We start from the raw sequence: 42,723 nt of genomic DNA on the forward strand, positions 1-42,723 counted from the left end.
AAACTCCGCAGGCAAAGCCGAGGACATTGGCGGAGCATTCCTTCTTCATCTCACTCTTTACATCCCCCTATTTTTCTCTGCAAAGCATGAGCACTTGCGCAGCCAAACTCCGCAGGCAAAGCCGAGGACATTGGCGGAGCATTCCTTCTTCATCTCACTTTTTTACAGCCCCCTATTTTTTTCTCTGCAGAGCATGAGTGATTGCGCAGCCAAACTCCGCAGGCAAAGCCGAGGACATTGGCGGAGCAAGTACTCATGCTCAACTATATCGTCCCCCTACCGTCAAAACCAAATCCGCAGTGAAAACCGCCCAAAAGGCGATAAAGAAAACCTGCCCTTTCCGAGTATCCATGTATTTAAATATCAGCTTCTTTGCTGCCGGTTCAATCAGATAGATCAGCAGAATTCCGGCAGCGGCAAAGAGAAGCGCACCCCGCAGGCACACTCTTCCCTGTATATTCAGGAATGCCTCACTGTAATCCCACCAGGTCCTGCCCCAGATACTTTCCATCGCCCATCCGGTTATGTACTCAAGCAGGCTGCAAAACAGTCCCGCCAGAACGAAGAGGGTCACCGGCCTGTCCCGGAATCTTCTGAATAGCATGCAGATCACCACAGCGCCGATTCCATATATGGGGAGATACGGCCCGTATAAAAACCCCCTGTTTTCCCAGTACCCGTCTATGGTCCGGCAGAAAAGCTCTTCGCATATCCATCCGATCACTGAGAAAGCTAAAAACATCGTACTATATACCTGAACCGAAAGCAGGATTCCCTGTTTCGCACTCGTCTGTCCTGTCCACACTCTCTGCATTTCTTCTCCCCCTTTCCTTCTTTCGACTATTATTTTACAGGGGAAAAGTAACTAAATCATTTCGGAAAAATAACGATTTTATTACAATGTAGATATGGAAATTCTTACAGTAAAGTGTTATGATTATTCTATTGAACAGTTGTTAAAAGAAAGGAAAAAGGATATGTACGAAACGATCAAATATGAAGTATCAGGGAACATCGGATACTTAACAATTAACAGACCGAAAGCAATGAACGCTCTTAACGGAGAGGTTCTGGACGAGATCTATGCCGCATGTACGGAAATTGCCAATGACGAAAATGTGAAGGCTGTCATCCTCACCGGGGAAGGTAAAGCCTTCGTAGCCGGTGCGGACATTGCTCAGATGAATCAGCTGGACGCCATTGAGGGCAGAGCTTTGATCGCCAAGGGCCATAAAGTAATGAACTATATTGAATCAATCGAAAAGCCTTTTATCGCAGCAGTGAACGGATTTGCTCTGGGCGGCGGCTGTGAGCTGGCTATGGCCTGCGATATCCGCATTGCTTCTGAAAAGGCTAAGTTCGGTCAGCCGGAAGTAAACCTGGGGATCATCCCTGGATTCGGCGGAACACAGAGACTGCCGCGGCTGGTTGGCAAGGGAATGGCCAAATACCTCATTATGACAGCCGAGATGATCGGTGCCGAAGAAGCCCACCGCATTGGTCTGGTTGAGAAAGTCGTAGCTCCGGAAGAGTTAATCCCGGCCTGCGAAAAACTGGCGCAGACGATCATGTCCAAGGCTCCTATCGCTATTGGGGTTGCGAAAACCACCATCAACAACGGCTATGACCTGGATATCCGCGCTGCCAGCGCTCTGGAAATCGAAGCCTTCGCTTCCACCTTCGCTTCTCAGGACAAAACAGCGGGCATGACTGCCTTCCTGGAAAAGAAAGAAGCGGAATTCAAAAACAAATAAATACGGCAATCCATCCGTGCAAAAGAGCTGATCCCCTGCGATCTGCTCTTTTTTGTTTGCCGGCTTTTTATCCAACGTCTCAAAGGATCCGACAGTGAGAATCGGTATATGCCCCTCTCCATATTTTTTAATTGTTATTTGTAAATTATTGACATATTTCCTGTTAATGTATATAATGGATAACAATGTAAATTTAGGAGGTATGAAAATGCCGGTCAATTATTTCTTGCACAATAACGAGTATGACAGTATAATAAAAGGAGAACTTTTAAGAGAAGAAAATATAACTTATAGTACAAATCGCAACATCAAGGATACGGTTTTCCGGCTCCTGATGGATGATGAAGAGCACTTGCTCTCGTTATTCAATGCCCTCGAGGGAACGCAATATAAGGAAAAAGATCTGATCCGCATCAATACACTGAAGGGTGCTCTTTTCAGCAAACTGCAAAACGATCTTTCCTTTTCCCTGGGCGAATGGTATCTCAGCATTGTGGAGCACCAATCCACCATAACGGAAAACGCTCCCATACGGCAGCTTTTGTACATCGCCAGGATCTGGGAGCAACTGCTGGAACTGAAAAAGTTATACCGCGGTAAATTGCTCAAAGTCCCGACGCCGCGAGCATATTTGCTGTATAACGGACGAGCTGATTTTCCCATGCAGAAGGTTTATCGGCTGTCAGATGCCTTTTGGGCGCAGGAAAGCGAGCCGCCAATGGAGCTGATCGTCACAGCGATCAATATCAATCTGGACAAGGAACACCCGCTCCTTGAAAAATGCCCGATCCTAAAAGAATACAGCATCTTCATCGCACGCATCCGCAATAAAATGGCGGGTGGAAAGAATCGGGATATTGCGGTAAAGGAAACAATTCGGGAATGCATTGAGGAAGGAATCCTGTGGGAGTTTTTAAATCGACACGGTAAGGAGGTATATAGTATGCTGTTTGAAGAAATTACTTATGAAGACATTATTCAAATAAGGGTTGAAGAAGCGGTGGAGGATGCAGTCGAAGAAAGCCTGCAGCAGGGCAGATTAGAAAAAACAAAATCATTTATTCAGAATTTGCTGCAAAGAAACCTATCGGACGAAGACATTTGCGCATTGGCCGAATGCGACCGGGCACTGATCGATGAGGTGCGAAATCAGAAAAAGGGATAATTCTCTTTCAAGAAAAGAACGATAGAATCCTGTCTGCGGATTCTCATGTGCACAGACAGGATTCTATTTGTCTTTGATCTTTTTCTTGCGGAAAATCTGTTCCAGGGCCATGGACATGACAGTCCCTACCACCAGTCCATTGGACAGAATAAAATGCAGTGTCTGCGGAAATGTCGCAAACACGTCTTGGGGCAAGAACATAACACCCATACCGCAGATCATAGAGAGCCCGATAATATAACATTCCCGATTGCCCAGCTCGACCTTTTTAAACTCTTTTAGCCCCTGCCCCAGAATCAATGCGAAAATCACCATACTGGTCGCATAGGCAACCGTACTGGGCATGGAGGCGAAGAAGGCTGCGATTGGAGAAAAAATTCCAAATACCACCATCAGCAGGCAAGCTATGTTAAAAGGCCTCCTCGCCGCCACACGGGTCATGAGAACCACTCCGGTAGAGGACACGAAGGGCATAAAAGGGATCACGGAAAAAAGCCCCGCCAAAAGAGTGGACAGGCCGTGGAAAAATACCGATCTGGATAAGGTTTTATTGCTCACTTCCTCCCCTACCGCTTCGGCCATACTGGAAATGCTGGCAAAACTCATAGAAAGCAGCACCAGCGCGCTGAGCACACAGGCAATGGTGATGCCCAAATCAAAAGCAGGCGTCCCCCAGGCCCACAGTCTGGGCAGACTCACAAGGTTATCTAAAGTCGGACGCTGGACTGACAGCCCTACCAGCACTGCCAAAACCCAGCCGACGATTACACCAATCAGCGTAGCAATGCTTTGGACAAATCCTCCCAGATAGACCGCGACAAATAGAATCGTTGCAACCGTTATCAGGAAAATGCCAATACTCTTCAGATCTGCGCCAGCATTCTCATCTGTAACGCCCAGAATCCCCTTTACAAACGTAGCGCTCATCTGCAAAACCATCAGCGTAATAATGACCCCGTTGACAATCGGAGTGAACAGCTTTGCGATTATCGTTACAAGACCGGTCACTGCCAGAATCATAACAATAGCCCCTGCGATCACAATACCCGTTTGCAGGCTTATGCGCAGCCCTGCAAGGCCGGACTGGGTTCCCGACGCAGAGACTGCCATAACAATAAACATACTGGCCCAGAGGCCCGCAGGCCCGTCTATAATCGGATAGGTATGCCCCAGCTTCACCTGAAGATAAGAGGTTATTCCGCAGAGAAAAAAAGTTCGCTGGAGCATTTCTGCGATCTCCTGCTGGGAAAGCTCCAGATAAATTCCTACGGCAATGGGCAAAACCACCGTTCCCGCGGCAAAATAGATCAAATGCTGAATACTGTAAATCCACAGCTGTTGAGCGGGAATTTTCTAATCGAGCCCATATTTTAGTTTCGTCTTTTCCATAGCTCATGCCTCTCAGATAATCGTGTTCAAAATTTCCTCAGAACTGATATTATAAAGTGTCTTATTCAGTTCTAATCTACCCAAAGCTTGTTCCAGCTCTTCCCTGGAATAGGAACAGTCGATCAAGGCTTGCCTTATTTCACTCTGCGAGAGCTGTCCGAAAAAGTCCCCATATATCGCCGCATCCAGAATCCGGTTATTCTTCACATCCAGACGGATCTCCATATTCCCACCGGGGAAATGGCCTTCACGGATGATATTACATTTGGGGTTTTTCCCATAAATACTGTCCCAGTTATTAAATTTTTCGGCCGCGATAACACGAATCCGTTCAATATCGTTTTTGTTCAGGCTGTATCGCTGGCCCGTCTCCCCGATTAGGCTGCTGACCATCAGCTCTTTAAATTCCTGAATACCGATGGGTTGCTGTAAGTGATCCGATATATTGGTCACCCGATCGCGCACAGATTTGATACCCTTGGAAATAATCTTATATTGGGATACCGTAGTGCTTTTGACCATTTCTTCCAGATCCGTACCAAAGAGCAGTGAACCATGGTGTACCACAAATCCGTTGTGCATGTACTGAGCTGTGCCGGAAAACTTTTTACCATCTATAACCAGATCGTTGCGTCCGTTGAACCGGGCATCAATGCCTAGACCGGAAAGGGCTTGGATCACAGGTTCAATATACTCCTGAAAACGGATCTGGTCGCCCTCGGCCTTTGTAATAAAGCTGTATTGCCAGCCGCCCAGATCCGTATAGATCGTACCGCCCCCGGACATACGCCGCACCAGTCGGATATTTTTTTCTTCCACATATTTCTGGTTGATCTCTTCCAGCGTATTCTGAAATTTTCCAACCATCAAAGTCGGGCTCGTTCTCCAGAAAAGAAGCACGGTACTGTCTTCAAAGGTCTTTTCAGTAGTCAGGTAATACTCCAGGGCAAAATTAAAATATACATCAATGGAATCATTTTCTATGTAGAGCAGATTCTTTTTCATTCACTAAAGCCTCCTGTGCTCTGTACGAGCTCCTCACCAGCGGACCGCTGGCAACGTAACGGAACCCCTTCTCATAACCGGCCTTTTCGTATGCATCAAAGGTTTCCTGAGAGATATATTCTTTCAGGCTGACATGCGCCTCTGAAGGCTGCAAATACTGTCCTACCGTAAAAATATCGCATCCGCAGTCCCTTGCATCATCCATAACCTGTAAAACCTGCTGGTATGTCTCTCCCAGCCCTACCATAATTCCTGTTTTGGTCAGGATATCCGGCGCTGTCCTTTTCACATAGGCCAGGACATCCAGAGATCTGCGGTAATCGGCTTCGGGACGGACCTGTTCATAGAGATCAGCTACAGTCTCAATATTATGGTTGATTACCTCGGGTTTGGCAGCTATCACCATGTCCAGGCTCGCAGGGTCACCCTTCATATCAGGAATCAGCACTTCCACAGTCACATCAGGGTTCCTTCTCTTTATAGCCTCTATGACCTTTGCAAAGTGAGCAGCACCCCCATCCGGCAGATCGTCCCTGGTGACGCTTGTAACCACCACATGGCTGAGATTGAGCTTCTCTACGGCCTGGGCCAGATTTTCCGGCTCATTGGGATCCAGATTTTGCGGTCTGCCATTTATCACATTGCAGAATCTACAGTTTCGGGTACACTGGCTGCCCATAATCATAAAGGTAGCTGTCTTTTTTTTATAACATTCTCCCATATTGGGACAATTGGCTTCTCTGCATACAGTGTTGAGGTTGAGCTGGGCCATTATGGCTGCCATTTGATCCACCGACTTTTGATTGTATGCTACTTTTATCTTTTCCATTTCTGATTTTACCGCTCCTGGATTACGGCAACCGTCTCTCCCACCTTAACCCGATCGCCTTCACTGTAACACATTTCCGCCAAAACACCGTCGCAGGGCGCTTCTATTTCACAGACAACTTTGTCTGTTTCCACTTCAAAGAGAACCTCGCCTTCCCGCACCGGCTCTTCAAGCTCCTTGTTCCAGGCCACCAGCACTCCGGCTTCCATGGATGGAGACATTTTCGGCATTTGTATCTTATTTTCCATTTGTACCTCCTAAAAAAAACAATCCGTCAAGGCCGCAGCCAAATCCCGCCGCATTGTCTGAGAAAAAAATTCGTAAACTGCCGTGTAGCTGTATGGGATTCCCACCAGCAAGCGCTGAGCGCATTGACTGTCGATTTTCTGTTCCAGGTCTTCATCACAGCAAATTCCGCACGCAGCGATCAAACCTTTTTTCACATGAAGTTCTACGGCAACCTTGCTGCCGCCGGCCCAGCCTGTCTTTTGGAAAGAAAATTCCGGCGACCGCCCGTAATTCCATTCCCAGGTGATGTATTTGGCCTCCCTCAGCAAAGATACTTCCTCAAGTTCCGCATCGGACAGGGCTAAAGGCTGTGGTTTTTCATCGCCGAAATAAGCTTTCAGCAAGCAGGTCTCCAGCTGATCTATCGTCGCTTCCCGCAGATAATCCTTGATATTTGTCACCTGGCTGCGGATGGACTCCACTGCTTTGGAAGAAAAAACTCCGCTCCCCGGCCGCAGCGCATCGCCAAGGCTTTCCAGATCCGCATCAAAGAGCAGTGTTCCATGGTGAAGAATCCTTCCGCCCTTGATAGTCTGCGCATTTCCGGAAATCTTTTTTCCCTGGATGGCAATATCGCTCTTATTGCGCTTTTCTGCCGAAACGCCCAGACTTCCCAGTGCTCGTATGACCGGCTCGACAAAAGGCTCATAATCGCTGAAGGTCTTCGGGTCGTGATCTGTAATAAAAGAGTAATTGAGATTGCCTTTATCGTGGAACACAGTCCCGCCCCCGGTATTTCTCCTGGCTACGGGAATACCCGACTCTTCGACCTGCTTGATATTGACTTCCTGATAAACGTTCTGGTATTTACCGACAACAATGGAATCATGATTTTTCCAAAGAAGAAGCAGGTCTTCATCCTTATAATGATCAAACAAATACTCCTCCAGCGCCAGATTGTAATAAACGTCGCTTTCCGGCATTTTCAGATATTTCATCCTTTTGCTCCTTAACGCTTTTTCTCAGCGGCCCCCTGCCAGAACGCGCTGACAGGGGGCCCTATATTGATGAAAAGGCTTTTTAAAAATGAATGGCTCTTCCGGAAACTGCGTGCATAGCCTCATGAATGGCTTCCGAAACAGTCGGATGAGGATGGATGGACATGGCGACTTCCTCTGCCGTGCTTTCCAGCCGCATCGCTACTACAGCTTCCGAAATCATATCGGTGGCATGGATGCAGTACATATGCACGCCCACGATCTCGCCGTATTTTGGCTCTGCGATCACCTTGATCAGGCCTCGCTCTTCACCCGCCACCTTCGCTTTACCGTTGGCGAGCATAGGGAATTTGCCCACATTGACCTTGCCGTATTTCTCGATCGCCTGCTTTTCCGTCAGACCTACGCTGGCGATTTCCGGCTGCAGGTAGATAGCGCTCGGGATTTTGTTATAGTCCATCGCTGCTTTTTCTCCGCAGATATTCTCCACAGCAACGATTCCTTCCATAGACGCAGTGTGCGCCAGCATGGCTTTGCCGTTCACATCACCGATGGCATAGATGTTGTCCACGGAGGTCTTTAACGTGTTGTCCGTAACAATGGCTCCCCGTTCTGTTTTGATCCCCAGAGCTTCCGTATCGATGCCGTCAAGCCGCGGCGCTCTGCCAACTGCCATCAGCACCTGCTGTGCCCCAACCTCCTGCTGCTTTCCGTCTTTTTCAAATTTAACAGCTTTATCTGTAATCTCCGTCACCTTGGCGCTGGTATAAATGTCTACGCCCATTTCTGTCAAATGTCCGGTCACCTGAATGGTGATTTCTTCATCTACCATAGGCAGGATGCGATCTAAAAATTCTACAACGCTCACCTTAACACCGATGGTGGAGAGGAAATAAGCGAACTCAATACCGATTACACCGCCGCCGATAACCACCATGGACTCCGGCGCTTCCTCAATATCCAGCATCTCTTTGCTGGTGAGAACCTTTGCCGCAGGATCGATCTCAATGGGCAGGTTTTTCACATCAGAGCCTGTAGCGATAATCACATTTTCCACCGTTATGGTCTTACCGCCCACTTCAATGGTGTGGCTGTCTTTCAGCACGCCTTCACCGTTTTCTATGGTTACGCCGTTGCCTTTCAGCAGTCCCTGCACGCCGCCGACCAGCTGGCTGACAACGTTTTTCTTTCTTTCCTGTACCTTTTTCAGATCCAGAGCAGCTTTGGACGTGTCCACATCAATAACACCAAAGGAAGCGCTTTCTTTCAATTCCTTGAGGGCTTCCACACTTCTCAGCAGAGCCTTGGTCGGAATGCAGCCAATGTTGAGACAGGTGCCGCCCATATGCTCTTTTTCTATGATTACTGTCTTCTTGCCCATCTGTGCCGCTTTGATAGCCGCTACATAGCCTCCCGGGCCGCCGCCGATCACTGCGATTTCATAGTCATAAGCAGAACCGGAAGGTTCCTTTGCTTTCGGAGCTGCCGCCTTGGGAGCCTCGGCTTCCGCCGCCGCATCCACAGCCGCCGGAGCATCCGCCCCCAGCTGAGCCAGTGCGTCAGCCTCCATAGAAGCGATATCTTCGTCCGCGCTGCCTACAATGGCGATGGGCAGAGTTACGGGAATTGTATCTCCCTCATTTATGAAGAGCTTTCTTACGACTCCGTCATCGGTCGCTTCGATGTCCATGTTTGTCTTATCTGTTTCCACAGAGAAGAGCGGCTCTCCTTTTTTGATCGAGTCGCCTTCTCCTTTATACCACTGAACCAGCTTGCCCTCGTTCATGTTGAATCCCAGCTTGGGCATGATGATTAATTCTGCCATAATTGTCCTCCCTGTTTATGCGCTTAAACCAATAATGAAATTGGATTTTCCAGTAATGTTTTGATCTCTGTTACAAATTGTGCTGCCAGAAGTCCGTCGATGATTCTGTGGTCAACGGAAACCTGAATATTCATCATCGGCTTAATGGCAATCTCTTTGGTCCCATCTTCCTTAGTTACTACTACCGGCTCGTCCTTGGTGGAGCTGATGGACAGGATTCCCACTTCCGGCGGATTAATGATGGCGGTAAAGTTTTCAATGCCGAACATTCCCAGGTTGGAAATGGTAAAGGTTCCGCCTGTATATTCATCGATAGCCAGCTTGCCTTCTCTGGCTTTTTCAAAGAGCGGAGATGAAGCCTTGGAGATTTCAACTACACTCAGATTCTGCGAATCTTTGATGTTGGGAACAATCAGCCCGGTCGGAGAAGCGACCGCGATTCCCAGGTTGACGCTCTTGTATTTTACGATGGTTTCGCCTACTAAAGATGCGTTCATATCCGGATATTTCTGTAAAGCGATGATCGTTGCTTTTGCAATATAGTCGGTGACAGAAGTCTTTTTCTCCTGAGCCCCGTTGACCTGCTTTCGGATCTCCAGCAGCTTTTCCAGATTGACCTTCTGCGTAAAGTACAGATGCGGCGCAGTAAATTTGCTTTCGGACAAGCGGTCTCCGATGACCTTGCGCACTCCTGCGTAAGGCACTTCTTCCAGAATCTCCTTGCCGTCCGGTGAGAATTTCTTCTCTCCTTCCTGACAAGTGCAGGCCGCCTCTGCTGCCGGCGCTTTCGCCTTAGCTGCCAGAGCCTTTTCCACATCTTCTTTCATGATTTTACCATTAATTCCTGTGCCTGTCACAGTTTCGAGTTCAATGCCTTCGGCTTTGGCCATAGCCTGTGCTACAGGCGTTGCTTTAATAGCGGTGGATTCCAGATAATCGAGAATATCCTGTTCACAGATACCCCCGTCCCATCCGGTTCCTTCGATCTGAATGCCTTCAAGGGACAGACCGTTTTCCGCCGCAACTCGTCTTGCCCGCGGCGTAATCTTCATGCGGCCGCCTTCTGTCTTGGGCGCTGCCGCAGGTTTTGCTTCCGCTTTCTTAGCCTCTGCCGGGGCTGCCGCAGGTTCTTCCTCTGCTGCCGGGGCGGCTCCGCCGCCGGAAAGCTGCCCGATTGCATCTTCAATGAGCGCGCTTACGTCTTCATCGGCGCCGCCAACGACCGCAATAGGAAGTGTAACCGGGATCTTGTCGCCTTCTCGTATGAGTAGCTTTTTCACTACTCCATTTTCGGTAGCTTCAATATCCATGTTGGTTTTATCGGTTTCTACTGAGAAAAGGGGTTCTCCTTTTGACACAGTATTGCCTTCGTTTTTATACCACTGAACCAGCTTGCCTTCATTCATATTGAATCCAAGCTTTGGCATAATGATGATTTCTGCCATAATACCCTCTCCTCTCTTACTTGAAATATGTCTTAACTTTTTCGTATACCTTGTCTGCCGATGGGATCAGAGGGAATTCCAGCGCCGGGCTGAATGGCAGCGGCACATTGGGATTGTTCACTCTTCCGCAAGGCGCGTCCAGATAGTAGAAGATATCGTCCGCAACGGCAGCTGCTATTTCCGCACCAATACCGCAGCGTTCATGAGCCTCATCGGCTACGATCAGTTTGCCAGTCTTCTTAACGGACTCGATGATTGTTTCCTTATCAAGCGGTACGATGGTTCTCAGGTCAATGACTTCACAGTCGATTCCTTCTTTTGCCAGCTTTTCCGCCGCTTCTTCGGATTTCATCACCATGGATGAAGTCGCTACGATCGTAATATCTTTGCCTTCTCTGGCAATTCTCGCTTTGCCCAGCGGAATCGGCTCTACGATATCGTCAAGCTGGTACTTCTTGTTGTATTCCATCTTGTGTTCAAAGAAAATAACCGGATCGTCGTCCCGGATCGCTGTCTTGAGCAGGCCCTTTGCTTCCTGAGCTGTGGAAGGCACAACAATTTTACATCCCGGGAACTGCGCTACCATAGCCTGCATGGACTGAGAGTGCTGCGCGGCTGAAGATCTTCCCGCACCGATCGGGCAGCGGATCGTCATAGGTACGTTGGCCTGGCCGCCGGACATATAACGGATCTTCGCCATCTGGTTGATTACCTGATCGGCCGCAACCAGAAGGAAGTCGGAGAACATCAGCTCAACGACCGGACGCAGCCCGGTCAGCGCCATGCCGACACCCATGCCCACGAATCCCTGCTCGGAGATTGGCGTATCCTTTACTCTCAGGTCTCCGTACTTTTCCATCAGTCCTACAGTGGTTTTAAAGTTGCCGCCGATAAAGCCGATATCTTCACCCAGCATTACAATATTTTCGTCCCGCTCCATCTCTTCATCTAAGGCTTCACAAATTGCCTGTGCATATGTAATTTCTTTCATTGATTTTCCCTTTCTATATCCATCCAAATAGTTATGATTTTTTATTTGATTGAGTAAGTTTTACAGAGTTCCCTGCTGGAATACATCCGTGAAAGCTTCTTCTGCTTCAGGATATGGGCTGTCAGCAGCAAATTTTACAGCTGCCTGGATTTCTTCTTCGACTCTGGCTTCCAGTGCAGTGATTTCTTCTTCTGTCACGATCTCCGCTTCCAGAAGCTCTTTTCTCAGATTAGTAACCGGACATCTTGCCATCCAGTCTTCCTTCTCCGTCTCGCTTCTTCTCTTTCTGTATGTGGCAGGGTCGCCTACGTGGTGTCCCTGCCATCTGTAAGTCTTACATTCGATGATGGTAGGCCCCTTACCCTCTCTGGCCCGCTTCACTGCTTTCTTTGCCGCCTCGAACACTTCCAGCACATTCATTCCGTCCACTACAACACCCGGGATGTCGTATGCCTTAGCTCTCACTGCCAGGTCCGGCGTATTGGTTACATCGCGGATATCTACCGAAATGCCGTAGAGATTGTTTTCAATCACATAGACACAAGGCAGATCCCAGGCTGCCGCCATATTGATGCTTTCGTGGAATGTACCTTCATTGGTAGCCGAATCACCCATGAAGGATACGGCAACCTGATCGGTACCTTTGTATTTAATGGTATACGCTGCTCCTGTAGCGATAGGAATCTCTCCTCCTACAATACCGTTGGCTCCCAGGATTCCCTTATCCATGGCCATAATATGCATGGAACCGCCTTTGCCGTTGGAATATCCGGTTTCTTTTCCCAGGATTTCCGCCATCATGCGGTCGATCTCAGCGCCTCTGGCAACCAGATGTCCGTGCCCTCTGTGGGTGCTTCCGATATAATCGTCTTCCTTAAGTGCCGCGCACACTCCGGTAGCTACGGCTTCCTCACCCAGATAAAGGTGAGCCAGTCCGGCCATCATTCCCTTTTTATAAAATTCAAAAGTTTCTTCTTCAAACCTTCTCATTTTAAACATTGTTTCGTAAAAACCGGTAAGCTGCTCTTTGCTGTAATTCTTTACTTTCATAGTAACCTCCCTAACTAATTTACCTTTCATTTGTCATTGTCACAGTACAGTTTCTGCGTTACTTGCTCTTGTGATGCCTTTATAAAGAGCAAACATCATGCCATTTTGCGGTATTATGCGACATATTCGTTTAAATCGTTGAAATTTAAACGGTTTAACGTTAATAGCTTTTTAGCTGTAACAAAAAACAGATTATGACATAATGACATAATCGTGACATTGTGTCATACTTAACCTGAATTTTTTATGAAAACATGACATAGCGACTTGTTTTTTGTCACAATGACATATATAGTATTTATTATAAATAAACTGATCGCACAGGAGGTTTCCCTTATGAAAGACCATTCCTTTAATGCGCCCGCCTACCAGAAGAGGCTTCATATTGCTTGGCAGCATTTCATAAAAAATGAAGATTACGATTACTCCTTTATGAACGCAGATATTCTCCATTCCTGGGAACGATCCAGAGCTGCTAAGGTTGATCCCTTTGGAATTGTCAATAAGATTCTGACGCCGGACGAATTGAACTTGAAAATTAATAACAATATGAAACTAATCGAAGTCGCCCATCCCTATATGGAACGGCTTTATTCCTTTATCAAAGAAACCAACTCCTATATCCTGCTTTCTGATAAAGCAGGATATATTCTAGATTACTTGGGGGACAATGAAATTGTCATAGGCGGCCAACTTATGACACGTCTGGTTCCCGGAGCCTGCCGTCAGGAAACAGTTGCGGGCACCAATGCAATCGGAACTGCCCTTTATCTGCGGAAACCTATACAACTGTGGGGAAATGAACATTACTGTGAAAAGCACCAATTATACACCTGTTCCTGCGCGCCGATTTTCGACAGCAGCAGCAACATCATCGGTGCTATCAACATTACGGTTTTAAAGGAGCATGCCCATCCGCACACACTGGGGATGGTGCTGTCCGCCTCGGATAGTATCGCAAAAGAAATTGAACTGACCAGCGCTATGCAAAGTATTGAGCGAATCAGCGCACAGAGGAATACGATCATTGAAAACATGCCCTCCGGCCTGTTCCTGCTGACAAAATCCTGCCGCATCTCGCAGGTCAACAAATATGCCTTGAAGCTGCTGGGACTTTCTTATGAGCAGGTTATTGGAAAAAATCTTTTTGACTATATCGGTATCGATGATAATATCAGCTATGACAGCAATTGCGCATTTCTTGAAAAAGAACGGTATAACGAGGAGGCTTCTGTCAGTCTGCTCCACGTAGCCATGCCCCCAAAGAAATTCCGACTGTCCGTTCATTTTATAAAGGCCAATACAGGCGATATAACCGGCACCCTCCTTCGCTTTAACGAAACTGAGCTGATTCATAAGCTGGTTAAAAACGTGGGAGGATACAGTGCTCACTATAGTTTTGACAGTATCATCGGAAATTCGGAACCAGTAAAACAAATGATTCAAGCCAGCAAAAAGGCTGCCGAGAACGATTCTAACGTATTGATTCTCGGCGAAAGCGGTACGGGAAAGGAGTTGATTGCCCAGTCAATACATAATGCCAGCGCATCTGTAAACGGTCCTTTCATTGCGATCAATTGCGCATCTATCCCCAACAGTCTGGTGGAAAGCGAACTTTTCGGTTATGAAAAGGGAGCCTTTACCGGTGCCGATAAAAACGGCCGGCCCGGTAAGTTTGAAATGGCGCACGGAGGTACAATCTTTTTGGACGAAATTGGTGATATGCCTTTGGATATACAGGCAGCACTGCTCCGCGTAATCCAAACGAAAGAAGTCGTTCGTATCGGTGGTAAATACCCCAAATCAGTAGATATCCGCATTATCGCAGCTACAAATCAGGATTTACTTCAATCAATAGAAAACAAAACATTCCGCAGCGACCTGTACTACCGTCTTAACGTCTTTACGATTAATACACCCTCTCTGGCAGACCGCGGCGCAGGCGACATCCGTATCCTTGCCGACCATTTCGTCAGGGTTCATAATCGCGATAAAGGTCCGAATATCCGAATTTCACCGGATGTTTACCCGCTCCTCCAATCCTACGCCTGGCCGGGGAATGTCCGCCAGCTGGAAAATGTTATAGAAAGAGCTATAAATCTGGTCGAAAAAGATGGCCTTATTACTGTGAATCAGCTCCCGGAGGATATCCGTAGAGCTTCTGCGAAAATCCCCCTTCACAAAGGGCAGCGTCACAGTTCCTTGTTGGAACCCATACCCGCATCCGTTCCTGATGTACTGAATGTAAAAGAAAATGAAAAAAAGCTGATCGTATCCGCCTTGGAGAAAACAGGCGGTAATATGACAAAAACAGCGAAAATAATCGATATGAATCTGCGGACACTGTATCGCAAATTGGACAAATATCAGATCCGACCTTCCGATTATCGAAAATAATCGCTGTTTTTTAACCATCTACTAAATTTGCAGCGCTGTCAGATAGCCGTCTTCAATGGCATCCAAGGCGTTGCCCGGTTTTTTTGCATCTCCCACGTAAAAGACGGCAATATCCTGCCCTTCCAGAGACTCTTTCAGCTTCCTGACCGGGCGCATTCCCACAGCGGTGACAACGAAATCAAAAGCGCCCAAGAGGATCTCCAAGCCATCTTTCTCGATTTTAATTGTACCGTCTTCTTCAATGGATTTCACTTCTGTCTTCGTATGAATCTCGACGTTGTTCTCCTTAAAGGACTGCAATAAAAACCGCTTCATATTTCCCGGTTCTTCCTGCAGAATCTCATCCAGCATTTCGATAATCGTCACCTGATTTCCATGAGAAGCCAGATAATTGGCAGTCTCGCCTCCGACCAAACCACCTCCAATCACCGCAATTTTCCCATCTGCTTTTATCTTTCCTTCCAGAAGATCCACCGCACTGATAACAAATTCGTTTTCTGTTCCCAAAATAGGCGGGACCCATGGCCGACTCCCCGTGGCAATTACTACACCATCCGGTTTGTCTCGCTCAATTTGCTCAGAAGTCAGCTCCGTATCATAAATAATTTCTACTCCTAATTTTTCAAGCTGTGTTCGCTGCCAGACAATAAAAGCTGAAATCTCGCCTTTCCACGGAGGGATAGCCGCACAGCCGTACATACCACCCAGACGATCCCGTTTTTCAAAAATCTTTACACGATGGCCTCTCTGCGCCAAAACGATAGCTGCTTCTGCGCCGGCAGGACCGCCTCCTGCGATATAAATGGTCTTCTTGATATCAGCAGGAATAATTTTTGTTTCCCTTTCCCTGACCGTTCTCGGATTCAACGTGCACTGTCCGGAAAATCCCGAATCGATTTTTGAAGTGCATCCCTGAAGACAGCCCATACAGGTTATGATATCTTCAACGTGACCGGAAAGAGCCTTCTCTGGCATATGAGGGTCCGCCAAAGACGCTCTCCCCATATAACAGGCGTCCGCTTTACCGCTCCTGAGAATCCCCTCTGCGACATACGGATCATTAATACGACCTACCGTTGTAACTGGTATATTTATAACACTTTTGATCTCCTGCGCATAATCAGCCAGCCAGCCGTGTCCCATCACTGACGGAGGAACCTGCATATACCATGTTTCATATACAGCAATGGATACATTCAGCGAATCGATGCCGGCTTCCTCCAGCATAATAGCCATTGCTTTAGTATCCTCAATATTGGTACCGCCCTGAGTCCTCTCTTCCGCCGAGATCTTATAATCAATGCTAAAATCCGGACCGCATTTCTTCCGTATATTTTTTACGATTTCTACAGGAAAGCGCATCCGATTCATCAGGTTTCCGCCGTATTTATCCACCCTCTTGTTGGAATAAGGGGACGCAAATTCTCCTACCAAGTAGCCGTGGGCTCCATGGATCTGCACCCCGTCGAAACCGGCTTTCTTTGCCCTGAGGGCCGCATCACCAAATTTTTCAATCATCGCGTCCACTTCTTCTGTAGTCATTTCGTGGGGGAGCGCTTTCTTGACCGGACAAGGAATCGGCGATGGGGCCCATACCTGCTGTCCAATAATCCACTCTTCGGTTTGGCGACCTCCATGAAAGATCTGTGCAAAGATCTTTGCACCGGCCGCATGAACTCTGTCAGTCAGAGTCCTGTGGGATGGAATCTGTTCATCACACCAAAGTCCCGGAAGATACTGATAGGTCCTTCCCGAAGGGTCTACGGCATAGTCTTCCGTAACGATCAGTCCCCACCCTCCTTTTGCTTTTTCTTCGTGGTAAGCGATGAATCGTTCGGTAGCTGTCCCGTCCTCATTACAGCAGTTCATCACCATTGGCGATACGATAAAGCGATTTTTTATTTTTACTGAACCGAAATGGATCGGCTGAGATAACATTTTAAATCCTGTCATATAGTAATCCTCTTTCTTAAAGATACAGCAGCAAGGAAAAAATCTCTTTCCTTACTGCTGTAAATCCCATGCGTTATTTTAAATACTTTATCACTTTCTTATAGCATCATCATATTAAAGGTACTGTTTGACCGATGCGTAGGCTCTGGCTGCAGCGCGTTTCAGCGGCAGTTCCCGGTGATCGATCGCAATGATCTCGCACCCTATGGTACCTTTATAGCCCAAATCAAGAACCCGTCCAATAAAATCCTTACAATTGAAATCGCCCTCACCCGCCGGAAGTCGGTAATCACAAGTGTCTCTCCATAAGCTTCCGCTTACCAGCTCTGCATAGCCGTCTACAAGCTCAACTGTAACAATTTCTTCTGGCTTAATCAATGCGATATCGTCATAGGTACTCGGCCCCATAAAGGTATGCCAGGTATCGAGACAAAACCCGGCGTTTTTCATGCCGGCAGCTCTGAATACCTCCAGACCTTTTTTTATGCAATCCATGTCCGCTTTAAAGGGCATGAACTCCATTGCGATTTTAGTTCCAATGGCTTCCGCGTCTTTACAGAGTTTAACAAATTCTTCTATGAATTTATCCTTTTCAACATCTCCCTCCGATCCAAAGACTTTAATATGCCGCGCGCCCAATTGTTCCGCCGCTTCAAAGACATTTTTACGGCTTTCCTGCGCTTCCTTGTTGTCATAGTCCCACCATTTGTCCAAAACCTCTACTTCGATCTCTGTGATACCATTTGCCTCAGCTATTTTTCTGGCCTCTTTATAACCATATTTTTCTTTTGTATTTAAAAGATCCGCCTCTACAAATCCTGCGCCTTTAAAGCCAATTCTGCCGATGACCTCCATACGTTCTTTAAAATCCGTATCCGCGATCTCAACATGATCCCCGCAGTAGTGATTTCCCGCTATGGCCCAATGGCTGGCGATTATTTTATTTTCGTACATAATTTCTCCTTCCGTGTTTCACATCATTATGCTCTTGCCAGACCTCCGTCTACATACATGGTCTGTGCTGTCATAAATCCTGCTTCTTCAGATACCAGGAATTTAATAGCCCCTACAAAATCCGCTGGATACGGGTACTTCGGAATAGCCTGCAGATTGTACATCAGATCCCACTTGTCAGCCCCTTCGTCTCCTGGCTCTCCTCCGATTTCCTTGATCGTTGATTCGCATACGAACAGTCCTGGAGCTACCGCATTTACGGTAATGCCGTATTGACCGTATTCGCTGGCCAGCGCTCTTGTCAAACCGATAACGGCTCCCTTTGTTGAGATATAGCCTGAGAGCTTAGGATCTGCGCCGTTTAAGAAGGAGTTGGATGCGATGCTGACCACTCTTCCCCAGCCCTGCTCCTTCATATGCGGCAGGAACGCTTTGCAACAGTTGAACGGACCGTCTACATTTGTCGCAAAATACTTTTTCCATGCATCGTAGGATACATCTTCAAACATCATGAACGGATAAATACCCGCATTGTTAATCAGGATATCCACATTTCCCAGATCTTTGGCAACTTGTGCGGCCATCTTTTCAACCTGGTTTGGATCGCTGATGTCACACTGATAGGATATAGCTTTTACTCCCGGCGCCTCTTTTTTGATTCTCTCTTCCGTTTCCACACAGGCATTTCTGGCTACCAGAGCTACATCGTGCCCCAATTTCGCCAATTCTACAGCAGTCTCCTGACCTAATCCTTTTCTTGCTCCTGTTACTAATGCAATTCTCTTTGTCATGATTTTCCTCCTAAGTTTTCTTTATTTCGCTTTATTTTGAGTCGGACCGCATTTCGGCCCGAGCACTACCTATTGATACCTACATTCTCTTCCAGACGTTTAACCAGCACCGCATAGTCTTCATCTCCTCTTCCGCTGGCGACCGTTTCTTCATAAAACTGACGGGTCAGCGCTGTTACAGGCAATGAGGTTTCATATTGTTTTGCAGCGTCCAGCGCCAGATCAAAATCCTTAAGCATCATTTTTACACTGAAAGCAGGTTCATACTTACCTTCGTTGATTGCATCGATTTTGGACTGAACGATCAGATTTCCTACCGCACTGCCGGAAATGACCTCCATACACGTTTCCACGTTAATTCCTGCTTTCTCCGCCAGCGTCACGGCTTCTGCCAGCAGTTGCGTTGTGTTCCCCACCATTGTATTGAGAGCGATTTTCATAACCCGCGCTTCTTCTTTCGCCCCGATCCAGTATTTATTCTTTCCCAGTACATCCAGAACCGGCTCCACTTCCTCAAAAGCAGTTCTGTCCCCGGACAGCAGCAGGCCTAACAGTCCTTTTTCTGCCGGCACCACGCTGCCCGTCACTGGAGAACGTAGAAACCTGCACTTTTTCATTTTAACAGCTTCATTTACAGGAAGGGATTCCTCGGGAGACACTGTGCTCATGTCGATTACAATTTTACCTTCCGTAAGGCCGTCACAGATGCCGTTTTCTCCCAGCACAACTTTTTTCAGGATCGCTCCGTTGGATACCATGATAAAAATGTAGTCTGCTTTCTGCGCAACGGCCTTTGGAGATGTCTCCCATGCTGCTCCCATTGCCAAAACGTCTTTTGCTTTCGATTTTGTTCTATTCCATACGGTCACCTCATGCCCCGCCTTAACAAGATTTTTGCACATGGGATTCCCCATATTGCCTAAACCGATCCACCCGATGTTGCTCATTTTTTCCTCCAATTCGCTTGTTTACAGGAACTGGCAACCCGGAAGGCCGCAGCTGGTTATCTCATCCACGGGGAATTTGGTAATTATCTCATGGCCTTCTTTCGTTACAACGATTTCCTGCTCAATTCTCGCACTGCCTGTTCCATCTTCTGCCGGACACCATGTCTCTATGGCAAACACCATACCTTCCCTCAGCTCAAATGGATTGTCAAGCGAGAAAAGCCTTGAAATAATCGGTTTTTCCCAAAGACCGATTCCAATTCCATGCGCAAACTGCAAGAGGAATGCTTCTTCTTCATTTTTAAAGCCCAACTCCGTTGCGGACGGCCAGCAGGCCGCTACATCTGCGGAAGTAGCCCCCGGTTTTATCACAGAGATTGAATCGTTGATCCATTTCAATGCTTTGTCGTACGCTCTCACCTGGGCCGGCGTTGGTTTTCCACAGGTGAAGGTACGATAATAGCAAGTTTTATATCCGTTATAAGTGTTTCCAATATCAAAATACACGATTTCTCCTGGGCGAATCATTCTGTTGGAGGTCGTATGGGAGTGAGGATTACCTCTTTGCCCGGAAATTACATTAACAAACTCCACCACTTCCGACCCCCATCCGATCAGCTTTTTATGGGCAATCGCAGACAGTTCATTTTCCATAATCCCCGGGCGCAGAGCTTTCGCCAGATCATAATAGACACCGTCCACCATTGATGCGGATTTTTTCAGCAATTCGATTTCGTCCTCTGTCTTTATAATCCGCACATCGACCATTACAGCTTGTCCGTCAACCACTTCGACATTATGAGATTCAAGCGCCCTGACCATCGGTACATCTGTAATATCCAGCCCCAGAGGTTTATTTTCCACGCCGTATTTTTTCAAAAGCGCTACGACTTCTTCAGCCTCTTTTTCAATCATACCCACTTCTTTGGGAATAGCGCCTCTCATAGAACCTACTGCCGGTAGAATATTCTCCGGCTTTATCCAGTCAATTCTCTGCCTTTTGGACGGGCATGCCGGATCAAATAGAATTGGCTCCTCCACCCCATCAATGAGAAGGCAGTGCCTGTTCATTTTATTTCTATTCCATTCTCCTATGTAGGTCCCTGTTATATATCTGATGTTATCGAAGTCATAACACAGCAGTGCTCCCAGATCTGATTTTTTCAATCCCTCTTTGGCTTTTGCCAGCCTTTCTTTTCTCAATCTGTCATAGTTTACGTTCGATTCAAAATCAACGCCATTAAATCCTGATTTTGGCATATTGTTGCCCTCCTTTTTCATTCAATTATTCTACGAATATTTAATACCGCAATTCTTATGCCAATCAGTTTGATTTTATCAATTTACTTTATCTGTCCTGAATTTGGCTTAAAATCGACACAGTTCCACCTTATTTGTCTAAATATTGACTTGGCTGGCTGACACATCTGTTGTCACAGCCCGTCATCTGTGCCATTTTATTGCCATCCGTCACATCAATGTCTTATTTTTGACACTAAATCGGCACGCTATTATGCTGTCTTTTTTAGATTTCACCTCTCGCTTCCCGTTCTGCTAATTCTTTGTTTATCATCGGCAGCATTTTATCCAGTTTATAGAACAGGCAGAATACAATCTGCACTACGGCCAGTACGATAGGAAGAAATACATATACCCAATAAATAGCGCTAAGCGATTGTTCGGTTTGTACGGATGCCATGCCGTCATATCCGCAGACTGAAAGCACTACGCCCACCATACCTGCGGCAATGCCTCCTCCCAGCTTCGACCCGATAGAACCTGCACTGAAAAGGAATGCGTCGTTGCGCACATGGAATTTCCATTGACCATATTCACAGGCATCTGCAAGCATTGCGAATACGCTTCCCCACAGCGGCCCATATCCAAAGCCTTTTACGACCGCCAGAACTGTCACCAAGGTTACGTTGGTGGGATTTAGCAGCAATACCAGTTGTGCCGCAATTACCAGGAACATCCCATACATCGTAATGTTTCGTTTTCCCGTGAACTTTACCAGTGCTGGAGTGACAAATAGGATGCAAACGATCATCGCGACCTGCTCCGCCGTATAGATCTGTGACACATAGATCTTATCTCCCAAGATGTATTTTGCGTAATAGCCAAGGATCGTGCTGTTCGCCGTTGAGGTCAGAACCATCACGCCCCATAAGCCCAAGCATAAGGCCCAATATTTATTTTTTATCATCACAAGGAAGCTCTCTTTATTGGTCTTTTTCTTTTCCTGTTTTTCTTCCAAATCGCGGAAGTCCACACGTTCTTTTGTCCCAAAGAAGCAGAAAAGCAATAGGACTATTGCGACTGTGGCGAAAATAAATGAAGTCTTGATCCATGCGCCCTGACCGTCGCCAAAAGCTTCTACAATAGGCAGTGAAACCGCTGTCACCAGAATTCTACCGATCGGAGACAGCCCCATGCGAAATGCCTGTAAAAATTCTCTCTGCCTCGTATCTCTGGTAATCAGTGAACTCAGTGCTCCGTAAGGAAGATTGAGTGCCGTATAGACCACCGTTGTACAGAGATTGTAGGTTACAAATACATAGATGCCCTTCATCGCCTGCGTACAATCGGACGGCACCGTGAACAGCAGGATATAGGTTATACCAAAAGGAACAGCCATCCAGAGGACCCACGGTCTCGCTTTACCATGCTTGGATTTAACTTTGTCTACAATACATGCGAATAGCAGATCGGACCCTCCGTCCAAAAATCTCGATACCAGCATTACCAGACCGACAGTTGCAGCGGAAACTCCCGCATAATCCGTATAAAATAAGGTCAGAAGACTGCCGGTAAAGCCAAATACAAAATTACAGGCGACATCTCCCGAGGCAAAAGCGAACTTCTCATAAAGAGGTACGCGCTGGCTGTCGTGGGATTTATCAGGCAGCCTGTTTTCCGATTTTTTTGTTAAATTTTCCATCAGTCCCTCCTATTTTTTAATCAATCTTTTTTCCATGTATGATTTATGAAGCACAATGGCCATCTCCAGACTTTTTGTTCCGTCGTAAACCGTTACTTCCGGCTTTCGCCCGGTTAGCACACAGTCGATAAAATTAGCCATCTCCAGATAGAAGGCATCTTCCCAACGCTCCAGAAAATCTACGATTCCCTCCTCGGCTATATAGCCGTCCTTATAAATCTGCATTCTGTTCCTTCTTGGAATCGCATTGATTCGCAAGGTTCCTTTTGTACCGATGATTTCCGCCTCCACGTGACTGCAGGCCGCCGCTTTTCCCACATGGATCGTCGCACAGGTACCATTTTCCATTGTGGCCAACGCAATACCATTGTCGTAATCATCATAATCGGCGAATTCTTCTCTCACGTAAGCTCCGCCCGTTGCATAAGCGCAGGATATCTCGCTTCCCAGGAACCACCTGGACAAGTCACAATCATGAATTCCCATTTCAAAAAACCACGGGTGAAAAGCGCCCTTTTTACATTTATCCAACAACTCATCAATTACTGAAACGCCATCCAGGCTGGTACTTTTGAACAGCACAGGTTTACCGATTTCTCCGCGACGAATTCGCTCCATAGCCTCGGCATGAGACGGGTCAAATCTCCGCATAAATCCTAGCGTAAAGATTTTTGTGTTGTTTTCTTCCACCTTTTTTTCAATTGCTTTGCACTCTTCCGGATCCAGAGAAAGCGGTTTTTCGCAAAAAATATTTAGCTTGGCGTCACACGCTTTAATTATCAAATCCTTATGAGTCTGAACATTCGTTACAATCGCTACCGCATCCAAGTCCTCTTTTTTTAACATCTCATCATAATCGGTATACCCTGTGGGAACCTCATATTTTTCTTGAATCGCTTTTACTCGCTCATCAAATACATCACATATGGCGACTACTTCCGATGCGGCGATTTTATCCTGCAGATGCCGCACGTGCAGCTCACCCAGATTTCCCAACCCCACAACACCAACTCTTACTTTCTTCATTTTCTTCTCCTTTCACGATTTCCTCAGCAATTGCTTTGCAAATGGTTTAACGCGTACTATTGTCGTGCTCGTTTTTATTTTAACGCAATCATCATGCCAAAATTTTTATAACATTCTTATAAATGTTGATTTTCTCGAATAAATGTCCGAAATTCAATCAATTATTTTATTTTTTTGTCTTTTTCCTTTTAATCTTGTGCTATAGTGATGCTATAAGCATGTCATTTTTATGTCATTTTTTTGACATTGTGGCACTTTTAAGTCGCAGTTGCTACATAATAGCAGGATCCTTTAAAATGGCACCGATCTTGCATTTATATTATAGTATAGAGTTTTTTCTACCGCACCGGAGGAGCTACAAATGGAAAAAATTACACAGGATTATTTTGACGTTATTGGAACATACTGGAACAAATATGTAAAAGAAAAGGAACCTCTCCCTAGAAGCCTCGATACGATCAGGCCGGAAATCCTTGACTCATGGAGGCGGTCTTTAGAATATCAAGTATCGCCCTTTGAAATGAAGCATTTTATTCTCAGCAGACAAGAATTGGACTATGTGCTGAAAGAAAACAAACACCTCATATCCATTGCTCATGACCACATGCAAAAACTTTACTTTTATGTTAAAGGTACAAATTTCGCACTAGCACTGGTGAATAAAGATGGATGTGTCATCGACTTACTGGCCGATGATGAATTGATTCAAAAAAAAGCCCATAACACTGGTTTGGAGTTGGGCTGTCTTCGTTCCGAGAAAATAGTCGGCACCTCCGGGATTGCGATCTGCCTTGCTCTGGGTGCGCCATATGCCGTCTATGGCAAAGAACATTTCATCCAAACCCATCACGATTACATTTGCTGCGCCGCGCCAATCTATGGGCAAAACAAAGAATTGATAGGCTGTCTGGCCCTAATTGGACCATACAAACTTGTTCCCGCCCATTCTCTGGGAATGATTACTGCCGCCGCCGATGGCGTAGAGAAAGAACTCAGATTGAAAATGGCTTATGAAGAGATGTCGGAAATCAACAGTAAACTTCAATTTACATTGAATTCTCTTTCCAGCGGTATCCTTTTGATCAATCGAATTGGGCGTATTACCCAGTATAATGAGAAGGCCTCTGAAATTCTGAACATTTCTTATGATCTATTAAACGTTCATATCAATGAAATTTTTTCAGATATGAATACTGTTGAAGAAATTCTTTACACAAAAAACAGTATATATAATAAAGAAGCCACCGTTAATAATTCTTCCGGAAATACAATTACAGTAATGCTCAATGTGGTATGCAATTCCCATGACGCCACGAATATCATTTTAAAATTCGACCGAATTGAAACGGTGCATAAGTTAGTTAATAAAATCGGTGGATTTACAGCCAAGTACACCTTTGATTCTATTATCGGCCAATCCTCCTGTATTGAAGGTGTTAAAAATATGGGCCGCCTTGCAGCTAAAAATGATTCCAATTTGCTCATTCTTGGCGAAAGCGGAACCGGGAAAGATGTGTTGGCGCAGGCCGTACACAACGCAAGCCGCCGGTACGAAGGCCCTTTTATCGCAATTAATTGTGCTTCTCTCCCTAAAGGCTTAATTGAAAGCGAACTTTTCGGTTATGAAACTGGTGCTTTTACGGGGGCTAATAAGAGTGGGAATCCAGGAAAATTTGAATTAGCCGACGGCGGCACCCTTTTCCTGGATGAAATTGGTGATATGCCGCTTGAGCTGCAGGCCACGTTACTGAGAGTACTCCAAAATAAAGAAATCATACGTATTGGCGGTAAAAAGCCAAAGGCTGTTGATGTAAGGATTATCGCAGCAACTAATACGGATTTAGCTGCTGCGGTGAAAGAAAAACTATTTCGCAGCGATCTTTACTATCGCCTCAATGTACTGTCTATTGAAATGCCTCCGCTTCGAGAACGAAAAGAAGACATTCCGCTCCTCATCGATTATTTTGTGGGACTCCACGGTTCCGGGGAAATTCATATAAATCCCTTAACATCTGAAATAAGGCAGAAATGCAATGATTATTCGTGGCCGGGGAATGTGCGGGAATTGGAGAATGTAGTGGAAAGACTGCTCATCACAGCAGGCAATGACACCATACCGGTCGAGCAGCTTTTCAATTCCCTTCTGAGGACGGATTTTACGAAAAATATTTCTCCTCTGGTGGGATCTTTTGACGGGAAGCCGGAAGAAAATTTATCCTGCCCCCAATCTGACACAAGTTTTGATTCCCCGGCAAAAGAATATTCCCGAATCGTTGCAGTCCTCAGGGAGGAGCATGGCCATGTCGCCAGTGCCGCACAACGTCTGGGCATACCGAAACGAACATTATACCGCAAGATCAAAAAGTATAATCTGGACTTGGAATCCTATAGGAAATGGTAATCGTGAGGTGACAACTTTGTTAAACGGAATTATCAGTGTACTAGTCGTATTCATTATCCTGGGAGTCGGCTTTTACTTTACAAAAAGAAAAAAGTGGCCTGAAAATACCAATAAAGTATTTTCGACCACTGTGGTACAAATCGCAGCTCCGTCTCTGGCCATCGTCAGCATAGAAAACCGGTTCACGCCGGACATGCTCCGGGCGGCCTTTTGGAACCTGCTCATCATCGCAGCCAGCCTCTTTTTCATGTATTTTTTAGGAAAGCTACTGTCAAGGCTTTTAAAATTACCGCCGAAAAAGAGGGCTGTCTTTGAAACAACCTTTACCTTCAATAACACGATGTTTATCGGGCTTCCGATCAATCAGATCGTCTTTGGCCACGAAGGGCTGCCCTATCTGTTCACCTTTTACCTGGTGACAATTGTGATGTTCTGGAGCCTGGGAGCATATACCCTTTGCAAGGCATCCGAATCAGGAGGCAAATCTTTTTCCGTTAAAAAGATCTTCAGCCCGGGCCTGGTCGGTGTGCTCATCGGCTGCGCTCTGGTGGAGCTGGAATGGCATCTTCCCGTTATACTGGAAACCTCGCTCACGTATCTGGGCGATATTTGTGTGCCGCTTTCTCTGCTGGTTATCGGTTCCAATCTGGCAAAATCCGTATCCCGCGGCGTCTCGAAGATCACTGTGGACCAGGTTATCATCATGCTGGGCAAGTTCGTGCTCCATCCGCTCATCATCTGGGGAGCATTTTCTCTGTTTGGCATCGGCGGGCTACCCTTGAAAGTCTTTACTCTTACGGCCTCGCTGCCTTGTCACGCTCAGACAGCAATCATGTCCGAATACTATGATCTGGAAGGGGAGTACGCTTCCAATCTGGTCAGTCTTTCCACACTCATCAGCCTGGTCACCATCCCCATATATGCCAGCATCCTCCTGTAGCCGTTTCTAAAGCCCACAGGGCATTTCGGCTGCGCAGTACCGAAAATCTTTTTCTCTGTCATATTCCGCTTTCGCCAATGCTCCCGGTGGGCACCGACCGGCACACAGATCGCATTTTTTGTATTTTTATGCACGCGCCATTCTCTGCCTATCGGCAAACCAGCCTCCATATCCAGGCCGGAGGTAATACTTCTGATCCCCCCGCCGCCGCAGCTTTTTATCCAAATTTCGCCTTACTAAAACGACAGCTCCGTGCGGTTGATCAGATCCATCTGCAGCGGTTTTCCCAGCTCCACGAAATACGCGCTGTATCCCGCCACACGCACCAGCATATCCTTATAATCTTCCGGCTTTTTCATGGCCGCTTTCATCATTTCCGTACTCATAATATTGAACTGGCAGTGCATGGCCTTCTTTGCAAAATAAGCGTCGATAAAGCCGATCAGGTTTTCCCGGCCCGCTTTTCCCGCCACACATTCAGGCGGGAATTTCCAGTTGAGCAGCGTCCCGTTGGTAGCCCTGCTGTGGTCCACCTTTGTCACGGAATTGGAAATAGCCGTAGGCCCGCAGATATCGTGGGAAGCCGCACTGGTATGAACCGGTCCCATATTGTCGGAAAGAGGCTCACTGCTCTTCCTGCCGTCTAAAGACGCTCCCAAATCCAGGCCCAGTCCCACGTTAGCGTTTACCGTATATACGCCGGGACAGAAAGTGCCTCCCCGCGGATTTTCTCTTCCTTCGATATTTCTGCAATAGCAGTTGAACACTTCCTTAAAGAATTCATCCGCATAATCGTCGTCATTGCCATAATGATGGACCTTGCTGCTGTTGACCAGCGCGTACAGAGCTTCATGACCTTCCCAGTTGTCCCGGATGGCCTGCAGCAGCTCTTCTCCGGTATATCTGCCCTCATCGAATACCAGCTGGCTGATTACCGACAGAGTATCGGCGCAGGTGGCGATTCCGCTGGCCTGCGGCCCGGTAAAGTTGTATCTGGCTCCGCCCTCGCCCAGATCCCTGCCGGTTTCAATACAATCGTTGAAAAAAGCGGAAGCGAAAGGCAGCGGTTTCAGCTCTCTGTGCGCCCGGTCAATCACGTTGATTCCCTGACACATCTGATCGGTCCAGAATTTCATCTGTCGATCAAAACTCTGTAAAACTTCATCCATATTCTTAAAGTCGGCAAGGCTTCCGGTATCCGGCCCCAGATGGCTTCCGATTCCGGCGCACTGGGCAAATCTCGGGCAGTCCTTACTGCAATCGATGCATTTGCCGCCGTTAAGCGCCAGCTCCATGACTTTGGCGATGTTCATATAGGCAGAATCATGAAATCCGTATTCGTAGCCCGGCAGATCCGGTTCCACGCAGCCCACAACCTCATAGTTTCTGGCTTCTTCCAGTGTCATTCCCTTTCTTTGCATTACCTCGATCGTCGGTGCGTCGTTGAAGAGCTTGGGGTGACCGTACCCTGCGCGGATGCACTCCACTGCCTTGACTTTCAGCTCGTAAGGCGTTTTTTCATGCATACGGACACATACCCACGGATTCATCATTCTGGTGTGCGCGGAGGCTTCCAGCAGCATAAAGGTCAGATCATTGGCAGCGTCGTTTCCATCTTCGTCCACGCCCCCGATTGTCAGACTCTCGCCGCCCCAACCCCGGCCGCTTCTGACTTCGACTGTCATTTTATCCTTCAGCTTGGAGGGATTTCCGGTTTTAACATAGGCGACTTCCAAAAGCTCCTGGGCGAATTCCTTCGTGATCACGCCCTCTTCAATATCCTTTTTATAATATGGGTACAACCACTGGTCCATTCTTCCGTAGGATATGGAGTGCCCATTGGATTCGATCTGTGTAATAGTAGTGGCAAAGTGCCAAAGCTGAAGGGCCTGCCACATGGTCAGGGCCGGTCCGCCTGCGATTTGCCGGCAGTTTTCTGCAATCTGCAGCAGCTCTTTTTTCCTCTGCTCATTGGTTTCACCCTTTGCGCGGGACTCCGCCAGCTCCGCATATCGTTTGATATATCCGCAGGCCGCTTTCAGTTCAATCCTCATGGCCTCGTAAAAATCGCGCTTTTCCCGGTACTCCCCATCGGAAGGGTTCAGAGCCTCTAATTTCTGTTCCACCTCTGCCAGGTAACCGTTATATCCTTTTCTCAAAAGCTCCGGATAGTCCATGACAAAATGACCAACGCCCGCAAAGTGATAGAGATTGGTCATATAAACCTTTTTGCCCAGCTCGCAGCCCTTCTTCTCATCCTCCGTCAGACGGGAGTCCACAAGGTCAGCTACAGTCTTCCCCTCCCAGAACTCCAGGATTTCCAAAAGCTCATCCCTGTCTTCATCGGTAATGAAAAACTTATCGTGCGCCCGCTGGTCAAAGGGGTGATGCTTTAACTCGTCTATGATCCAGCTGACGGAAAACTCCGGATAGACCGGCGCGGCTTTGGCGGGCGCGGCCACTTCCCCCACGACCAGTTCCTCATCGTAAAGATCAATGTCAACATTCTCAAGGATGTTTTGCAGAGAATAGGCCGTTTTCAGCTTGGCTGACAGATCAGGATTGTTTTTGTACACCTCCGTAATCAGTCTGGCTCTCTGTATATCAATATTGAATTCTCTGTCGAGAAAGGTTTTTCTCAATCGGTTTACCCGCTCGTAGGGCGAAAAATCATCGTGTCCTACCCGATATCCTACTCCGTAGCTTTGATCATAGCTTTCCGTTCCGCACGGCTTTGTTCCGCTCATTCTTTCATTCCCCCATCTTCTCCGGCAGTCGTTCCCGCTGTACAGCTGACGCCTCTGCCGTTAAAATAATTTGCTAACGTTTGTATGTGTTTATTAAATTGCTTCCGGTCCAAATTCACATCACCCATGGGATACGGCCTGCCCAGGGAGGCGTATTTTTCCTCTCCCAGCCGCATAAAGCTCAGCAGCTGCAGCTGTGAAACGCGATTTCCCAGATCCCGGATTATAAAATCACAGGTGGCCCGCATGTTTTCCATATCATCGTTCACTCCCGGGATCACCGGAATACGCACGATCATTTCTTTGCCCAGCTTTGACAGCCTTTTCAGGTTCTCAAGGATTCTTTCATTGGAAACGCCGGTATGTTTCCGATGCGCTTCCGGGTCCATGTGTTTGATATCCGTAATCAGCAGGTCCGCATATGGGACGACCCGTTCAATCAGGCTCCAGTCCGTGCAAAAGGTGGATTCCAGACATGTATGTATACCTTCCTTTTGACAGCGCTCAAAAAGATCCGCCGTAAATTCGCTCTGCGTCAGAGGCTCTCCGCCTGAGACCGTTACACCTCCCTGCGAGCTCTGGTAATAGGCCTTATCCCGCCGGATCACTTCCATGGCTTCTTCTGCCGTCATTTTGCGGCCCCATTGCTTGATCGCGTCCGCCGGGCACTGGTCGGCGCATTTCATACAATTTATACACCGTTTTCGGTCAATGGAAACCAGCTTATTTTCCTCGAATACGAGACTACCGGCTTCGGCACACGCGGTTTCACAGAATCCGCATTTATCTTTTCCTATGCATTTGGCGGTATAGACGCCCGGCACGATTCCCTGGGACTGGCTCTCCGGATTGCCGCACCACCTGCATGTGAGCGGACAGCCTTTTAGAAATAACTCCGTGCGGATTCCCGGTCCGTCGTGGATCGTATAACGCTGAATATTGAATATGATGCCTTCCCTGGCCATGTTTCGCAAACCTTTCTCCTCAACAAACAGACTCCTGCCTGTATCAATATAGCAAAAATCACCTCAGGAAACAAGTGCTTCCATTACAGGAAGGCGCAGGGCATGCCTGCTACGCACTTGCCGCAGACTTCGCTCCCGGTATCTTCCGCGGGCTGTCCCGGTTCCGAAGCATAGGAATTTCCAAAGCTATTGTAAATCGCGGCATTTTCCCGGCAAACCTGAAAACATTTTTCCCTGTCGTATCCATTTCGCGTCAGCGCCCCGGAAGGGCATCGGTCGGCACAGAGGCCGCATTTTCCTGACCGCTTATAAATACACAGTTCTTCTTTCATGGGACTGTCCGGGGTCACGGGAAGATCCGTGACAACTGTACTGATTCGTCCGCAGCAGCCCCTTTTCGTAATCAGCATATTATTGAGCCCAAAGGTGCCAAGGCCTGCCGCATAGGCGATGTGGCGCTGCGACCAGTTGCTGATGAGAAGTTCCCTGTCAAAAGCTCCCGCTTCCGGTGAAACAGCCGCCCGATATCCTTCCCCCTTCAAAAGGTTGATAATATGCTGATTCAGCTCACCGAACATAGCGTTGGTCTCCTCATAGCCCAGGGCCCACTGAGGGGATGCCGTACCCGCTTCAATATTGGTCTGCGCCATATCCTTTAAGAAAGGCACGAAATAGGCCAGGATCACCGTCGGACGCTCAATGACATCCTGTCCGGTGGCATGTGCTGGTGAAATTACAGATTTCAGACTGGTCAGGTCCGCGTCGGCAAACCCAACCAGCGGCTTTCCCCATTTTGTCTGCGACTTGGATTCGTACTTTCGAATAAAGTTTTCTATCTGCTTTTCGAGATATTTCTTCATTTGTTCTGCCTCCAGAGTGGATTTTTTCCTGCCGACAATCGAAAAAACAAGACCTTTATCACAAGGCCTTGTTTAAACGTCGTCTCTTTTCTTACAGATCGTAGTACATGTCAAATTCCATCGGTGTCGGCATCAGACTGTGCTTCTTCGTTTCCGCACGCTTATTAATCAGCCAGATCTCGATCAGCTTTTCCGGGAACACGCCGCCCTCTGTCAGGAAGGCATGATCCTCTTCCAGCGCGTCCAGAGCTTCGTCCAGCGTTCTCGGCAGGCTCTTGATCTTTTTCTTTTCCTCTTCGGATAAGTTGTAAAGATTAAAGTCATACGGCCCATAGCCTTCCGCTACCGGATCGATTTTGTTCTTGATTCCATCGCAGCCCGCCATCAGGATAGCGGAAAACGCATAGTACGGATTGCAGGTGCCGTCCGGATTACGGATTTCGAAACGTTTTTTATCCGGATCTTTGGCATATGCCGGCACACGGATAACGGAGCTCCTGTTGGCTGTCGCAAAACCGATTGTAACTGGAGCTTCGTAGCCAGGCACCAGACGTTTGAAGGAGTTGGTGCTCGGATTTGTAAAGGCGCACAGCGCACGGATATGTCTTAAAATACCGCCCATGAAATACAGCGCGTCCTGTGAAAGCTGTGAATACCCATCCTTGTCATAGAAGAGAGGTTCTCCGCCTTTGAACAGCTGCATATGAACGTGCATGCCGTTTCCTGCCTCGTCGAAGATCGGCTTTGGCATAAAGGTAGCAGTCTTTCCTTCGGCAATGGCTTCGTTCTTAATCAGATATTTTGTCATCATCGTCTTATCGGCCATCTCTGTTACGGAACCGAATTCCACTTCGATCTCCAGCTGTCCCGGTCCGCCTACTTCGTGATGGTGATATTTAACACGGATGCCCTGCTTTTCCATCAGCATGCAGACTCTGCTTCTGAAATCATACAGTACGTCCTGCGGCGGCGCCATGTGATATCCGCCTTTATGGGGCATCTTGTATCCCAAGTTAAAGTCCCGGTCCTCTTTATTCCATTCAGCCTGCTCAGTATCAATATAATAGCTGGATTCATTGGGCGCTGTGGAATAGCTTACGTGATCGAATACATGGAATTCGTATTCCGGTCCGATCTTCATCTCATCAGCGATGCCCGCTTTTACGAGATATTCTTCCGCGTGTTTTGCCACGTTTCTCGGGTCCTGGTCAAAAGGCCGGTTGTTCGGCACATCGATTACATATACGTCGCCGATCATAGCCAGGGTCGGGATTTCCATGAAAGGGTCCACATAAGAGGTAGAGAGGTCCGGAATGAATACCATATCGCTCTTCTCTACCGGCGCGAACCCATAGTTGCTGCCATCAAAGCCGATGCCGTTTTTAAAAGTGTCTTCCGTAAAACGATCTACAGGAATGGTCAGATGTCTCCATCTGCCGTTGAGGTCAATCATCATAAAGTCGACCATCTGTATCCGCTTTTCTTCTATAAATCGTTTTGCTTCTACCAGTGAATTAAACATGCACAGTTCTCCTTTTTATTTAATATAGCATAAATTTTCCCACTCTTTAGTATATATTCCCCGGACCCGGGTTGTCAATTCTTTTGCTGCGGTTACTTTTAAAAGGAACGTTCATTTTTTATGATTAACCCACTTTTGGCGATTCCTGCTGTACCGGATCTTTGGATAGATCCATTTCCGTTGCCGATATGATTTTGGTCTTTTTGACAATTTTGCGAATGATATACAGGGCCACGAAAATCGGCAGGCCGATATAGGTAACCAGAACTCCGTACCAGTCTACGCCGGAAGAAGTGAAGGCATAATAGCCCTGGCCCAAGATTACGATTGTGCAGACAATCAAAGAATACCACGTACCAAAGGGATATAACTTTGTCTTGTATTTCAGCTCGGCCAGATCCTTTCCCTGAACCTTGAAACCCCTTCTGAATCTCAGATGGCAGATACAAATACCGAACCATGTCAGAAATCCGGTCAGGCCGGTAGCGCTGTACAGCCAGGTATAAACGGCGCTGTCGCTGTTCAGGGAAGTGAGGAAGCAGAGGCTGGCTGTTAAAGCTGTAAAAAGCACGGCAACGACTGGTACGCCTTTTTTGCTGACCTTGCCGAATAATTTAGGCGATTTTCCAGAGTTGGCCATGGAAAACAGCAGGCGGCTGGCGGAATAAAGCGTGGAATTACCGCAGGACAGTATTGAGGTCAGAATGACCGCGTTCATTACCGAGGCTGCCATAGCAATGCCGCTCTTTTCAAAAATAATGGTAAAAGGACTAACCGCCACGTTATCGATATCCGCATTAAGCAAGTCAGGATTCGTATAAGGAATCAAAGTAGCCACTACAAAAATCGCTCCTATGTAAAACAGCAGGATACGCCAGAACACACTGTTAATGGCTTTAGGTACTGTTTTTTCAGGGTTGACACATTCTCCTGCGGCAATGGCGGTGGCTTCAACGCCTACAAAGGAAAAACCGGCCACCATAAAAATACTGAATATGGCGAAACCGCCTCCGACAAACGGCGCGTCGTCCAGAGTCCAGTTGCTGAATCCTGGACTTTCGGACTTGAATACGCCAATGATCATCAGGACGCCCACTACCAGGAAAATAATGATGGTCACTACCTTGATTCCCGCGAACCAGAATTCCGCTTCGCCGAAAATACCGGCTGAAAACATGTTCAGGACCAGCAGCAAAACGATAAAAATAGCGCTCCACATGATCGACGAACTATCCGGAAACCAGAATTTCATGACAATGGCCGATGCCACCAGCTCCGTAGCAACGGTCATGGCGCTGCAATACCAGTAGTTCCAGCCCATGGCAAAGCCGAAGGCCGGATCGATGTAATCGGTGGAATAGGTCTCAAAGGCGCCAGGTACAGGCCGGTAGGTCGCCATTTCACCCAGGGCGGTCATAACAAAGTATACGGCGATTCCAATAATTCCGTAGGCAACCATACTGCCTCCCGGCCCTGCTGTACTGATGGAGGAACCGGTGGCTACAAAGAGCCCGGTCCCAATAGCCCCGCCGATGGCGATCATATTCATCTGCCTCGGTTTCAGCTTTCTTTGAAGTTTATTGTTTTCTTTGGCTTCACTCATGTGATTTCTCCTTTCTGTGAAAACCGGCCGGCTTACGCCAGCGACGGATCATCCAAAAGCAGCGATACGGCTTTATTGATGATCCTTGGAGTCCGTTCAAACAGGTCCTCCCTGCATACCCGCTCTGTCAGTTTGTGAAAATCCTTGCCCCAGGGGCCGATGTTCATGCACGGCATGGTTATGGTTTCGATAGCCGCCACCGGAATGCTGTAAAAGTCTCCGAACAGTGGCATCGATCTCTCCAATGCTTCCAGAGTGCGGTTTCCCTCCCTTATGCTTGTGTAGCTCAGATCGGATATTCCAGTGTAAAAATATTCTTTCGTATAATGCTGCCGGTACGTTTCCCAGGTATAGGCGTCCAGATCCTGCGCCAGCGTCTTCACCTGAGGATCCAGTTTTTCGAAATACAGGTTGGAAACATTGGGATAATATGGCGGGATCAAACCGCAGACTACCCTCGGCGATAAGTCTTCAATATAATCGAACACGAATTCCACCAGAGCGAAGTTGCTTTCTATAATATTGATGGTACCTTCCCGCATGCTCTGGGAAAGGTGGGCCACCTTTTTCTCATAGTTCTCCCGGAAGGCCGCTCCGTGCGCTCCGGCAGCTTCTTCACAGAGACTGGCAAAATCCGTCACCTTCACCTTCCAGGGCAGTTCCTTTGCCACCGGCTCGGCCACCTGGCAAAACCGGGCATAGCTCTCGTTCATTTCCTCAAGGATCTTGCCGAAGGCTTTTGTACAGACAGTCTCCACCTTTTCCATTACTTCCGCGGGAGTCTGATCCAGCGTAAGGATGCTGAAACATCCGGACGCGGAAAGAGGCATGGAAACATCATACTGTTTTTTGCTGTCTTTCAGATACAGCCACGTAGGAGGAGGCGCGCTCTCCGCCCCCATCGCATCGCAGAAGTCCATATTCAATTCCGTGCTCCTGACAATCTCACTCATCAGATTCAGCGGGTTGAATCCCTCGAACACCTTTCCGATGTGGGAAAGATATCCTCTGACATAGACAAAGGGCATAAGCTTGCCTACGGACCCTTCGGAAAAGATCCCCTGCGTAAAGTCCTTTCTCTGATGAGGCTCGGAATTAATCATGATTTTGTAGTTCAGACCATACGTATTCTTTAATTCCTCCAGGAGTTTCACAGCGGCCCGCATTCCTGCCGAAAGGTTTTCTTCATCCGGCACTGCGATAACGATCACATTTCCTTTGAAATCCTTCAGCTCACTGTAACGCCGCAGAAGCGCCAGCTGAATGGCTCCGCCGCCTTTCATGTCGGCTGTTCCCCTTCCAAAGAGAAAGGTATCGTCCTCCAGATCCTTTCTGGCGTCCGACGGCAGAGAGTCCTTTATTTTATACAGCTCCTGGGCCAGTTCGTCCGGGGAAAACGCATAGGATTTCAAAAGCTTGAAATCCTCGATCTCCACCACGTCGTTATGGTGTACGAAAACAACGGTATCGTCGCCCCTGCCCTTGACCATCGCGTAGCATACCGCCCGGCCGAAGGAGTCCCCTGGGATGGGATAAGTTCCGTAATACTGAGGATTTTCCTTAAAGTAGGGAATTTCCGACAGATGGCCCATGAGAAACTGCTCCGCTTCCTTTTCCCTCTCCGTATAGGTAAAGCTCTGGGTCTTGATATAGCGATACAGAATATCGCGGATTTCTTTATCGATTTCTCTTAAAATGTCCTTTTTTTCTCCCATTACGCAGATAAGCCTTTCTTCTTTTTATTTACAGTCTTGTGATCGGGCAGGTCAGACAGGTAGGGCCTCCGGTGCCTCTGTAGGAAAGCTCTTTGCCTTCGTAAGTCATGACGGTCAGTCCCAGATCCTTCAGTTTTTTCTCCACCTTCGGGCAGCCCTTGATCAGAATCACCTTTCCCGGCTCCAAAGCCAGCAGATTAGTACCCAGATAATCATATTCGTCATCATCGGCTTCGATGAGCGTAAATCCTTTTTCCAGCAGGTATTCCCGGAAGAATACAGGCATGAATTTGGAATAGACAACCGCTTTATCCGTATCCACAAAGCTGATGATGCTCATCAGGTGCAGGCAGGCATCTTCTCCTTCTCCGTGGGGCATAGGTACGATGATGTATTCATCAATGATGTCCTTTGTCAGTTCCTTGAACTGACGGATGCCTTCATCATTGGTGCGATAGCCTCTGCCGATGGCAACGGTCTTTTCATCAATCCAGAGAACGTCTCCGCCTTCCATCTTCCCCGGAGCTTTGATCTCACCCAGAGTCGGTACTCCGATGCTCTCCAGATATGCTTTTGTCGCCAGATATTCCTTGCTGCGAAGGGCTTTGCCCATTGGAAAGTAGATCGCTCCTTTTTGGGTGATCTTCAGTGGATCGTGGGTATAGATCGAATCCAGACCGGTGCGGTCATCCTGAGGAAGATAATAAACATTTTCTACATTTTCCTTGATATATTTCTCAAATACTGCATATTCTTCCAGCACCTTCTCATAATCCGGGCAGCCGAAATATTTGAATTCCTCCCAGGTGTTATTGAGATTTTCCTGACTGATAAAGGCCTGTTCCGGCTTTTTAATTAAAATAGATTCTATTTTTCCGACCATAGATTGACAACCGTATTTCATTTTTATACCTCCAAATGTTTTTTTATATAATTAAAGCAAATATCATGCCAACATCTGAAAACTGCAGGAAAGCCTGTCGTTTTGCTGTATTCGGCTGTTTGGACAAATCAGCAGCCAGGGAAATACAGCAAAAACGAAAAAAATCTTGCGCATCTTCGCAAAATTTCTTTCGTTTTCTCTGACTTTGTTCTATTTCTCCAGTCGGTATTTTTCCATCTTATACCGCAGCGCCTGCCTGCTGATATGGAGCTGCCGCGCCGCCTCGGTAATATTGTCCGTCTCACTGAGAACCTGGCGGAGGATATTCTTCTCAAAATCCCCCACGATCTCATTAATCGTTTTGTTCTCGTTCAGTTCCTTTTTCCATTTGCAGCTTTCCGGCCCTGCAGCTTCCGGCTTTTTGTCGTATAGCAGGTGCGCCGGAATATCCCTCACCGTAATCTCATCGGCTTCCGCCATGTTGAATCCATACTCGATCACATTCCGCAGCTCCCTGACGTTGCCGGGCCAGCTATAACTCATGAGCATCTGCATGGCCAGTTTGCTGCAGCCCTTTAACTTTTTACCGCTCCGGCGGTTGTAGTATTCTATGTAATGATCTATCAGCAACGGAATATCCCTTTTTCGGTCCCGCAAAAGGGGCAGCCGGATCTGAACCACGCTCAGCCGATAGTAGAGATCGCGCCGCATTTCCTGCTCCTCTATGATATCCCTGGGTTCCCGGTTGACTGCCGATACGATGCGCACATCGATCCTGCGCTCCTCCTCTTCGCCCACCCGCCGGATTTTCTGCTCTTCCACTGCTTTTAAGATCTTGCCCTGAAGGCTGATATCCATGGAGTTGAGTTCATCCAGGAACAAGGTTCCGTTATGGGCCATTTCGAACAAGCCCTTTCTGTTTTCCGCTCCCGTGTAGCTGCCTTTGACCGTTCCGAACAGCGTGCTTTCCAGAAGGCCCGCGGGAATTGCCGAGCAGTTCTGGGAAACAAAAGGCCCTTTTGCGCGCCTGCTGTGGCTGTGGATAGCCTGGGCGGCGACTTCCTTGCCGGTCCCCGTATCTCCAATGACCATGACCGTAGATTCTCCGGCAGCGCTGCGCAGAATCTGCTCCTTTACTTCTTCCATGTGCGGGTCCTGGGTCACCATGTCGTCCAGGCAATAATAGCGATCTTCCCTGCCCTGTGTTTTTTCTCTCCTGCCGATTCGTTTACTGCATGGCTCCCCGTTTTCGGACAGCATAATCGTTCCTTCTACCGCCCCAATGATCTCTCCGTTGAGCTCAATGGGATAAGTGCTGCAGGAAAAGGTCAGGGTTTTTCCATTGCAGTCCGTAAGGGTCTGCACCTCATCAATGATCGGTTCGCCAGTTTTCATGACACGGAAAATCGTACTCTCCTCTTCCGTAAGATCCGGATAGACCTCCAAGAGATATTTTCCCGTATAACCTTCGTTTTTTACGGTATGGTCTTCCAAATCAATGAGAGCACAGTATTCTATAATCCCGTCCCGGTCTGTAATCAGGATCGAGTCCATATTATCATAGATGCCGCTCATCTGTTCCAAACAACTGGCAAACATGGCCGCCTCCTTCTGCCTGTATTCTTTCTGCTGTATGAACTCTATTCTATCCTGATTTTTCGCACTTGTAAAGGCTGCGTGTTCAGGCAGTTTTCATCTTTGAGCGGAATACGGCCATAGAAAGCGTCACCAGCCCGATTCCATAGGCTGCCACCCACCATATATGGGGAAACATGTCGCCGTAGGCTCCGGTGACCGCGGCCTGGCCCATGTCTACCGCATGGACAAAGGGAAGGCAGTAAGCGGCTGTTTTAAAGGCTCCTCCCACCAAGTCCAGGCTGAACCATGTGCCGGAAAGCCATGCGGTCAAATTGGTCAGCAGCGCTCCGCAGACGCCGGTAGCGGTCTTTTCGTTGAACAGGCTGCCGCATAGGAGTCCCATGCCAATAAACGTCAGCGATACCGGAAGCATCAGCAGTAGTGAAACAAAAGCGGAAACGGTAATCTCCATCCCCAGAGCAAAGGCGACCAGGTAGCAGATGAGGCTCTGAGCCAATGCCATGGGAATCAGCGGAAGCGTATAGCCGAGAATGAAGTCCGCTGCCGACATGGGGGTTGTCATCAGTCTTGCCAGCATGGATGTTTCACGGTCGTGCGCTACCAGCTGGGCGGAAAAGAGCGCCATAAAAGAAAGGCCGAACACTGCGATTCCCGGGGTCAATCGGTCCAGTTGAAAAATTGGTTCTGGCACATTGCGGTTGATCGCTGTCAGCAGCAGGATCAGAATCACCGGGAAGCCAATGCCAAAGATCATGGATATCGGGTCACGTAAAATTTCTTTTGTGGTACGACCCGCAAAAACTTGCATTTTCACTGCAAATCGCCTCCTCCCGCCAGATACACGAAGGCATCTTCAAAGCTGGCTGCTCCGGTTTGTTCCCGCAGCTCTTTTTCCGTACCAATGGCGCAAAGCTTCCCGTCTTTCATGATACAGATCCTGTCGGAAAGGGATTCGGCCTCTTCCAGGTAATGGGTGGTGAGAATCACGGTAATACGGCCTTTCAATTGCCGTATTACGGACCACAGCTCCCTCCTCGCTAAAACATCCAGTCCCAGGGTTGGTTCATCTAAAAATAAAATCCGCGGGTCGCTGATTAAGGCCATAGCAATGCTGAGCCTCCGCTGCCAGCCGCCCGAAAGCGTCTTTGCTTTCTGCTTTTCGATCTCCTCCAGAGCAAAAAGCCGAATCAGCTCATCCGCCTTTCTCTTTGCTTCCGCCTTCTTGATTCCGTGGACGCCTGCCATCAGTTCCAGATTTTCCCTAACCGACAGATTCCTGGCAATGGCCGTCTCCTGAGGTGATACGCCAATACACTTTTTTACTTCTTTCTCATCGGATCTGATGCTGCTGCCCAAAAGAAAGGCATCCCCATCGTCCGGCCTGGTCAGGCACGACAGCATTCTGATTGTCGTCGTCTTTCCGGCTCCGTTTACTCCCAGCAGAGCAAAGAGCTCCCCTCTTCTTACCGATAGGGACAAGTTGTCCACTGCGGCCCTGCCTGCGTATTTTTTCGTCAATCCGCAGGTTTTAATTGCAAAATCCATGTTTTCCTCCTTTATTTTTTCGGAAAATCATGGACAAGCGCAAGGGCGTCGAAGAATTTTTCCAGATCGGACTGTGCCACAATAGCCAGCCCGCGCTCTTCATCACCCAAAACCAGCAGCTTATCGCCGGCCTTTATATGAAAAATTTCACGCGCTTTTTTCGGTATTACAATCTGCCCTCTTTCTCCTACCGTAACGCTCCCGAAGAGATGCTTTCCTTTGGGAGGAATCATCACACCCGACTCGTCTTCCCGGTAATTCACCAGATCATCGAGACTGACACCAAACAGACGGGCGATTTCGCTGCAGGTAGCCAGATCCGGCATGGATTCGCCGCTCTCCCACTTTGCCACCGCCTGACGGGACACGTTTAACTTTTCCGCCAGCTCTTCCTGCGTATATTGATGCACTTTCCTGAGTCTCTGTAAATTCACGCTTATCATGTTTTTCCTACCTTTCATATAACTCATTATACTCGTACTCGGCACATTCTCCACCAACAGGAGCTGACATGGATTCTACTTTTCGTTGCGTCTTGAAGGTTGAAGGATGGGCGCCGCTGGGGTCAGCGTGCGGGCCTGGGCTGCGGGGATTTGCGACCAAATCGGTCGCTTGCTGCGGAATCCCGCGACCATGGGGCTTGAATTGGCGTCTTGGTCGCAAGGTCTTTCTGACTCACGGGGCTTTGCGACCAAATCGGCTGCTTGCTGCCAAATCCCGCGACCATGGGGCTTGAATTGGCTCCTTGGTCGCAGACCTTCTTCAGCACTACGGGGATTTGCGACCAGACCGGCCTCTTGCTACGGAATCCCGCGACCATGGGGCTCGAAACGGCGCCTTGGTCGCAAACCTTCTTCCGCACTACGAGGATTTGCGACCAAATCGGTCGCTTGCTGCAAAATCCTGCGACCATGGGGCTCGAAACAGCACCTTGGTCGCAGAGCCCTTTCTGGCTCACGGGGATTTGCGACCAAACCGGCCTCTTGCTGCGGAATCCCGCGACCATGGGGCTCGAAACGGCACCTTGGTCGCAAGGTCTTTCTGGCCTTGCGGGTGTTTGCAACCAGATTGACTGCTTGCGGCGAAATCCCGCGACCATGAGACTCGAATTGGCATCTTGGTCGCAGATGCCTTTCTGTGCTACGGGAATTTGCAGCTGAATGCGGGTCAATAGGTCCGGAAAAATCGATCCGCCATCTTTACCATCTGTGCTGCTTCTCCCAGCCATGAAAGGCTCCGTGACTTTTGCCATCCTGTCTCACACCTGTAAAGTATGGCAGGATATAGCTCTCTATAATATGGAAGATAAATTGGCTGCTGCAGTTTCCTTTATTATCATCCTGAGTCAGAATCAGATTCTTTCCGATTACTAGATTATTGCGCTGGTAAGTATGCAGTTTTTGCGCATTTTCGATACAATAGCCCAACTCCTGGAGCAGTCCCAAATGCTCCCAGATCAGTCGTCTGCCATCCAACAGACGTATCGTAAAGTCCGGATAATAAAAAACGCCATCCTCACTGGGATAAGGAAACCGCTCCTCATATCGAAAAGGAATGCCATAGCCAAAAAGCGCATTGGCTATAATTACCTCGGATTTTGAGCGCACCAACTCCCCACATGCGGTTTCGTGAATATGACTTTTAGAATCGAACGGGCATTTCATATAATCTGCGGCCAGCCACTCTTGAAGCTGTTTTTCCCGGCGAAGCTCCAAGGCTTTTCTATATTTGGGCGGCAGCTCCTGAATCAGCGTTTCTCTGTCACAGGTTTGGTATTGCCGCAGTAAATTATGCATAAGAGGCAGATTTTTATTGCATATTTTTCTGGTTTTGACTGCGAGCATTTTTTCGATCAGACCACAAAGCTTGTCTGGATCATGCTTTATATTAACGCTCTTATTCCCCCAGCCTTTTTCTGTTATGCCCTTACAGGTTTGATAATAGTCTGTCTTTTCAGGCCGCTGCCGTGCGGTCAAATAGCCTTCCGGCGCCTGCTTAATTACAGCTTTACTCTCTTTTAGCAACCGCTCCTGAACGGCAATTTCTAAATTCAGCGTTTTCTCAAAATTATCCATCGTTTCCCCCTTTTCTTGCGACCAAATCGGTCGCTTGCTGTAAAATCCTGCGACCATGGACCCTGAATTGACTCCTTGGTCGCAGATGCCTCTCTGAACTGCGGCCATTTGCGACCAAATCGGTTGCTTGCTGCAGAATCCCGCGACCATGGACCCTGAATTCGCTCCTTGGTCGCAGAT

General features: G+C 47.8%; 34 protein-coding genes and 1 pseudogene. 5 read left to right on the forward strand and 30 right to left on the reverse strand.

The features are described 5' to 3' along the window. Positions 1-259 precede the first annotated feature (259 nt). Positions 260-814 (reverse strand): putative ABC transporter permease, encoded by a 555-nt coding sequence (locus tag NE619_RS15980; RefSeq protein WP_256133463.1) that lies wholly within the window; start codon positions 812-814, stop codon positions 260-262. Positions 815-977: 163 nt separating this feature from the next. Here NE619_RS15980 and NE619_RS15985 point away from each other — a divergent pair, with 163 nt between their 5' ends. Further along, positions 978-1,754, forward strand: coding sequence for an enoyl-CoA hydratase-related protein (locus NE619_RS15985; RefSeq protein WP_256133464.1), 777 nt, complete (start codon positions 978-980; stop codon positions 1,752-1,754). A 208-nt stretch (positions 1,755-1,962) separates the two neighbouring features. Beyond that, positions 1,963-2,919, forward strand: coding sequence for an Rpn family recombination-promoting nuclease/putative transposase (locus NE619_RS15990; protein ID WP_256133465.1), 957 nt, complete (start codon positions 1,963-1,965; stop codon positions 2,917-2,919). A 63-nt stretch (positions 2,920-2,982) separates the two neighbouring features. Here the strand turns inward: NE619_RS15990 and NE619_RS15995 are convergent, their stop codons facing one another. From NE619_RS15995 to NE619_RS16035, 9 genes are all read right to left on the reverse strand, one after another. Continuing rightward, positions 2,983-4,269, reverse strand: a complete 1,287-nt coding sequence (locus NE619_RS15995; RefSeq protein WP_330640817.1) for a purine/pyrimidine permease — start codon at positions 4,267-4,269, stop codon at positions 2,983-2,985. Positions 4,270-4,320: 51 nt separating this feature from the next. Beyond that, positions 4,321-5,313, reverse strand: a complete 993-nt coding sequence (locus NE619_RS16000; RefSeq protein WP_256133466.1) for a lipoate--protein ligase — start codon at positions 5,311-5,313, stop codon at positions 4,321-4,323. Then, positions 5,282-6,142 carry a lipoyl synthase gene (gene lipA, locus NE619_RS16005; RefSeq protein ID WP_256133467.1) on the reverse strand — a complete coding sequence of 287 codons (861 nt, stop codon included), beginning with the start codon at positions 6,140-6,142 and terminating at the stop codon, positions 5,282-5,284. Before lipA ends, NE619_RS16000 begins: the two co-directional genes overlap by 32 nt. 8 nt (positions 6,143-6,150) lie before the next feature. Further along, the gene (locus tag NE619_RS16010; protein WP_256133468.1) at positions 6,151-6,390 is read right to left on the reverse strand and encodes a lipoyl domain-containing protein; all 240 of its coding nucleotides are present in this window, start codon (positions 6,388-6,390) and stop codon (positions 6,151-6,153) included. Positions 6,391-6,399: 9 nt separating this feature from the next. Beyond that, positions 6,400-7,368 (reverse strand): lipoate--protein ligase, encoded by a 969-nt coding sequence (locus NE619_RS16015; RefSeq protein ID WP_256133469.1) that lies wholly within the window; start codon positions 7,366-7,368, stop codon positions 6,400-6,402. Positions 7,369-7,450: 82 nt separating this feature from the next. Further along, positions 7,451-9,193 carry a dihydrolipoyl dehydrogenase gene (gene lpdA, locus NE619_RS16020; RefSeq protein WP_256133470.1) on the reverse strand — a complete coding sequence of 581 codons (1,743 nt, stop codon included), beginning with the start codon at positions 9,191-9,193 and terminating at the stop codon, positions 7,451-7,453. A gap of 23 nt (positions 9,194-9,216) precedes the next feature. Then, on the reverse strand, positions 9,217-10,638 hold the full coding sequence (locus NE619_RS16025; RefSeq protein WP_256133471.1) for a dihydrolipoamide acetyltransferase family protein: 1,422 nt from the start codon (positions 10,636-10,638) through the stop codon (positions 9,217-9,219). Between the two features lie 16 nt (positions 10,639-10,654). Then, the gene (locus NE619_RS16030) at positions 10,655-11,629 is read right to left on the reverse strand and encodes an alpha-ketoacid dehydrogenase subunit beta (RefSeq protein WP_256133472.1); all 975 of its coding nucleotides are present in this window, start codon (positions 11,627-11,629) and stop codon (positions 10,655-10,657) included. Positions 11,630-11,689: 60 nt separating this feature from the next. After that, a complete protein-coding gene (locus NE619_RS16035) occupies positions 11,690-12,679 on the reverse strand; it encodes a thiamine pyrophosphate-dependent dehydrogenase E1 component subunit alpha (RefSeq protein WP_256133473.1) in 990 nt (329 codons plus the stop codon). Between the two features lie 336 nt (positions 12,680-13,015). Here NE619_RS16035 and NE619_RS16040 point away from each other — a divergent pair, with 336 nt between their 5' ends. After that, a complete protein-coding gene (locus tag NE619_RS16040) occupies positions 13,016-15,076 on the forward strand; it encodes a sigma-54-dependent Fis family transcriptional regulator (protein WP_256133474.1) in 2,061 nt (686 codons plus the stop codon). A 21-nt stretch (positions 15,077-15,097) separates the two neighbouring features. Here NE619_RS16040 and NE619_RS16045 read toward each other — a convergent pair whose 3' ends face one another. From NE619_RS16045 to NE619_RS16075, 7 genes are all read right to left on the reverse strand, one after another. Beyond that, positions 15,098-17,029 (reverse strand): NAD(P)/FAD-dependent oxidoreductase, encoded by a 1,932-nt coding sequence (locus NE619_RS16045; protein WP_256133475.1) that lies wholly within the window; start codon positions 17,027-17,029, stop codon positions 15,098-15,100. A gap of 114 nt (positions 17,030-17,143) precedes the next feature. Next, the gene (locus NE619_RS16050) at positions 17,144-17,983 is read right to left on the reverse strand and encodes a sugar phosphate isomerase/epimerase family protein (RefSeq protein ID WP_256133476.1); all 840 of its coding nucleotides are present in this window, start codon (positions 17,981-17,983) and stop codon (positions 17,144-17,146) included. Positions 17,984-18,009: 26 nt separating this feature from the next. Further along, a complete protein-coding gene (locus NE619_RS16055) occupies positions 18,010-18,774 on the reverse strand; it encodes an SDR family NAD(P)-dependent oxidoreductase (protein ID WP_256133477.1) in 765 nt (254 codons plus the stop codon). Positions 18,775-18,839: 65 nt separating this feature from the next. Continuing rightward, positions 18,840-19,721, reverse strand: coding sequence for an NAD(P)-dependent oxidoreductase (locus NE619_RS16060; protein WP_256133478.1), 882 nt, complete (start codon positions 19,719-19,721; stop codon positions 18,840-18,842). A gap of 21 nt (positions 19,722-19,742) precedes the next feature. Further along, positions 19,743-20,981 (reverse strand): M24 family metallopeptidase, encoded by a 1,239-nt coding sequence (locus tag NE619_RS16065; RefSeq protein WP_256133479.1) that lies wholly within the window; start codon positions 20,979-20,981, stop codon positions 19,743-19,745. 265 nt (positions 20,982-21,246) lie between these two features. Next, positions 21,247-22,662, reverse strand: a complete 1,416-nt coding sequence (locus NE619_RS16070) for an MFS transporter (protein WP_256133480.1) — start codon at positions 22,660-22,662, stop codon at positions 21,247-21,249. A gap of 9 nt (positions 22,663-22,671) precedes the next feature. Further along, complete coding sequence (locus NE619_RS16075) at positions 22,672-23,688, reverse strand: Gfo/Idh/MocA family oxidoreductase (RefSeq protein ID WP_256133481.1); 1,017 nt, start codon at positions 23,686-23,688, stop codon at positions 22,672-22,674. Between the two features lie 361 nt (positions 23,689-24,049). Between NE619_RS16075 and NE619_RS16080 the strand changes: the two genes are divergently transcribed. Next, positions 24,050-26,089, forward strand: coding sequence for a sigma-54-dependent Fis family transcriptional regulator (locus tag NE619_RS16080; protein WP_256133482.1), 2,040 nt, complete (start codon positions 24,050-24,052; stop codon positions 26,087-26,089). Positions 26,090-26,105: 16 nt separating this feature from the next. Further along, positions 26,106-27,029: an AEC family transporter gene (locus NE619_RS16085; protein ID WP_256133483.1), complete on the forward strand. Its 924-nt coding sequence runs from the start codon at positions 26,106-26,108 to the stop codon at positions 27,027-27,029. Positions 27,030-27,265: 236 nt separating this feature from the next. On the opposite strand, the gene hpfG is transcribed toward NE619_RS16085, so the two are convergent. The 13 genes and pseudogenes from hpfG to NE619_RS16145 all read right to left on the reverse strand — a co-directional run. Next, positions 27,266-29,776 carry a (2S)-3-sulfopropanediol dehydratase gene (gene hpfG, locus NE619_RS16090; protein ID WP_256133484.1) on the reverse strand — a complete coding sequence of 837 codons (2,511 nt, stop codon included), beginning with the start codon at positions 29,774-29,776 and terminating at the stop codon, positions 27,266-27,268. Then, positions 29,773-30,741, reverse strand: a complete 969-nt coding sequence (gene hpfH / locus NE619_RS16095) for a (2S)-3-sulfopropanediol dehydratase activating enzyme (RefSeq protein WP_256133494.1) — start codon at positions 30,739-30,741, stop codon at positions 29,773-29,775. The genes hpfG and hpfH overlap by 4 nt, the downstream gene beginning before the upstream one ends. An 83-nt stretch (positions 30,742-30,824) precedes the next feature. Further along, complete coding sequence (locus tag NE619_RS16100; RefSeq protein ID WP_256133485.1) at positions 30,825-31,601, reverse strand: epoxyqueuosine reductase; 777 nt, start codon at positions 31,599-31,601, stop codon at positions 30,825-30,827. A gap of 91 nt (positions 31,602-31,692) precedes the next feature. Further along, complete coding sequence (gene glnA / locus NE619_RS16105; protein WP_256133486.1) at positions 31,693-33,123, reverse strand: type I glutamate--ammonia ligase; 1,431 nt, start codon at positions 33,121-33,123, stop codon at positions 31,693-31,695. 124 nt (positions 33,124-33,247) lie between these two features. Next, the gene (locus tag NE619_RS16110; RefSeq protein WP_256133487.1) at positions 33,248-34,726 is read right to left on the reverse strand and encodes an amino acid permease; all 1,479 of its coding nucleotides are present in this window, start codon (positions 34,724-34,726) and stop codon (positions 33,248-33,250) included. 32 nt (positions 34,727-34,758) lie between these two features. Next, positions 34,759-36,441, reverse strand: a complete 1,683-nt coding sequence (locus tag NE619_RS16115) for a M20/M25/M40 family metallo-hydrolase (protein ID WP_256133488.1) — start codon at positions 36,439-36,441, stop codon at positions 34,759-34,761. Positions 36,442-36,469: 28 nt separating this feature from the next. Further along, positions 36,470-37,345 carry a dimethylarginine dimethylaminohydrolase family protein gene (locus NE619_RS16120; RefSeq protein ID WP_256133489.1) on the reverse strand — a complete coding sequence of 292 codons (876 nt, stop codon included), beginning with the start codon at positions 37,343-37,345 and terminating at the stop codon, positions 36,470-36,472. Between the two features lie 189 nt (positions 37,346-37,534). Beyond that, positions 37,535-38,923 (reverse strand): sigma-54 interaction domain-containing protein, encoded by a 1,389-nt coding sequence (locus tag NE619_RS16125; RefSeq protein WP_256133490.1) that lies wholly within the window; start codon positions 38,921-38,923, stop codon positions 37,535-37,537. Positions 38,924-39,005: 82 nt separating this feature from the next. Further along, positions 39,006-39,731, reverse strand: a complete 726-nt coding sequence (locus NE619_RS16130; protein ID WP_256133495.1) for an ABC transporter permease — start codon at positions 39,729-39,731, stop codon at positions 39,006-39,008. Between the two features lie 2 nt (positions 39,732-39,733). After that, a complete protein-coding gene (locus NE619_RS16135; RefSeq protein ID WP_256133491.1) occupies positions 39,734-40,468 on the reverse strand; it encodes an ABC transporter ATP-binding protein in 735 nt (244 codons plus the stop codon). Between the two features lie 11 nt (positions 40,469-40,479). Then, the gene (locus NE619_RS19165; protein WP_334304339.1) at positions 40,480-40,701 is read right to left on the reverse strand and encodes an AbrB/MazE/SpoVT family DNA-binding domain-containing protein; all 222 of its coding nucleotides are present in this window, start codon (positions 40,699-40,701) and stop codon (positions 40,480-40,482) included. A gap of 27 nt (positions 40,702-40,728) precedes the next feature. Then, positions 40,729-40,938, reverse strand: a pseudogene (locus NE619_RS19170) (helix-turn-helix transcriptional regulator); the annotation flags it as partial. Positions 40,939-41,667: 729 nt separating this feature from the next. After that, positions 41,668-42,723: hypothetical protein (locus NE619_RS16145; RefSeq protein ID WP_330640816.1), on the reverse strand; the 1,056-nt coding region annotated here is incomplete at its 5' end.

It is taken from the genome of Anaerovorax odorimutans (assembly GCF_024459955.1).
Taxonomy (GTDB): domain Bacteria; phylum Bacillota; class Clostridia; order Peptostreptococcales; family Anaerovoracaceae; genus Hominibacterium; species Hominibacterium odorimutans_A.

Excerpts from the sequence above, each read along its gene's own strand:
- NE619_RS15980 (WP_256133463.1), bottom strand. The coding sequence starts at position 814 with ATGCAGAGAGTGTGGACAGGACAGACGAGTGCGAAACAGGGAATCCTG.
- NE619_RS15985 (WP_256133464.1), top strand. The coding sequence starts at position 978 with ATGTACGAAACGATCAAATATGAAGTATCAGGGAACATCGGATACTTA.
- NE619_RS15990 (WP_256133465.1), top strand. The coding sequence starts at position 1,963 with ATGCCGGTCAATTATTTCTTGCACAATAACGAGTATGACAGTATAATA.
- NE619_RS16000 (WP_256133466.1), bottom strand. The coding sequence starts at position 5,313 with ATGAAAAAGAATCTGCTCTACATAGAAAATGATTCCATTGATGTATAT.
- lipA (WP_256133467.1), bottom strand. The coding sequence starts at position 6,142 with ATGGAAAAGATAAAAGTAGCATACAATCAAAAGTCGGTGGATCAAATG.
- NE619_RS16010 (WP_256133468.1), bottom strand. The coding sequence starts at position 6,390 with ATGGAAAATAAGATACAAATGCCGAAAATGTCTCCATCCATGGAAGCC.
- NE619_RS16015 (WP_256133469.1), bottom strand. The coding sequence starts at position 7,368 with ATGAAATATCTGAAAATGCCGGAAAGCGACGTTTATTACAATCTGGCG.
- lpdA (WP_256133470.1), bottom strand. The coding sequence starts at position 9,193 with ATGGCAGAATTAATCATCATGCCCAAGCTGGGATTCAACATGAACGAG.
- NE619_RS16025 (WP_256133471.1), bottom strand. The coding sequence starts at position 10,638 with ATGGCAGAAATCATCATTATGCCAAAGCTTGGATTCAATATGAATGAA.
- NE619_RS16030 (WP_256133472.1), bottom strand. The coding sequence starts at position 11,629 with ATGAAAGAAATTACATATGCACAGGCAATTTGTGAAGCCTTAGATGAA.
- NE619_RS16035 (WP_256133473.1), bottom strand. The coding sequence starts at position 12,679 with ATGAAAGTAAAGAATTACAGCAAAGAGCAGCTTACCGGTTTTTACGAA.
- NE619_RS16040 (WP_256133474.1), top strand. The coding sequence starts at position 13,016 with ATGAAAGACCATTCCTTTAATGCGCCCGCCTACCAGAAGAGGCTTCAT.
- NE619_RS16045 (WP_256133475.1), bottom strand. The coding sequence starts at position 17,029 with ATGACAGGATTTAAAATGTTATCTCAGCCGATCCATTTCGGTTCAGTA.
- NE619_RS16050 (WP_256133476.1), bottom strand. The coding sequence starts at position 17,983 with ATGTACGAAAATAAAATAATCGCCAGCCATTGGGCCATAGCGGGAAAT.
- NE619_RS16055 (WP_256133477.1), bottom strand. The coding sequence starts at position 18,774 with ATGACAAAGAGAATTGCATTAGTAACAGGAGCAAGAAAAGGATTAGGT.
- NE619_RS16060 (WP_256133478.1), bottom strand. The coding sequence starts at position 19,721 with ATGAGCAACATCGGGTGGATCGGTTTAGGCAATATGGGGAATCCCATG.
- NE619_RS16065 (WP_256133479.1), bottom strand. The coding sequence starts at position 20,981 with ATGCCAAAATCAGGATTTAATGGCGTTGATTTTGAATCGAACGTAAAC.
- NE619_RS16070 (WP_256133480.1), bottom strand. The coding sequence starts at position 22,662 with ATGGAAAATTTAACAAAAAAATCGGAAAACAGGCTGCCTGATAAATCC.
- NE619_RS16075 (WP_256133481.1), bottom strand. The coding sequence starts at position 23,688 with ATGAAGAAAGTAAGAGTTGGTGTTGTGGGGTTGGGAAATCTGGGTGAG.
- NE619_RS16080 (WP_256133482.1), top strand. The coding sequence starts at position 24,050 with ATGGAAAAAATTACACAGGATTATTTTGACGTTATTGGAACATACTGG.
- hpfG (WP_256133484.1), bottom strand. The coding sequence starts at position 29,776 with ATGAGCGGAACAAAGCCGTGCGGAACGGAAAGCTATGATCAAAGCTAC.
- hpfH (WP_256133494.1), bottom strand. The coding sequence starts at position 30,741 with ATGGCCAGGGAAGGCATCATATTCAATATTCAGCGTTATACGATCCAC.
- NE619_RS16100 (WP_256133485.1), bottom strand. The coding sequence starts at position 31,601 with ATGAAGAAATATCTCGAAAAGCAGATAGAAAACTTTATTCGAAAGTAC.
- glnA (WP_256133486.1), bottom strand. The coding sequence starts at position 33,123 with ATGTTTAATTCACTGGTAGAAGCAAAACGATTTATAGAAGAAAAGCGG.
- NE619_RS16110 (WP_256133487.1), bottom strand. The coding sequence starts at position 34,726 with ATGAGTGAAGCCAAAGAAAACAATAAACTTCAAAGAAAGCTGAAACCG.
- NE619_RS16115 (WP_256133488.1), bottom strand. The coding sequence starts at position 36,441 with ATGGGAGAAAAAAAGGACATTTTAAGAGAAATCGATAAAGAAATCCGC.
- NE619_RS16120 (WP_256133489.1), bottom strand. The coding sequence starts at position 37,345 with ATGAAATACGGTTGTCAATCTATGGTCGGAAAAATAGAATCTATTTTA.
- NE619_RS16125 (WP_256133490.1), bottom strand. The coding sequence starts at position 38,923 with ATGTTTGCCAGTTGTTTGGAACAGATGAGCGGCATCTATGATAATATG.
- NE619_RS16130 (WP_256133495.1), bottom strand. The coding sequence starts at position 39,731 with ATGCAAGTTTTTGCGGGTCGTACCACAAAAGAAATTTTACGTGACCCG.
- NE619_RS16135 (WP_256133491.1), bottom strand. The coding sequence starts at position 40,468 with ATGGATTTTGCAATTAAAACCTGCGGATTGACGAAAAAATACGCAGGC.
- NE619_RS19165 (WP_334304339.1), bottom strand. The coding sequence starts at position 40,701 with ATGATTCCTCCCAAAGGAAAGCATCTCTTCGGGAGCGTTACGGTAGGA.